The organism is Legionella sp. JM-2024 (genome assembly GCF_055389095.1).
In genome coordinates this window covers 2,219,629-2,277,299 of the sequence record NZ_AP039388.1, presented here as the reverse complement: position 1 = coordinate 2,277,299, position 57,671 = coordinate 2,219,629, and the positions used below count along the sequence as shown (strand labels likewise).

The window sequence follows — 57,671 nt, the reverse complement described above, 5'->3', positions numbered from 1 at the left end:
GAGCAGCGTCAGCTAAACCTTTAATGTTTTTTTGATGCATTAACTGGATAAACTCTTCTCGGTTTTTATATAATTCTTCTATAAATTTTGCGAGAAATTCTTCTGCAAGTGCTTGATTACCAGAAACTTTCTGAACACATAATTGCCAATCAATGGCGGCATGCTTGATTTTATCAACGATACGAAGAATTTGCATTAACAATTGTTTTTCATCTATGGGTTTTTGAAAACAAAAATCAACTCCGGATTTTTTCATATCCACAGAACTCAGATCGCTGCTACTGGCAGTAATGAGAACAATAGGGGAGTGTTTATTCAGCAAAGATTTTTGACGCACCATTCTGGCAGCTTCTAAACCATTAAGTTTCGGCATTTGCAGATCCAGCAGGATCATATCAAATTTTTTGTCCTCACAAGCAGCCACAGCCATTTCACCATCGTCAACTGCAATTATATTGGCATTATTATTTAATAAGGATGTTAATAGCATTTTGTTAACTGGATTGTCTTCTGCAATGAGTAAGTCTGGATGCAGATAACGAAGCTGTTCGCGCAAACTGTCTAATTCCTGGTTGGTATTTTTCTCTGTTTGATTTTGATTGCTGATCGATTCAATGAGGTCCTGTAGTTTTTGGATGCTGATGGGCTTGTAAAGAAAACCACGAGCACCCAAGGCAGTAAAGTCACTTATGGGCCATTTGGAAATTAATACAAAAGGAATCTGTTTATGTTTCGCAATGAGTTCCGCTGCTTGTCGCTCACATCCTTGATTGACATTCATGAAGGCGATTTTGCAATCTTTATGCTTCGTTAATGTTCGAGACAGTTTGTTAAATGAATCAACCCGAATAGGCTCTATGCCCCAAAATCCCAAACCATTACTTATCGCTTCTAAATGTAGAGGATTATCATCAAAGCATATGATTTTTAAATGCGTAAAACGATGGGTTTGATTTTTTTCAACTTCATACGCGATTAATTTCTCGACTTTAATTCGAGCGCTAAAAGTCGAACCTTTGTTTATTTCACTGGTTAAACTAATACGGCCATGCATTTCTTCACATAGTTTTTTACATATGACCAAACCTAGTCCTGAGCCACCGTAACGACGTGTTATGCTCGTGTCTGCCTGATTAAATGCTGTAAATAGTTTCGTTTGATCTTCTGGGGAAATTCCAATCCCAGTATCCGTAATAGCAAATAATAAGGTATAGTCCTTATCGGTTTCTTGTTCAATTTTAGTGCGTATAAGAACGTATCCATGGTCAGTAAATTTTACTGCATTGGTCACCAGATTACTGATGATTTGTTTGATTCTTAAAGGGTCACCTAATACCGTTTTAGGTACATTGACGTCAGTGATTGGGATTAAATCAATTCCTTTTTTATGCGCATTAGGGCTTGCAAGAGATAACACTTCATCAATGCATCCTCGTATATCGATAGGAATGCAATCCAGGTTCAATTTACCGGCGTCAATTTTAGAAAAATCCAGAATATCATTGATGATGCTTAATAAATCCTGTGCTGATGATTTGATTGTTTTGACATAGTCCAGTTGTAAGGGATCCAGCTTGCTTTCTAATAAAACATTCGTAAAACCAATAACTCCATTCATGGGTGTGCGGATTTCATGGCTCATGTTCGCAATAAATTCAGATTTTTGCCGACTTTTTTCTTCGGTTTTTTTCTTCTCGAGCGATAGCTCTATGTTTTTTTCCTCCAGAAGTTCAAGACTTTGTTGCAAATCTGCTGTGGCAATTTCAATATGATGATTTAAATCACGAACAGTGTTTAAATACTGTTGTTGTAGATGAGCACACCCTTTTTCAATTGTTCCAAGCTCCCCAGAGCTGGAAACACGAATTTCAGTTTCAAATTCGTTGCTTAAAATTTGTTTCATGCTTCGACGCAAACGAGCAATAGGTATGTAAATGCGTTTGGACAGGAAATAATGAATTGTTAATCCTGTCAGTAAACCGAACAAGGTAATAAAAATGGTTACAATAAGCATTTGATAGCGTTTTATGAGCAACGATTGCGTATCAATGTCAATGGATAACCAGCCTAAAATATCGTCAGCTTGAAATACATTGGGGGTAGCAAGTTCTTTGAATTCAGTACTGGAATACAAGTTGAACTTAGGAATGGTAATCGGTGCTATGAAATTAATGGTAAAGGGATTAATTTGCTTACTCTCAATGTAATCACCGGTAAAGTCTGGGGGATTGAAGGGTTTGTGAATGGAGTGTTTGCCACCACGGTAAGCGATTAATTGTCCATTGGCATTATAAAATGCCAAGGCTTTTACTTCAGGGTTAATCGTTGAGGCATTGATTAACCCTTGCAGAGTGCGATAGTCATTGCGAAGCATGGCATACTGGGCTGCCGGAAGTAATTGCCTGATGTAAGCCTCACCTAGCCGGGACATGTGTTGCTTTAAGTCTTTACCAAATAGACCATTATAAAAAAAAGCAAAAAGTAGGGCGACTAAAAAGGCGGGAATAAGGGTGGTGATTCTAAGCTGATATTTAATACCAATACTTTTCAACATAGCTCCTTTTAGCCTTAATTCAGCAGTTGAATCTTTGCGTTAATGGTAAACTCGGCTATTATAACTTGATTATTTTATTCCTTACAATGGAAGATATTATGACTGTTAGAACCCGATTCGCTCCAAGCCCCACAGGTCTTTTACACGTTGGCGGGGTAAGAACTGCATTATTTTCATGGCTATATGCAAAACACCATCACGGTCAATTTATATTGCGTATAGAAGATACTGACAGAGAACGCTCCACACAAGAATCTGTACAAGCTATTTTAGATGGCATGGCATGGTTAGGAATGAGCTTCGACGAAGGACCCTATTATCAGACCGAGCGATATACTCGTTATAATCAAGTTGCTCAACAATTTTTGGAAGCAGGAAAAGCTTATCGTTGTGAATGCAGTAAGGAGAGATTGGAGGCACTGAGAGAAGCTCAATTAGCGGCTAAGGAAAAACCCCGTTATGATGGATATTGCAGGAATAGAAATCTTCCTGATACTGGAGCCCCACATGTTATTCGCTTTAAAAATCCTGATTCGGGCATCGTTTCTTTCCACGATGAGGTTTATGGCGATATTCATGTAGAGAATAGTGAATTGGATGATTTAATTCTAGTGCGTTCGGATGGACATCCTACTTATAATTTTGCTGTAGTGATTGATGATTTGGATATGCAGATAACCCATGTCATTCGTGGGGATGATCATATTAATAACACCCCAAGGCAAATTAATTTATTCAAGGCATTGGGTGCTCCGGTACCTGTTTTTGCTCATTTACCTATGATTTTAGGTGATGATGGTAAACGCTTATCAAAGCGGCATGGGGCCGTCAGTGTTTTGCAGTTTAAGGAGTTAGGCGTTTTACCCCACGCTCTATTGAATTATTTAGTTCGCCTGGGATGGTCTCATGGAGATCAGGAAATTTTTAGCGTGGAAGAAATGATAGCTAACTTTGATTTGAGTAATGTCAGTCGAGGTGTTTCAAGTTTCAACTATGATAAATTATATTGGTTAAACCAGCATTATCAAAAAAGTGATTCACCTGAGTCTGTTGCTAAAGCGTTACAATGGCACTTTGAAGAAGCAAGAATTGATTTGAGTAATGGCCCTGATTTGAAAGATTTGGTGATAGTTCAGGCCGAAAGGTGTAAATCATTAGCTGAAATGTGTCAGATCAGCGAGTATTTTTATATGGATACTATTGAATATAATGAAGAGGCTGTCAAAAAACATTTGCGGCCAGTTGTTTTGGAACCTTTAATGGTGCTTCATGAGCGCTTAAAGGCACTTAACGAATGGCAAAATGATAAAATTCAAGAATGCATCAATGATGTGAGCCTGCAATTTGATTTGAATTTGGGCAAAATAGCTCAGCCTTTGCGTGTTGCAGTGACTGGTTCCGGAACATCACCTTCCATTGATATGACCTTGATGTTATTAGGTAAAGAAAAATCAATCAAACGACTTGAAGAGGCTTTGGAGAAGATACGCGCCAGGGCTAATGCCATTTAGAGGTTAAAGTCCTCCTGGTTTGTGTGCGGGCATGACCGATTTTTTTGTCATATATATGGGCTTTTGTTTTATTTTATGGATCTATTTGTTTCTATCAGGTTAGAATGGCTGATTTTATACTTAACCTGATGTATTTTCTGCTATGAAAATAATAAATAATTTAGTTGGTTTTTTTTTCGTCTTATGTTTAGTAGGTTCACCCTACAATATTAGTGCAGCAGAGTATTCTGCTGTACCTCGCAACAAAATTCAAAAGGAGATGAACAGGTATTATAAGGTTTATCATAATAAAGAAAAATTTACGGCAGTTGCCGTTTCAGTTTTTATTCCTCAGGAAAAAAAGGAAAATTCATTTGATATCGCTACTTTTTTAACTGGAACAATGGGATATCCACCACTTTCCCAAGAAATTACACCTTCTAACCTGTTCGACATTGGCAGTATTACCAAATCATTTACCTCATTGATTTTACTTCAATTACAAACTGAAGGTAAATTGTCTCTGGATGATCCCTTGGGTAAGTGGTTACCACAATACACACAATGGGAAAATGTGAAATTAAGACAGTTATTGAATATGACCAGTGGTATCCCCAATTATTCTGAAAATCCGGAATTTTGGAAAAAAATGGAGGACAATTTGGCAATTGTCTGGACTGATGAAGAATTATTGACTTATGCACACCCTGAAAAACCAATTGAGTCCAATAGAGAAAATTTGTATGAATACTCCAATTCCAATTATATTCTCGCTGGGATGGTTATTGAAAAAGTGACCCAAGATACATTTGAAAATCAGTTAAAACAAAGAATTCTTAATTCCAATAATGGACTAAACAACTCATTTTATCCTGCAGGGCCGCATGGTTCGGAGGTTAAAAAATCAATTGATGACAGAAGAGTGCATGGTTATGTATACGATGAAGATAACAAAAAACTGATCGATACTATCACCAATGATCTATCATGGGCTGGGGCTGCAGGAGCTATTGTTGCAAACACTGAAGATGTGGGTCGTTGGGTACGTCTGTTATATCATGGCCTACTTATAAATCCTGATTCCAGAGACAGAGTTTTGGAAGAGTTGAAAGCGGTGGTTTCAGTAAAGTCAGGCTTGCCTATACCTACAGTGACCGAAAAGGATCCTGGTGGTTTTGGTTTGGGAGTTGGTTATTTTTATGATAAAAATTCCAAACAGCGCTTTTGGGCATATCAAGGTAGTACGTTAGGTTATAGGGTAATGTATCTTTGGAATCCTTGTAATGATGTGACGGTTGTTGTTGCTTTGAACGGTAAAGGCGGTTCAGATAATGAAAAGTCAAAAATGGGTAACCATATCCATGATCTGTGTTTGAATTTGCAAAAAGTCATCGTTAAAAGCCATCCTCACTTGCAGTGTACAAATTAATCTATCGTTTGGGATGATTGGTGTGAAGGACAAAATAACATGACTATCAGTATTAACAACGAAACAGATCATTTTTTTATTTCAATATGCAAAATGAATCAGCACTCTTTTATTATGTTGGGTGTCTATAATAATTTCCAAGTATCTCATTTGCTGTGTAGAGTAGGTAAGATCTTTGACTTACCTAATCAAACCGGGATTATTAAAAAATGTCTTGAAAGTTACGGTGCTTTGGGTGGTGCAATTTTTGCCAGCAGCAAAGCCAAGATCTTGGATGAAGGTATTTCAAGAAAACGAAAAGGACAAATACCTGTTTCTTATCAAGCTTATGATATCAGTTATGAGCAATATTGTGAGTTTATTCATTATCTTGAGTCCATACAAACCGAAAATAATCAGTTTCAATGTTTTAAACCCTTTGTCCAGGATGGAAATGTTGTACATTTTTCACAAACCAGTGCTCGAGTTTTTCCAACTTCTGCTCATTGGACGGAGCTACAAGCTGAAACTAATGAAATAAACACAAGTAATACTTGTCGGCATTCAGCAATAAAATTAATTGAGGCAGTTACCAAAACACCTGTTTCATCATTGGTATCGCCTTATTTCTTTATTAACTTGCCTTACAAAACTCAACTGGATTATGGCAAACCTAGTAAAGACATGCCATTTTATGTGTTACCTTCACCACCGCCACCTATCCATCCAGGCTTTAATAAAGAAAAACGTTTGATAGCTAAAAAGCTATATCAGAGAATGGAGCGCTTACCATTGCTTGAACCCAACTCATCAATGACTGAACAGAAGTTTGATAGCTTAAAAAGTTTGTATCTGCAAATAATTGGACCGCAAAAGAAGCAATCTATTAATGAATTATTACTCGACATTCAAAAATGGAAGGAAAAAAATAAGTCCTGTTTACAGACGCTAAGAAGAACTTATTTTTGGGATTCTTTTATTACCAGAGAATCGGCCACTATGAAATTAATTAAGGAAATTGAGGAAGATCTTAAGCGCGCTAAATGCCCATACTAATATTGTCCTGTGAATATCCGGGTAATCTCATATCTAATTGATTTAATTTAGAACCACATTTCTGATCAAACTTATGTCATCCCTCACTGCTCAGGATCTGATGTATTCCCACGAGACATAGCCGTATCTATTGGATTAAAATAACTAATTCATTTTTTATTTTAATCGAAACCATTCACACTTTGAAAGATCCCCACAAAAAAGTACAATTTTAGTAATGACTATGTCATCCCTGCGAAGGCTGGGATCCATTTGCAATATACATCCTAAGTTTCATTAGGGTACTCTATCCTGCCAACTTCGCAAAAAAACCTGCATCTATTAAAATTGTACAAGTTCGTGGGGATACATCAGCTCAGGATAATATGCGCAGCTGAAACGAGTTTTTGATTCTATTACAGATAAATAGAGGCAAAATCATACCAAGTATGCCATCCTCCGGTTGTATTGCATAGGTTTTCTTGCATTTCAAGTTTTTTTCCTGCATTTTATGTTAAGTTAAATAGTATTGTTTAAATATAATAGACTTCTTTCCAAATTCGCTGAGGTGAGAGAAATGTGAGGAGAAACGGAGCGCAGAACCGGAGTGTACACCTTGCTATATGAGGATTTGAGCACCGTATCGACGAAGTAATTTACCACCTCAGTAGAGTTTGGAAAGAAGTCTAATCAAAGGAGTGATCATGAAATTATATTATTGCAGAGGGGCTTGTTCATTAGTAGTTCGAATTATACTTAATGAGTTAGGATTAACTTTCCAGGATGAAGAAGTTGATTTAAAAGTTAAAAAAACAGCTGGAGGCGAGGATTTTTTTAAAATTAATCCAAAAGGAGCAGTCCCTACCCTTATTCTGGATAATGGCGATACCCTCACAGAGAATCAAGTGATTCTGCAGTACCTGGCAGATACTACCTCAGGCCAAAAATTATTGGCTGCTGTTGGGGATAGCAAAAGATATCACACACTGGAATGGTTAAATTATATTTCCACAGAACTTCATAAATCGCTTGGAATGTTTTTTAATCCTTCTGTTTCAGATGAATTGAAATCAAAGATCTTAACCCCTCTGGTCATGACCCGGTTTGCCTATACCGATGATCGTTTGGCTAAAGGACACTATTTGATGGGAAATGAATTCAGCTTACCCGATGCTTATTTGTTTGTTATGGTCACATGGACTGGATATTTTAAACTGGACTTGTCTAAATATAAGCATTTGGAACAATTTATGGAACGTATGCAATCACGGCCCTCGGTTATCAAGTCATTGCAACAGGAGAAATTGTAAGGCAGATTGATTATTAATTGCTTTCAATGAAACCTGTTTAAGTTTAATAAAAAGGAGTTTTGCAGCAATTGGATTATAAGAATGACCAATTTCTAATGCTTCTGATCCATATTAGAAGATGTTGATTACTGGTCATTTTATAATTTACTGTACCCATTGAGATTAAAATTAAATCTTTTGGTCTAATTTATTAGCAATAATCTCCATTATTATGTTAAAATTTTTACTTTTAGTTCAATTGAACCTGAGCCAGGAACAAATTATGCAGGAGTTTTATTGTGACGGGGAGTGTAAGCTTTAAGGGTGGATTGGATTTAAAATTTCTTGAGAATCCTGAATTTGAATCCAAAAAAGATTTACCTTCTTCAGAACGAAGAGCGGTAATTATTCGTAATACTTTACGTTTACTGATGATGGGATGGAATACATCATGGACGGAATTGTTTTCCTGGAAAGTATTAAAAGCGATTTATGTTCAACGTGATTCTCTTTTATTAAAAGAGTTTCGTTTAGCATTTCAGAAGGGTTTTGAAACTTTATTTACTCAATTACGCGATCGACAATTTACTCCTGAACAAAATGAGCAAATTCAGCTTTACATAAGCAATTGCCTTGGCTATTTACCGTTATTTGATTTAAATCCGTATGAATCTATTCAAATTCCCCAGAAGATCAATGATCAATGGGTTATGGTTGACTATTATGTAAAACCGATAGAGCTTACAAAACATCATGGACAAAATGAAATATTTTTGCGTGATCATGACCGGGTTTTTGCTTATGCACTCGAGCCAATAGATAATCAGAATGCTCAATCCCATTTAATTTTTATGGGAACTACTTATCCTGCTGGTCAAGGTTTCCTTTCTCAATTAGATACTGATATGAAAGGATTTGAGACGGTTGGCTATTCTTTGTATAAGAGCGGAAGAGAGAGCATTAAAGACTGGATTTTAAGTCAAAATGGTAAAATTCATGTTTGTGGTATAAGCCTTGGAGGTTCCTTAAGCCTTCTTTTGGCGATTGATATGGGGAAATACCTTTCCAGAGTAGATGCATTAAATCCTGCGGGGCTTCATGACTCTGACAATAAGGTGAAGTATGATGAATGGGATAAAATAAAAAACAAACCTCAGGTCGTTGTTCAACAGCAAGGTAATGATCCTGTATCTTTTTTCGGAGTTTGGAAAAAGGAATGGGATATTTTGCACGTCAGACCGCCAAAAGAGAAACAAGGCCCCAATCTTTTTTGTGATCATTTCTTAAATTATGCCGGGTTTGCAGAAACAGAGTTTACTTATATTTCAGCTGAACAAGAAAATGCCAAACGAAAAACAAGGAATTTTTGGCTTTATTCTTTAGGAAGAGGTGTTCTTTATTATTTTGCATTTGCACCTTATACCTATCTGGTCAGACCAGTCATGCACTATATTTCTGAAAAATGGCCATTATTAGTCTTGGGTCTTCTCCCTTTATTGGGTATTGCTACGGTAGTTGGTTTGACTGTTACAGGTATTGTTCCTGCCATTGTTTCAATAGTTACACTTGCTGTTTTTGCAATTTCCAGTAGTGCGTTTTACTTGTCTTTTGGATTAAGCAATTCTCAAGAAGAAGAAAAAACTATACAGGAGTGGTTGTATGATTTGATTTTCAAAATCAATAATGATTGTGCTGATGAGAACCAAATAAAACTGGCAAAACTGCATCATCCTTCTTCACCCAGAAATTCTTCAATGGATATTTATAAGAATGAAACAACTATTGATTTAACCTTTAAACAAATTAATACCTATTATAAGGTTACTCGTTGCCTGGTGAAACAAAAGGAGTTTCTCCCTTTCGATGATAAACCAGAGGAACGTTTCAATCAATTATCCAAAAGAGATGTATTATTAACTAGCATGAATTCTATTTCTCATGATGAAATCATTTCTCTTAAAATATCGAAGGCAAAAGCTATGCATATTAAACATACTTTGACTTTGGTTGATAGGATAGGCATGGAAAATGAATTAGAGTTAAAATCTGCTTTGGATCAGGAATATAATCAATATCGTATAGGGAAGCATTAGAAAAAGCAGATGGGGATAGTTTAACAACGTTGAAATGCTCTAAAACCTGGCATTTTGAAGTATCTTGGGTATAGAATAGCCCAATTATTTTAACGTCATTTCTGATCAATTCGTGCATCATTACCAAGATCTGATTAATATCTTTAATCTTTGCTTTGCAAAAGACTATAATACCCGGCTGGTTAGAGGAGGCGATGAGCCCATTTATCTGCCTGCGGATGACCAACGCTCCTATAATGCATTGTTTTTTGCTCATGGATTTTTTAGCAGTGCTTTGCATGAATGTGCGCATTGGCTCATTGCTGGAGAGGAAAGAAGAAAACTGGTTGATTTTGGTTACTGGTATGCCCCTGATGGGCGCACACCAGAGCAACAGGTTTTATTCCAGAAGGTCGAAGTGAAACCTCAAGCTTTGGAGTGGATACTTTCTGTAGCCGCTGGACATCCGTTTAGAGTGAGTATTGATAATTTAAATGGAATTGAAACGGATACAGAAGCTTTTAAGCAAGCAATACATAGGCAAGTGTTGCATTATTGTACTCAAGGATTACCTCAGCGTGCACAACATTTTCGTGACGCATTGTGCTCTTTTTACCATCGCTCTACTCAACTGACACTTGAAGATTTTGCAATTGATGAATTGTAATTCCTCAAGCGTGGTGGAGCACAACCCCAATTGTCCAATCGAGATTTTGTTCTGGCGGGATATAGTGGATTGCTTGATCAGGATAAATGCCATAACCGTCCACCATTAAGGCATAGTAATAAGAAGATAAAAGACAATATTGATAGAGATACTCATCATTAGGGTATTGTGAGTTAAGTGACTCCCATTGTTGATGACAAATTTGGCTATCTCCTTGTTGAAGTAAGTTTTGATTGGTTAACTGGCTGTTTTCAAAATGAAACAGTTTACTACTGGCTAGATTAGAGAGGCCTCCCAGACTGTACCATTCATTCACTGGATTTGATGTAAGAAGGGGCTGTATTTGCTGATTGACTTTATGAACGCTGTTCATTAATGAAGAAACTTCTTCTTCACAGGAAGGGGCATTACCCTGGCCTGACTCCCCATCAGGTAATGGATAATTGTTAGCGAAGCAAGAGGCTGAGTTAAGAAATTGATGTGACATTTCCGTTTGTCCCAATCCCAAAAAACTATGGACGTAGAGATTAATATGTTGACCATAGAGATTAAGCTCTACCTGGTTGCGTTGATTGATTTCATCGTTTTTGGGGATTGGAAATACAATTTGAACAGAGGCACCACCCATGTCCATGACACCAACCGATTTGTTTTGGGTTGATTTTAACGTACCTAGTTTATAATTGACCGCGATCCAGTCAAACAATGCCTCGTCATTGCCGGTAATTGTTTTTGCTTCTATCAGTTGCCATTGAGATTGTTGTTTAAACCAGCGTTCCAGTTCATCATAGTATTTTTTTTGCTTTGATTGGGGTAATAGCCGCATGCCTGCAGTAGCATAAAAATATACAGGTATATGTTGGGATGAGGCACTAGCTAATAAGGTCGTTAGGTAAGCATCAATTGTAGCGTAATTTGGTTCTATGCTTGCGAATCCAGGGTTCACTTTATTGACCGAAACTTCCTCAATATTTACTGGCGTGTTGGTATCATCCAAGTCATAAGAATAAATATGCAACCTTGAGCCTGTACTACCCGCATCAATTATCGCAACACAGGAATGTTCTTTACAGGAAGTGGCTTCAGCAAAAACATTTGGGACACTAGCTATTATACAAGAAAGAAAAACTAAAATTCGAAGCATTAGTTTATACAGAGCTAAAATTGAAGTTTTTGAATGGTACATTGTGTATATTTTGTTGTCAATAGTGTGCATTTGATCAAATGAGGTAAAAGTGTCTTTTGATATAAGCTAGTTCCAATTGTTGTCATTCTGAGTGGAGTGAAGAATCTCCAAAAACGAGAACCGATTTTCAATGTAGGAAACCCTTCGCGCTGCTTAGGATCTGATGAGTCCTTACGAATTTGTACAATTTTAAATGACCCTGTCATCCCTGCGAAGGCAGGGATCCATCCATCAAAATGATTCGTAACTCAAATTAATCTACTGAGGATTGTTTGACTCAATTAAGTTAATTTTCAATTGTCTTTTCCATCTTTTTATTTGTTTTTCCATATGATGCAGAGTTTTTTTTGCGAATTCGGCAGGATAGAATACCCTAATGAAACTTAGGATATACATCGCAAAATGGATCCCTGCCTTCGCAGGGATGACAGAATGTACTGGGATGACAGAGGCATTACTAAAATTGTACATTTTCGTGGAGATTTATCAGCTCAGGATAACATTCATTTAAACAGGAAATAGCTTCAGCTTAATATGGCCTGATTATTTAGATTAAAAGGTAATGCTGGAATTAATGGCATCCATATAAGGTGTTAATTGTTGTCAATTTGATTTAAATTTGAATTATTTATTTTCAAAATAGAACAAAAGTAGTAAAATAAATCTTTTTTATCTGTTTGATAATCATCTTTTTTTGAGTGACTTGAAAATGAACTCCCAAGAACAACGTGGATCCTTTTATGCCATTTTATCCGGTTTTCTTTACGGATTTATTGGTTATTTTGGGATTAGTGCAATTAATGGCGATTTGTCAGCAAGCAATATGTTGTTCTGGCGGTTTCTGATTTCCAGTATTTTTATTTTGATCGTTTTGATTCCACAATTAAAAAGTATACAGGACACCTACAGATCAATGTTTATCGCTTTTTTAAGTGGCGCTCTGTACTATGGCCTATCCACACTAATCTATTTTTATGCGTCTCTCTACATCGGATCTGGATTGTCCATGGTGATATTTTTTACTTATCCAGTGATTATCATGTTGTTAAATTATTTCTTCTATGGTCAAACTATTCCAAAGATATATTATTTGGCTATTTCGGTTATTTTAATAGGTATGGCCTTATTAATTGATATGGACGAAGTCGCATTTGATTTGTGGGGTATATTTCTTGGTTTAACTTCAGCCTTTTTTTATGCTTGCTATATTATTTCAAGTAAAAACAATAAAATTTCTCCTAATGTATCGACTCTAATGGTCTCTTTGGGTTGTATGGTAACCAGTTTTATTGTTGCTTGTTTAGGTCATACATTTAAAGTTCCAGGTTCTTTGCCTGTTTGGCTGAATTTGTTTGGTATAGGAATTATTGCAACAGTGATACCAATTTTATTAATGTTGTACAGTTTAAAGTACATTAGCTCAGAAAAAGCATCCATTTTATCCGTTTTAGAACCTGTTTTTGTAGTGATCTTTGGTGTATTGCTGTTGGGTGAAGTTCTTAAGCCTTGGCATGCTTTAGGTATTGTCTTCGTTTTGGCAGGCGCCTTGATTACTTTATTTAGTCATAAAATCAATTTGAATCAATTAAAAAAGCGATTATTTAAATTAACGTAAGTTCGATATACAAGGAAAGATACGCCTTTGATATCGAACTCCATTTAATTACGTTGAAAAATCTCGCGATATCTGATTCCAGCAATCTCTTGCAGCTCTATACTTTTCAGTTCTCCTTTTGGCTCGCATGCTCTGTGTATCCGCTCAACCCATGGATCGACTTGTCCGTCATCGATGATGACTTACGCTAAATGGTAGCTTTGAATGGCGGGATTTTACGGTCCGTGCCTTTTGCAGCCATTTTCGACGGAACCAGCTAATATGTACTATATTGTTCATATAACAACCTAAATGATATTTTGTTGTTCATTTAATGAGTGAGGCATAATATGACTGGTGAACTGTTATCGATCGACAAAAGGAACTTACAATCTGCCATAAAAAAATATCAAGAAAAGTTACGGTTAGAGCAAGTTTCCGGGATCGAAATGCAGGCGCTTGATGCTTGCTTGAGCGTTATGGATGAGGAATATAACGAGGAAAATCTAAAGAACCTAAGTGAAGATATCAATAAAATGGCTAAAGAAGAGCTTGGTATAATTGTTCGATACATAAACAAAACTATTGAAATAATGAGAAGAGTAGATGAATATTATAACCAGGTTGTCATTGATTTTAAAAGAAAAATTGAATATGGCTCCTATAGTCGTATGCCGGATATCAGGGAAGACGCTCTTGGGCAGTATTATTATTATAGGTTCTGTGAAATAGTTATGGGATTAGGTGATGAGATTGATAATCAAGATAATTGTGAGGTCTCATTGCCAAGTATTGATGCGAAATTCCTTGGAAAGGAGTTTTACAATAAAATATGTTTTGCTGCAGTGAATAAGGATGGCCATGCACTTGAGTTTGTTGAACCTGAGCACCTACCTGAAGACAAAGCAGAATATGCCAGAATATGCCGTGCTGCAGTAAATATGGATGGCTGTGCACTTGAGTTTGTTAAACCTGAGCACCTACCCGAAGACAAAAAAGCAGAATATGCCAAGATATGCCGTGCTGCAGTAAATGAGGATAGCCATGCACTTGAGTTTGTCAAACCTGAACACCTACCTGAAGACAAAGCAGAATATGACAAGATATGCCGTGCTGCAGTAAATGTGGATAGTCATGCACTTGAGTTTGTCAAATTTGAGCACCTACCTGAAGATAAAAAAGCAGGATATGCCATGATATGCCATGATCTAATTCAAAGTAATGGTTCGGCATTGGGATGGATGCCAGAGCAATACAGAAGTATAGAATTGTGTATGGTCGCATATGAAAGCGATGTATCAGCGCTAAAGTACTTTCCTCAGGAGGTTTTAAATAGCATTGCAAAGGATAGGGATTTAGCCACAAAAATCATTCAACGCAATTACTATGCCAAGGATATTTTACGTGGCCACAACAACGATATTCCCAATTTAATCGATTCCATTGCAACGGAACTGATGAAAACCTGTAAAATCATTGTCTTGCAATCTAAATCATCTGATGGTGAGCTCGAAGACATTGGCACCATTTATACAGATAAAAAAGATAAAGCGAAAGGGTTTAAAGGGTTATGGGTACGTACACCAGAAGAACTAATGAATTTACTCGATGAAATTGAAAAAGAACAGGATACAGATCATAAAGTAAACATTGCACTTGTCGGGCATGCCTCATTAAAAGCCAAGACTATGGTCGATATGAAGCCCAAAGACATAGCTAAGTTGGCCTATGGCCACCCATGTATCGAAAAAGTGACATTTCTAGGATGCATGAGTGGAGCCAGTAAAAAGAAAGTGCGTTTAACTGAAGAGCAAAAAAACCAGGAGGAACTGGAACAAAAAATTAACCAAACTGCTAGTGAATTAGAAGAAAAATATCCATTTCTTAAAAACAAAAAACGCAGTGAGAAGTTGGCACGGGACATCGTAGTTGGCAGTGCTTTAACGCCGTGTGGCATTGGCTTAATCAAAGGTCCGGTTGATTTTACAAAACTCACTTTACCCGAAAAACTCGATACTGCCTATGTGTTCATTGAAACAGATGGGCATTATGCGGTGCATTACTTACAGCGTACTCTGGAAGGCATTTCCCATCGTGAAGTTATAGAAAAACTGGACGAGTTACAACGGGTGTCACTTGTAGAATTAGGATTAACCAGTATGAAGCTTACTGTCACCAATGAACCCATACTTAATAAGCAAGGGGAGCAAGTTTTTGATAGAAAAACAAACAAACCCATAATGCGCATAAACAAAGAACGAGTGAATTTATTTTCACCTAATATGGAATTAACCAATGAGCCTTGTTGGATGATAAACAAAAAAGGAGAAATTGGTTCTCTAGATGATAATATATTAGTCGATATGCACGAATTCATCCCTGATTTCCGTGCCCGTCCTTTTGTTGAGCGCCCTTATCAAAAAACGCCAGAAAAACCCAGTTTCGCTAGAAAAACTACCATTGATTATGATGATAACCAAGAAGATTTTGCCAAAATAGAAGGTAGCTTGGTTGGTAGAACCTGTAAAGAATATAAGAATTTATTAGACAAAAATAAAACATCACACACCAGTGTAATTTTTGAGGGAACTCGCGGATTGCTAACGCCATTTACTTCAATTCATACTAAAGATACTGGACGACTTAATATTACAAAAAACGCTGAGCCATGGAAAAATGACTTATACAGCAAACACCGATTTTTTGGTCGTGATACTCATAACGTCGATACCGATGAGCTTGCTAGACAGCAACGTAAATTGCTCAAAGAAGGTTATTTAAAAATGGTTGGAGTGAAGATGAAATAAGAGGGTTCTAATGTAATGAACCATCCGTAAGCCTGTATGTCGCGAGTTATTAATTTATATCGTATAGCGCTCAACTCTAAAAATGGGAAAAACGAAACCGTGCTAGTCGTACTAAATCGCGATTATAAGTTATTATCACTAAACAAATATTTAATGTTAACTCCGCCCAGATCATGGTCAACAAATGACAAAAATGGTGATCACGTTTATAGCCCAAATCTGTGATATCTTGGCGCACATAAACTCCGTCTCCAGGGTCTTATATGGATTCTGTTAACATATATGGATCCTGATTAGATGCCATAAAGAGAGCCTCTTTTTTTGATATCGAACTCCCATTAAATTAGGGTGTGATTATTGAGGTGCTTATCCATTCCTCAATTCTTTTATGATCGGAAGCATTGAGTAATGCAGGAGCGTGCCCTGCATTTTTTATTTCATAAACCTCAGTTAGTTCGTGCGTTCTTTTCATTCGCTTAATGATTTCACTGGTTAGGAGATCAGAGCGAATACCATGAATCACTAAAACCGGGCACTTGATCTGTTGCCAAATCGACCAAAGATCAATGTCGTATAAAATGCCTTCTAAAGCTCTGTGGGGATGATGAAAAAATTCTGAGATGATTTGTAAAGTTGATTTTGGATTTTTTATTGCGGGATCAATTTTTGAGACATAAAGATTGGGGGCGCGTTGTTCAATACTGTTTGCAGTAAAAATATCCCATTGATGTTCGTTTTCAATCCCAAAATCAGCATAGTTGGTTTTGAAATGTTGTTTAGCTTCTTCCATGCTTTTAAAATCAGGATCCTTTCCTGCGTATTTAGCAAGTCTTCTTAATCCATGAATAGGTATCTGTGGGCCAATATCATTGAGTACAAGCCGTTTAATAGGGGAATTAGGCATAGCTGCTAACATCATTCCGATAATACCGCCCATAGATGTTCCAATCCAGTCAATTTGATGAGCATTGGTTCTCGAGATAAGGGTGGTCATATCCGATACGTATTGGGTAAAATTATAGTGGTGCGAGTTCTTAAACCAGGAACTATCCCCGCGACCTACAATATCTGGACAGAATATATGACGTCCTTTAGAGCTGAGATAGTTGGCCAACTCATCAAAATCCCTGGAATTGCGAGTATATCCATGCACACAAATAATAGTGGGTAACTCCGGATCAAAGCTACCCCATTCCGTATAAGCCACATGGTGAAACCCCTCTTCCGAGACTGCAAGGAAGCTATTTTTTTTCATGTTATCAGTTTATTGGTTTTAATGGATATTAATTAATACCAAATACCAGAATAATTTTGCACACCACAACATCCAGTATTGTAACTGCAACATGAAGAACTACTAGCACCGCAGCATCCACTTCCACAGCCACTCAGTAAGGCAGCGGCAGTAATAACTACTAAGGCCAGTATTATTTTTTTCATCGACTATCCTTGTTTTGTTCATGTATATTAAATATACTATATGATTTGCAAATTATCCAATTGATTGTATTTATTAATATTTGATTGATTATGTCTCTTACCAAGTGAGTCATTTGGTACAAAGCATTGATGGTGATACGGTGTTGCATGCTGCATGCAAACAACTCGGAATCCCCTAAAACCATTCTTGGGCTTATTCCTGAACCAGATAGATTGGATGCTGTTAAGGTTAAAAATAATGAAGATAAGGCGGTATTGGACTATGCGGCCGGTAACCCGGAATCTCTTAAAGTCATTCACGAATTTATTCCTGCACCAGGCAGCTTGAATGCAGTTAAAAATGAAAAGTCATCGTCTATTAATAATAACCGCTTTTTGCAAACACAAATTCACAAAAATCTGTTACTGAACCAAGCAAAATCAAACCGATGGACGTAACTGAGAAAAAAGATACCGATACAGGAGAGGGCGAAAAAATCAACCCCAGTTTTTGAAAAATTAAGATATAAAATTCATTCGCAAAAATTATGAGCAGAGCGGGTTCTGTTTGTGAGCACTAACATATAAAAGGCATGTAATGCCTTTTATATGAATTTTCAGAGAACAGATTCAGTTAACCTAAGATGCCCGAGCATTGGTTATTAGTTTTGACCAGGATAACTTTACTGTCTTGATTTAAGGTGAGAGAGCCGCAAGAGACATCTTCACCAAAAATAGAATCCTTTTTATATCCAAATTGATATTCCTGGTTTATTGGCCCTTTCCCTGAAAAAGAGTTTCCTAGGGCTCCAAATTTGTTTCCATTGACTGAATAACCGATTGCAATGACATCTTTTTCTTTGGTATTCACTGTGATGTTGATTGTGTCGGTTGAAAAAGCTTGTGAAGTAATCAGAGATAAAAGTACAGCACTAAAACTGATTCGTGAAGAGTTTAACATCTTTAATCCTTTATACTTAGTTGACATTCGGGTAATAAAGTAATTAGAAAATCTTATTTTGTCTATAGATTAAAGATATTCCCGAACCCAAATTACTGCAAAGGATACATTTGTAGCCATTGTAATTTCCATAATTCATAGAGGAATAATTGATTATGATCATTATTGCAATAAGGTTGCAGATCTTTTATGGGTAGAAAGCGATTATTGGCAATATGGCTAAGTAAATCCAAAGAAACTCCTTGAATATCCCATTCATCCCCATTGACATAAAAATGATATTCAGATGTTGTATCATCCTTTTGATAAGCAAAACGACATGTTGCGTCTCTGAATAACCCTTGATTCTTATTGAGTTCTTTAATAAAGTCTTCCAAACTCAGCAACTCTTCCTCGTCTAAAGGCAAGGCTAAGTGTTGTTCGGCGGATTGATCAAGTCTTGTAGCAAAACAGCCAAACCAGGACTTGATGATTGTTTCATTTTCGAGCATTTGTTTTAGCAATTTTCTGGCATTTTCCCATGCTTGAGGTGTTATTTCTGATGTATTTTTAATGTGAGACCAATCAGGATCTTGATAAAGTGTTTCAAACACGCCTTTTTCAGATAAATAATCACCCAAGCTGTCCCATAGTTCTTGTCCTTTATAACTGCGGTAGCCGAAGGAATAAGTCATACATTGTTCTGATTGAGCAATTCCATAATGACCTATATGCGGTGGCAAATAAAGCATATCACCTTCTTCAAGAAGAATTTGTTCCTCAATATCAAATTCTTTCATAATTCGCAATTCAAGATCTTCTATAAAATTTTTAGTGTGACATTTTTGAGAAGTTAAAGACCACTGCCGGCTTCCCTGAGCCTGATATAAAAAGACATCATAATTATCAAAATGGGGGCCAACACTGCCATAAAGTGTTGCATAACTAATCATGACATCATCAATACGCCATTGAGGAATAAAATTAAAATGTTCAAGTAATTCGTAGACTTCAGGTATGATACGATCGACTCCTTGTACCAATAAGGTCCAGTGTGTCTTGGGCAGATGAGTCAAATCAGATTCTTTAAAGGGGCCTCTTTTTAAATGCCATTGAGGCGAATGATTGGGAGTTTCAGAGACAAGTCTGCTTTCTACCTCTTCTTCAAGGGCAAGTCCTGCCAGTTCATCAGGTGACAGCGGATTAATAAAGTCAGGTATGGCTTGGCGAATCACGAGCGGTTTTTTTTGCCAATAATCTTTTAAAAACGTTTTTACAGTAATTTCTTGAAAGTGAACCATTATTGAAGATTTTATTTTAATAAATGTGGTTCATTTAAGCATTTTGAGACTCAATAAGGCAACTATTAAATAACGTGAGTTCGATATAAAAGGCAAGGAAATGTCTTTTATATCACTAAACGAACGTTAATTTATTACCCAGTTTAGATTGAATTGTCGCACAACTCAGTTTTTTATGTGGCTTAATGTTCGACGTAAGTGTTTAAATAATAAAATAGTTTGCTTTTTATTTTCCCTGGTATTCATCGAGGTCCGCTGTAAACGTAATTTTTCATAATGAGCAAGAAAAGTAGTAATGGCTTGTGTGAGATTAGGAATTTTAGTCGCTAATAGGTTGCATTGCTTTTTTAGGGTTGCAGGTGGATCGATTGAAATATTAAATCGCCTGAATTCCTTTTGTAAGAGATGGTATTCGTTTAATAGAGGATCCAGGTTCTTTTTTTGTCTCCATTGATAACAAACACCAAGCAAAACAATAAACAAAACAAAAGAGACGGCACTAGCTTGTAATAATTGGCTCATTTTCCATTGTCCAAGGCCTGTTCGTTCCAATAATTCATGCTGAGCATCTTGATTATAAAACAGCAACCAACGTTCAATGAAAAAACGTGTTGATTCCAGGAATAATTTGGTTCGTTGCAACCAGGTAATGGATGATGGGTCAATTGATAATGGCTGATTTACGCGAGAGCTTTGTCTTGCAAGAATGGATGGATCTATGCGAGAGGGTGAAATAAAAGAAGTGGGATCTAATTGCTTCCAGCCATATCCCTTTTGCCAATACTCTAACCAGGCATGAGCATCATATTGTTTGATGGTTAAATAGTTCGCAAAGGGATTCCATTCACCTCCTTGATAGCCAACAACAATTCGAGCAGGGATACCAACGGATCGTAAAATAACAGTGACCGCACTTGCGTAATGTTCACAAAATCCTTTTCTGGAATGAAACCAAAAGTAATCCATTTGGTTTTTCTGGTCATCCAGGTTCGGTGGAGTTAAGGTATACCAGTATGCTTCCTGTCTTATGTAATTCTGAATAAATTTTACAAAAGCTTGCGGATCGTGATTCAGTTGGGCAAATTGCTTTGTTGCCCAAGCGCTAATTCTGGGGTTTAAATGGCTTGGTAATCGGGTATTCAATACCAGGTCTTTTTGTGTCAATGTGCGATAGGGGGAGGGCTTTATCTGCAAAGTATAAGCAAATCGTTGAGTAATGATGTCTTTGGCCTGGCTGATCAAACCAAAGTTGGGCGAAAATAAGAGATGGGGATATCCTGCTATTGGATAACCAAGGTAAAATAGCCATTTTTTTTGATGAGGCTCTAATATGACTTCATAATCTCCCGCATTGGGGTCAGTTAGTTCCTGGAGTCCAGGGAAGGTTGATGAGACATTCCAGGCGGGATTCCAACTGATACCATTATAAAAACTCAAAGTTAATCCTCGCCAGTAACCATTAAGAATGGCTTTGCTTTTAAATGTAATTCGTAAAGCAGTACTGTCGTCACCAGCCAAACTCACAATAGAGCCTGGATTCATGTATTCACTAAACCCTGTGTGGCTCTGTCCTAAAGAAGGAACTTGCCAAAGTGGATTTGCTATACGCGGAAAAATATAAAACAGAATGACACTTAGTGGTATCGCAACAAGTAGCTGCTTTATGCTAGCTCTGCTTATTTGTCTTAGTGACGCTTGAGGGGCGTTTAATTTTAACATTAAAGAGAGATTAGCTACTATGGCGATTAGAAGGTAGGCTATGATCCATAGCTCCTGCACTACAATTAAAGCAGAAAAGATAAGATAAAAATTACACAATATCAGTATTTTTATGTCTCTTATGCTATGAACTTCAATAGTCTTTAGTCCAATGAAGGTCAGTAAAAAACCGATAAAAAAACCACTGGACACCATGCTGCCATATTGAAATTTTAATAGAAAAAGGCAGCTAATAACCAAAATAAAACGTATCCATTTACTGAGTAATGGGTAAGCAAAGTAATCTGTGATGAATTTGTAGCCCATTGCAGACAAAATGAGGATAATAAGCCACCAGGGAGCTGTAAAAAAATGAGGAATGTAGCATAATAATGTGACTAAAAGGGCATGCCTGATAATTATAAGAAGAGTACGCTGTGAGGCTGTGAAGTTCATTAATATTCCGCCAATTGACGTAAGCAGTGTCGTAGATGTTCTTCACCATGGGCAAATTTATCCAGGCTTTTCCCCAGATCTAAATTATAAAACTGTCCTTGGGATTCAGCAGTAACCAGCCAATAACTTAAATGTCTCAGTTTTTCTTCCATCTGTTCAACTGGCAAGTCATTTAACGTAAATAGCCAATAAATGCCTTCAGTACTATCCATTGTTTTTAGATACCACCCCTGGCCCTTTGCGGCAATTTTCCATGCAATAAGATTAAGTTGTATCCACGGATTTTCTACTTGTTTTAAGTCATAGATTTCATTGTCTCCGGGAGAATCTATTTTCCTTTTATCTTGATTATAAACAGGTAAAGGCCAAAAACCGGGATCAATTGGCTGGGGGTAGACATAATAATTGCTATCAAAACGGACATATCCCCATACTCGAAATAGGCCAAAAGGAAAACGACTTGAGACTGTAATTTTCGGCAGGACATAGCATCCTCTCCCAGTTGTTACTATTGGTAAAATAAATTGCATACCTTGTGGAGGGACTTTTTCTAAACGGGAAATGAGCTGATTGCCTAGTAGAAACTCGAGTTCAAAATGAACTCTATTCCTGGATTGAATAAACAGGACAACCTGAACAGGTTTTCCTTCATAGGTGTCTTCAATGGAAATCAAACGAATAGACAGATCTTTCAGGTTGGCATGTGTTTCCCATGCGCTAATAATACCAATAGTCGCCAGAAGAAAAGTCATTAAAAAAATAGTGCTGATTTGATAATTGATTGCACCAGAAAATAAGGATAGTACGAGTAATCCATAGGCCCAGCCAAATCCAGAAGGCAAAATATAAATATTTTTTGAATCAAGAAATTGAGGGTTGCTTTTAGTGATTTTTTTGTTAATCCACTTATCCCAATAAGCGAATATTCTCTTTTTAATTTGCTTGATCACACTGGAACCTCGATTTCATTCATCAAAAGCTCAGCAGCCGATAATTGGATTTGTGATTTTTTGATAATTAAACGATGGTTTACAACAGCTGGCATGACGGCCTGAATGTCATCTGGTCGAACAAAATCCCTATCATCAGTTCTGGCAAATGCTTGAGCCGCATGGACTAACCCTATTCCGGCCCTTGGACTTAAACCATGATTGAACCATCCTTGATTTCTACTGGCTGCTAAAAGAGATTGAACATAATCAAGAACTAATTCTGATACCAGGACTCTTTGACTTTCCCTCTGTAGATCTTGTAACTGTTGTGGATTAATGATTGGGATCAATGCACTTAATGGCGTATTCAAGTTGGGTGATTTTAAGAGTTGACGTTCAGCATCTGGAGGTGGATATCCAATGACTAAGCGCATCAAAAATCTATCCAGTTGGGATTCAGGCAAGGGATAGGTTCCCGTATGATAGGATGGATTTTGTGTTGCAATAACAAAAAATGGCTGAGGGAGAGATTCTGTGCCCATATCAGTGGTTACTTGCCTTTCTTCCATGGCTTCTAATAAAGCACTCTGTGTTTTAGGTGTGGCTCTATTGATTTCATCGGCCAGGATTAATTGTGAGAATATGGGACCTTTATGAAAATGAAATGCCTTGCGTTCGTTATCGTAAATGGAGATACCTAAAAGATCACTGGGCAAAAGGTCGCTGGTAAATTGTATGCGTCGGTATTGCATGCCAGTCAGTTGAGCTAAAGCATGGCTAAAAGTCGTTTTACCCATCCCTGGGATGTCTTCGAGTAATAAGTGGCCATTGGCTAATAAACAGGTGATACCTAACCTGATAACGTCCTCCTTTCCAAGGAGAGCATGACTTAACGCTTGTTGTAATTGTTTTATCATAATGAAAGCCATTTCAAGATGATTATAAGGAAGTATAGACCTTTATGTGTTGATTATGGATTATTATTCTGCAAAATGCGTTCCAGCTCTCCTTTTGCTTGACGTGAGAAATTGATTAGGCTTGCTTCTTCATCAAAAAATTCAAAAGATTTCATTAAGGCATCTTCATCATGTTTTTGGAATGCTTTCGCTTTTTTCTCAATTTCTTCAGGTTTGTAACCAAGAAACTGTAAGATTTCCTTAGTCATAGTTAACGAAGAATCAAATAATTCTCTTTTGAAATAGTGTACTCCCGCTTTATGCAATTCATAAGCATGACGTCGATTTCTTGCTCTGGCATAAATTTTTAATTGGGGAAATTCTTGTTTCGCTAATTTAACAATTTCCAAGTTGATGTCAGGGTTCCCAACAGTAACTATTAATAATTTGGCATGTTCAGCTCCTGCACTTTTTAAGAGATCTAATCGATTCGCATCTCCGAAATATCCAGAGTAGCCAAATTTACGTAGTAGCTCGACTTGTTCCGGGTTTTTTTCCAAAACAGTTACCTTTATGTTTTCGCCACTAAGAAATCGACCAATGATCTGACCAAAACGTCCATAACCAGCGATAATAATGTTATTGTTTTCATGAATAGAGTCGTATTCTCTTTCAGGCAATTTACTTATTAATTTCGGTACCATAAAACGATGATACAAAAGCATTAAAAATGGTGTGGCTAACATGGATAAGGCAACAACCAAAGTAAAAAAACTGCTTATTTCCGGGCTTATCGCTTTTGAAGAAGTTGCGTATTGAAAAAGTACAAAGGCGAATTCTCCACCCTGTGATAGCCCAAGGGCGAAACCAAGTGCCTGGATTTTAGTGAGTCGAAACATCTGACCAAGTATAAAGAGAATTAATGCTTTAATTGTAATTAACCCAAATACTACCGGGATAATTAAAGTCATTTGTTTGAAGAGTAAATTGAAGTTAATACCCATACCAACCGAGATAAAAAACAATCCAAGCAGAAGACCTTTGAAAGGTTGTATATCGGCCTCAACAGTACGCTTGTACTGTGAGTTGGCTAAAACCATTCCAGCGATAAAAGCCCCTAAAGCAGGGGATACGCCGATTATTTCCATCAATAATGTAATCCCAACAACCAAAGATAGGGAAAATGCTGTAAATACTTCCCTGATGTTGGTTTTTGCGATGATTAAAAACATGTACCGGGATAAATAGTGGCCAGCTAAAATAACACTTCCAATAATTCCAGCGACTACTAAGGCATGGAGCCATTTGGGTAGCTGTGCAATAGAGGTTGCTGTATGAGGATTAATATTGACATTGATCCCATGATGATTTCCTAATAGCGGTAAAATAACCAATATTGGAATGACCGCAATGTCCTGAAATAAGAGCACAGCAAAAGAAGTTTCACCTTCGGCTGTTTTCAACAGATTTTTCTCTTGCAGCATTTGCAGGACCAAAGCCGTTGAAGATAAGGCAAGTGCCATACTGACCGCAACACTGGCTTTCCAACTGTAACCCATCATAATAGCGGCTAATGAGAGCGCGCCTGTTGTTAACAAGACTTGCATGCTGCCCAAGCCAACTATTAATTTGCGCAGCTTCCAGAGCATGATTGGCTCTAACTCCAGGCCAATCAGGAATAACATCATGACTACTCCAAATTCTGCAAAACGCATAATTTGTTCGGAATTGCCTATCAGCTTAAGTCCAAAAGGTCCGATTAGAATACCCACAATCAGATAGCCGATCACAGAACCAAGTCTAAATCGACTTGCCAACGGAACCATAATACTGGCAGCAGCAAGGAAAATGAAAACATTAAGCAGTAAATGACCGTTCATTAGTAACCCTGAAATTAATTTATTTTTCGTGACAATTTTTAAATTTTTTACCACTTCCACAAGGACAGAGGCTATTACGGCCTATTTTTTGTTTGTTTTGCTTATTAGGTAACTGTTTTTCCATACCATCCACATAAAACCAGGTAGAGTCTTCTTTTTGAAATTCGCTCAATTCGTGTATAGTCTTCAACTGATTTTTGTCGAGAAAACTGGCTATAAATTCAACAAAGCCTTTGCCTGGATTTTCCATATAGGTTTGAATAACATTTAAACCCATCCAGGAAACTCCTTGAGCCCATTCTTTTGCTTCCGATTCGTTAAAAGTTATTAGTGGTTTCCCTTTCATGGTTTGTTTAATATAATCGATTTTAGCCAGGGTATAGGCAGTATACCTTGAGCGCATTAATTGCTCTGGTGTTTGTGGTGGCTGATTGTTTTCAATAAAGACTCCACAACATAATTGGTATTTATTTTGCGATCCACAAGGACATAGTATCATGTAATTACCTGTAAAATCTGATTATTTGTCTATTTGAAATGTATAATGCGATCCTGCTATTGTCAGTTCAAATGTCAGTTTTGGATTATATTCTATATTGCATGAGTTTTTTTCTAAACTGTTTTATCGAATTAGGCTTCTTTTTTCTTTTATGAATGCATAAATAAATTGTGATGGTCATCACCAAACGAAAACTCCAGCTTATATTTTGGTGAAGCCGCTTGGCAAAATAGAAAAGCTAATTATTAGCAACGGATCCTATTTTTTTCGCTGTCTTTGGCGATCTTTAATCGGATTCAACTCGTCGAATAGACTGGAGGTAGTATTTTTTCAACAATGCATTTATAATTGCGCATTTATTGAACTATCCGATTTAAAAGATGATTGATATCGATGCCATCAACAAGCTAATCGAAGAGAAGAAACAATTAATTTCTACAAACGTTTCAGAACCGCATGATTTCAACAGCGTTAAACAACGTGTATTACAGTTAGAGCTGGGAGAAGCAATAAATTATCTTTTGGAACTTCTTAAGGATGTTGAGCATTTTGAAGAACGATTCCAACAACGATGCGCGGAAAGAGCAAAAAATGCAAATCAATTTATTGGTTTTGGCCAATTAGCATCCAGTGAAACCAATCGTCTTTATTGGGAAACAGCAAGACTTGTTTTTAAACCCCAAAGCGTGTCCGACATGCTGTCTATCATAGCGCCGCATGTCAAAAAACAACTTAAGGTAACGCTTTCACAAAACATCTCTCGCCCATTAAAACAAGAGAAACTGGAAGGCATAGAGCCGGTTTTGGACTTAAAGGAAAATACATCCAAATTAGAAAAAGAGCCTCTTCTATCAGATTTGTCCCATTATGTGATAAGCGGGGAGATGATTTTTGATGTTCGGTCCATACAAAATTTCCCACTACGTAGCCAGGCCAAATTATATGAATACTTAAAGAAAGAACACCCCAAGCTCTGTAATGCATTGTATGAACATAATCAGGCGTTAAGAGTCTTAAAAGAGGACATGGCTATTTTTAATAATCAGGGGATGACTCCTAAACAGGCTCTGCAGTTATTAATTAAAGGGTTAACACTGGGTGGCGAGCGAATGACAGGAAGTGCGTTTGCCAACGAAGCCGCCACAGAAGCCATTGATGCGTTTATGTCTTATTGGAATGCCTTACCTTCAGAGGTGCAAGACCCTTTAAGAAAGGTGACGGGGCCTCATGGTGATTTAGCCAGCGTTATCGATAAGGAGCTTCTGAAAGGAACTTGTGTTGAGACAGCAGCGCTTCATGTAAGCTCAATAGTAGAGGCTAATGCCAAAACACCATTATTGAATCAACCGGCTAAAATGACCAGGGACAGTTTGAAGCGCCTGGAAAAAAAATACAAGCACATTAATCCAGGACAGGATGACAGCGGCATCCAATTGCCTGAGCGTTTAATTGCCCAGACTATTTTAGGCATTGCACCTAAAAATTCCTATGAATTGGTGGTGCTGATTTTGAATTTTCCGCCTTCTTTATATGCCCATTTGTTAAAGAATATAAAGCTCACCGACCCCGAAAAAGCCTTAAACGCCATAAGTGATGTAATAAAACAAACATGGTTGACCAAAGAGCAAACTGACGCCCTTGCTGATGCCGTCATTCAATATTACAAGGTGCTAAACCCCGATGGAAATATTCTGCATTGGGCCGTTGAAACAGATAATGCCCTCTACGTAACAAAAGCTCTGGAGTCCATTCCTGAAAAAGCCAGATTGGCAACGGTTCAGGTTAAAGATAGTAATGGCAAAACGATGTTGCATTATGCAGCAAGCTATCCTGAATCCCTAAAAACCATTCTTGAGTTTATTTCCGAAAAAGCCAGATTGGCTGCGGTTCAAGTTAAAGATGGATTTGGTGATATGGTATTGCATCATGCAGCAAGATCTTCTGAATCCTTAAAAACCATTCTTGAGATTTATCCCACCAAAGAAGATAAATTGGCTGCAGTTCAGGTTAAAGATAATAATAGCGATACGGTGTTGCATTATGCAGCAAGCTCTCCTGAGTCCTTAAAAACCATTCTTGAGATTTATCCCACCAAAGAAGATAAATTGGCTGCAGTTCAGGTTCAAGATAGTGATGGTCAAACGGTGTTGCATAAAGCAGCAAGTTATCCTGAATCCTTAAAAACCATTCTTGAGCTTATTCCTGAAAAAGAAAGATTGGCTGTGGTTCAGGTTAAAAATAAATCGGATATTACGGTACTGCATAAAGCAGCAAGTTATCCTGAATCCTTAAAAACCATCCTTGAGCTTATTCCTGAAAAAGAAAGATTGGCTGCGGTTCGGGTTCAAAATAACTATGGTGATACGGTACTGCATAACGCGACACGCCATCCTGAATCTTTAAAAGCCATTCTTGAGCTTATTCCCGAAAAAGCCAGGTTGGCTGCAGTTCAGGTTAAAAATAAATCGGATATTACAGTGCTGCATAAAGCAGCAAGTTATCCTGAATCCCTAAAAACCATCCTTGAGCTTATTCCTGAAAAAGAAAGATTGGCTGCAGTTCAGGTTAAAAATAAATCTGATATTACAGTACTGCATAAAGCAGCAAGTTATCCTGAATCCTTAAAAACCATCCTTGAGCTTATTCCTGAAAAAGAAAGATTGGCTGCAGTTCAGGTTCAAGATAATAATGGTGATACGGTGTTGCATACAGCGGCAAACCATCCTGAATCCTTAAAATCCATTCTTGAGTTTATTCCCGAAAAACATAAATTGGCTGCGGTTCAGGTTAAAAATAAATCTGGTATTACGGTGTTGCATTATGCGGCGAGCAAACCGGAGTCCTTGAAAACCATTCTTGAGCATATTCTCGAAAAAGATAAATTGGCTGCGGTTCAAGTTCAAGATGACCATGGTAATACGGTCTTGCATTATGTAAGACCCTTAAACTACAAAATCGCTCTTGAACTTCTTCCCGAAGAAGATAGATTGACTGCGCTTCAGATTCAAGATGACTATGGCAATGCGGTGTTGCATGATGTGGCAAGCAACCCTCAATCCTTAAAAGCCATTCTTGAGCTTATTCCCGAAAAAGATAGGTTGGTTGCGATTCAAGTTCAAGATAAATATGGTGATACGATGTTGCATAAAGCTTTACATAGCACAAATAGCCTTGAGTCATTCTATCAAATTATCGATTTGATACCTGAAACCCAACAAAGAGAGGCACTCAACTCTAAAAATGGAAAAAATGAAACCGTGTTAGCCGTAATAAACCGTGACTTTAAAACACTAACGCAATCACTAAATAGATATTTAATGTTCGCCTCGTCCGCATCTCAACCATCTCAATCAAAAAACAGCAATGATGAGGGTCAAGTCTATAGCCCAAATCTGTGATATTTTGGGGGCATAAAATTTCATCTCTAGCCATTATGGAAATTTTTATAGTAAATTAAAATGACTCATTCAAAAAATTACGTGCCTCAGGGTCGAAATAAGTCATTTAAAATTCAAATCACTATAACATGATTGACAGGAGTGACAAAAACCTCATGTTCATGTACGGACGTGTACACTTATGAGGTTCAAGTGGAATCATGATTGGGATGCTATTGAAAAGGATTGGTTCGTACTTCAAATTCTTGAGAGTTGTAGTTTCCCTGCATTTTATCTGCTATCGCTTGGCTAGCTTTATCTAATGAGTCGTAAATAACCCCTTGAATAATTTCTTTGATGGGTGTTGATTTACGTTTTTCCAGTTCAGTCATTTGCATCGTAAGTTTAGCGATTTCTCTTTCTCCAAATACAGTATGAATAGGAGTATCCTTTCTTATTTTGAATAAGCGCTGAATTTCGTAATCAATGTCACTTAATTCTTCTATGTAGGCGTCATGCATCGCTTTTTCCATGCAAGTGATTATTGATTGTGTTGATTCAGAATAATGAGCTACAAGAGCAATAAAAATTTTGGATAGAGACTCAATTTCCTCATAATAGGCGGTGTGATTCCCTAATTTCAGAAGATTCATCGCATTGATACTATAGCCAGGCAATAAAGCAAAACACTCTTCTCTAGAAATAAGCGGGATTTTTCCAGTAGATCTCTTAGACATAGTGAACTTCCTTTTTCATCTGGTTACACTATAAGTATAGCATGATGATGGGTATTTTTTACTCATTCTTGGAGAGGTCTGTGATGCCAAGACCAGTAGGATATGAGCATTACACTTTGTATTTGATGTAATAGTTTTTGGTTAATTGACACATAGCTACTGCTCCTGAAACGGCGAGCATGATCGGGATAAGAAAGACAAAATTGATCCTGGTGAATTCAAAAATGAGGATAATAGCAGTGAAAGGCATTTTTTGTGCTGCAGCAAGAAAGGCAGTCGCGCCAATAACGGCGAAAGCATGTATAGGGGCTGCTGGTAAATATAAATTCCAAATCCCTCCAAGAATGGCCCCTAGTAAAGCACCATTAGCAAGAGAAGGAGTGAGCAAACCTCCTTGAGCGCCTACTCGTAAGCTCGACCAGACAAATATATTCCTTAGCAGAAATAATATAACGCTTAATCCAATAGTCACCGACTGATCAAATTCCATTTCTGCCGGGCTCTTGCCATTACCTAGCAAGGAAGGAAAATAGACAGAGAAAAGGCCAATGATTAGGAAGTTCACAAAACATGAAAAGATCATTTGCCAGTTATGAGTCGCTTTGCTACGTTGCACAGTAGCAATTTGAATAAACCAAAAAGCAAAAAATCCCAGAACAGGGCTGGCAAGGATAGACCAAATTATTAAAGAAGCGTTCAATGTGAACTCTGGTAATTGGTAGATGGATTCATTTCCCAAGCCCCACCAGGACACCAGAACCGCTATGGCAGAGGAAGTTAATGCCGGAAGCAAGATAGTCCAATTGAAAGTACAAAGTAACACTTCCAAAACAAATACTGCACCTCCCAATGGGACATTATAAACTGCGGCTAGCCCGGCTCCAGCTCCACAGGCCAACATGATTTTGCTTTCTTCAGGACTCAATCCTGCCTTGGCGGATAGCCAGGAAGCATAAACTGAACTTACCTCGCGAGGGGCCACTTCTCGACCAAGAGGTGAGCCTAAAGCAATGGTTATAATCTGCAAAAAGGCATGGATGAATGTACTGAAGATTGGCATGGGCTTCCCTGATTTTATTGCCAAAGCAATGCTGACCAGGGGTTTACCAAAGCGATAGAGTGTCCACCAACCCATGCCTGCAATTAAACCGCATAAAAAGAGGATGGTTATTCTTCTTTCAGGGGAGGAAGATCGGACTCCTTCCAAAAAGGTTTCATTGCTTATGATATGGAGAGGACTGTAGCCATAAGCAATATGTTGAAGGTAATGGAGTAACAAGGCAAGGCACATACCTAAAAAGCCTGAACCGACTCCTATTAAAATAGTAACCAGAGCCAGAGTCGCTTTGGAGCTTTGGAAAAGTTGGTTCTCGGATGTGGTTAACTCCATCCCCTGGATTCCTTAGTTAAAGTAATTATCGCTACTTTGTTTTGCAAAAATAAGAGTTTTATTATTTATTTACGTAGATTTTTTTGCAAGTGGGGATGAGTATTCATAGCAAAACCGTTAACCAGGTATCTAAACAAGCAAATTACTATTATTTTGTCATTTTGAATATTTATGTGAATATGTCTATACTTAACTGAGCATAAATGGCACCAACTGATTTCACATTGCATGGAGTGAGTGAAATTGTTTGTGTTTTTTCTTTAGGAGACGATTATGGAAACAAAGGAAGATCAGAAAATTAAAAAATCAGAAAATCAAACCGTTATTTTTTCATCTGAAACAGATGCCAGGAAAGCTTGTGTAAGACTGGATAAAGAAGGGGCACCCAATAAATCTGATAAGGAGGTATGGCTTTTACGGGAAAGCTCTGTGCCCGGACTTTTGACGATTACCTATTTCAATAATGAAAGGAATAAATATGCTCATCAACGGCTTGGATATGTGGGAGGGGAGTGGAAATTCGGCCCTAAAGATTATCATGAGGCGCTAGAGTTTTCAAAACGTGCGGAGTCTGCATTTAGCAAGTCCCTTCCTCCCAATAGTTATGAGAGTTTGGTTAAGGTATTAACCGAACATGGTTGTGATGTAAGTAAGCAAATTATTCCCAAACCGGATGAAGCCACTCAGCACTCTCAATACACAGGCTACACGGAAGATGCGTTTGTGGAGTCATCTTCTGTAAATAGATATACTCATTTTGATTAGATATATTAATTTTTAATTCGAAATAGTCAATGTATCTTTGTAACACAATTTAAAAAAGGATGCATTGACTGTTTGTGTGCTTGACAACATATTGCCTAAAAAGTTAACATTAAATATTAATTTTAATTCCTTGTTTTTTCTATGAATAGAAGCCGACAATTAACAAACAGAAGATCTTGCTCACAAAATAGCAACAGGCTATCTGTTGGATTGTCGCTTATTGTTTTAAATCCTTTCATCTCAAATGTCGTTGTCGTTGTCGTGGTGGTGGTCAGCTTTACCCTTTCTTCCGCTCTGAGACGGCTCCTCTCCTGACTTATCTGCCCCGCCTCAGGGCGATAACATCAGCAGATAAGACCTAGTGGCTATTGATGTTTCATCTCTAGCGTGAAGCAAACAAGTTAGGAGTTATTGTGAACCCATTTTCATTCAGGCACCCGTTGCTTGCTAAAGCTTATCTCTGGATCATTTGGTCCATAGCGGCGTGTTTTTTCTTTTATAAATATTTAATTCAGGTATCCCCTAGTGTCATGACCACTGATTTGATGAAGGCATTTCAGATTAATGCAGCAGGACTTGGGAATTTATCAGCTTTTTATTTCTATTCGTATTTATTCATGCAGATTCCTGTTGGTGTGATGTTAGACCGGTATAGTCCAAGATTGTTAACAACTCTCGCTATTTTTGTTTGCAGCATCAGTACTTTTATTTTTTCTCAAACCAATACGTTATGGCTTGCTTGTCTCAGTAGAGCATTAATGGGGGCAGGGGCTGCTTTTGCTGCTGTATCTTGTTTTAAATTGGCTGCAGTATGGTTCCCACCAAAACGATTTGCTTTAGTGTCTGGTATGTTTATGACCGCTGCCATGCTTGGTGCAGTCGGTGGTCAGATGCCTTTGGCATTTTTGGTTCAGCATGAAGGTTGGCGAAAGGCACTGGAACTGGTCAGTGTACTGGGTATTATACTAGGTATTGTGTATTTCCTGGTTTTAAGAGATAAACCTATACAAAAGCTGCATGTATCAAATAGTAATGAGACCATTATTCAATTGTTAAGCCGTATTGTTTCCAATAAACAGGCTTGGGCTTTGTCCTTATATAGCGGACTAGCTTTTGCACCTGTTTCAGTTTTTGGGGGATTATGGGGAGTGCCTTTCCTGGAAAAGGCTTATCACTTGTCTCGTACTGATGCGGCACTTGCTATTTCTTTTATTTTTGTTGGTTTTGCAGCAGGAGCGCCATTTTGGGGGTGGTTTTCTGATTTTATAAGACGCAGAAAGCCAGTTTTGTTTGTAGGAACGTTCTCCGCTTTATTGAGTTTATTAGTGGTTATTTATAGCCCGAGTCAATATTTAAGTACCTTAATGATTCTTTTATTTCTCTTTGGTTTTAGTGCAAGCGGCTTTTTTACCAGTTTTGCAATGATCAGAGAATTATTTCCTATAGTGCTTGTAGCTACGGTTCTAGGTATCATGAATATGTTTAATTCAGTTTTCGAGGCATTATTTGAACCCTTGGTTGGCGCTTTGCTTGATTGGACGTGGGATGGGGCTGTGGTGGATGGAATTCATCAATTTAGCTTGCAAGGGTATTATTTATCTCTTTTATTGCTACCCATTTCTATGATTTTGGCGTTAGTGACTTTATTGCTGATTGATGAAACGCATTGTCGTATCAAAGAAGAAGAAAAGCAATGATTAGTTGATATAGGGATGTTTTAGTGGGGATTATCAATAGACTTCTTTTCAAACTCTACTGCGGGTTTTGAAAGAAGTCTATTCCAATATTCCGAGTGACTGAATATCTCCATCCAGAACTAATGTAATTGACGATTTTCAATCTCGTCTATAAAAAGAATCAATTTTTCACTAATTGGTATCTCACTGTTTTGTAATGCTTCAAGCAAATGTTTTTTAGCTTGCAGGGGATTTTTGTGATTAAAATACATCGCTTGAGCCAGCTCAGTGAGAAAGCAGTCTGAATTCAGCTGCTTTGCTTTGTTAATTAATTGTTCTGCTTGTAAATAATCTTCAGATAAGGCGTGAACTAGTGCCAGACCACCCCAGGCATCAGAAAATTCCTCAGTAAGATGACAGGCTTTTTGATAGGTTTCATAGGCCTCTGCAATGTGATTATTGAGTAGCTGGCACCACGCTAAAACAATAAGACAGTCATAAAATTCAGGATAAATTTCTATGGCTTTTTTTAAAACTTGCTCTGCAGATCCCAGATCACCCTGACTAAGGTAAGTATTGCCTAGTGCAAACCAGAGCCGGCTGTCTTCTGGATTAATTTGTAATAATTCTTGAATCTCCTCAATGTTGGTTTCCTGGGTCATCAAACGAATGAGGATATTGACTAATTTAGCATCGTAATTGTGCGGATTTAATTGTAGAGCGAGTAAACTGAATTCATTTGCTTTGTCTTCCATATTGTGATCAAAATACAGGAGAGAAAGAAGACCCAAAGCTTCTGTATCCTCTGAATCATGACTTAAAACTTGTTCTACTTTGCTTATAGCCTCTTCGTAGGCATTTTGTCTTTGCAGGATTCTTGCCATTAATAATTGCGCTTCTGGATGATGCTCATTTTCCGTTAGAGGAATCAATACCTCCCAAGCTTTATCGAAATCATAAGTGATGAAATGAGTAAATCCTAAATTATAGCGTAAGGCAGGGCTATCATCATATTGTAATGCCTCAAGGAAATGGTCTTTGGCTTGAGTGAATTGTCCTTGATTCAGATAAAGTAGACCTTGTTGCCCCAGGCAAGCAATCCGATCGATAGCACTGGCCTTGCTTAGATAGGCTTGAGCGGATTCCAGATTTTCCATTTCCAGATAAAGATTGCTGATTTGGACCAACAAATGCAAATTATTTTTGTTTTGTTCCAAGTCAGAAAGATGACGGTCTAATTTATTCTGTAATATTGGGTTGCTCATTGATGAATCCTTGTATTTTTAAATGTTAAAGCTGCTGGTAGGCTTTGTCTAAAAAAGGCATTCCACTATTTAGTGCAAGTTATTTTATGAGGCAGGAATCCAAACGCACCTCTTACATTTTGATTAAAAATAACAGTACAACTTTTTGTTTTTTCAGGTAATTGTTGTGTGAGTTCAATTCCTGTTTGATTGTAATGACATACGATGTAAATGGTATCGTGAGTGGAAAATTTCCATTCGGCTTTCTTTTTATTAATAAGCAGGGGCTTTAAACTAGCTTGTGCTTTGGGGTGCCCAGAATAGAAGGAAACACTACCCAGATAATTGTTTTGAATTCCCTTTAGAGTTTCCCATCCTTTGGGGGATGTTTGTATATGCTCAAGGGTGTTGATTTCTTTAGGGCATTGAGGGATATAGGTGCCAGCTTGTAAAAAAGCAGAAAATCCCATTAACACCAGGCAGATCATTCTATTCCAATAGCACATAGAAGATTCCTTTTTATTTTAAATGAGTATGATACCATTAAAATAATGAAAACAGTTATCTGGTTGCTTTCACATTAATCCTCGTAAACAAAGTAAACTCAGGATCACTTTTTAATAACTCAAAGATTCTGTATAAATTCAAAGGCAATAAAACACAATGTAAAATAAATATAGGGTGTAAATGATAACCTAACCCATATGTAATAAATGCGATGTTACTACAAATTGCGATGAGTCTTAGTGTCAGAATTTTTTTGACATAGAATGTAGCAAAAACTAAAGAAGAAGCGACATAGCCAACTAAATCAATCATTGATTCCATTTTAAACTCCACTTCCAAATCCCTTCAACTCAACATAACACTGTCTGGAGGAAATTCGCAAGTTTTTTAATCAATTCTTAAGGTTTTATTAAGCACTGATAGGTATGATTCATGCCCTGGAGTAAAATATATCGCCATTTTGTGGTTTTTCTAGTACTCTTTCACTGGGGAAAAGAAAGTTTGACGTTTGGCATTATACTCAGATTTGAATGATTGCCATGTTAAAAAAGCGCCCCCTTATTTGCTGTTTGCAAGCTATTACTCCAATCAAATCAGGAAATGTGACTGACATCAAATGCGATGCCAGTCATAGTTATTTTACTTTTTCCCGGAGAAAACGTGAGTCAGATGCCCGATAATGGTTTTAATGGCATTCCGACAGGCAGGAGCTTCAGCAATATCGTTTAGCATCAAGAAATCATGAATTGTGCTTAAATGACGAACTGCAGTGACAGTCACCCCAGCTGCATTAAGTTTGTGAGCATAAGCTTCGCCTTCATCGCGCAAAACATCACATTCACCGGTAATTACAAGCGCAGGCGGCAATCCTTTAAGTTGTTCGGAGGAAGCCTGAAGAGGACATGCTGTAATTTCTTTTCTTTTTTCCTTATTCGGTAAATATTTGTCCCAGAACCATTCCATCGCTTTCTTGGTTAGCCAAGGCCCTTCTGCAAATTCTTTATAGGATGCATTATCAAAATTGGCGTCGGTTACCGGATAAATGAGTACCTGATAATCGATTTTGGGGCCGCCTCGTTCTTTCGCCAGAAGAGTCATCACACTAGTCATGTTACCACCAACACTGTCACCAGCAGCGGCAAAACGTGACGTATCCAGATTAAATTGTTTGCCATGTTCTGCAATGTATTTCATGGCAGCGTAAGATTCTTCGATTTGTACAGGATATTGAGCTTCTGGGGCTAAAGTGTATTCCACAAATACTACAGCTGCATGAGCGCCAACAGCAATTTCTCGTACAAGACGACCATGGGTTTGATAACCGCCGAAAACCCAGCCAGCACCGTGAAAGAACATTACAACAGGTAATGCTTCTTTTGCTCCTTTAGGGCGAACAATGCGAATTGCAATCTTTCCGGAAGGACCAACTGGAAGAGTCTTATCCTCAATATCAACTTCGGGCTTTTCAGAAGGCAAGGCTTGTAATTGATTAAATATGGTTCTTCCTTCCTGAACTGGAATATCATAAATTGGTTTGCCGCCCGCATTTTGTATTTTTTCAACAAAAGCCCAGGTTTTTGGTTCGATTCTTTTACTTAAGTCCATTTCAATTTTCCTTATTGATTAAATAGTTATAGTTATTTAGGTATAGTATATTTAAGCTAAAAATCAAGAAAAATTCGCTTAAATTATTTGTGTAATACACGGTTGAAAATGTTCATTAAAAGTCCTGTTTCTGATGTTATTTTAACAGGAAAATTTGCAAATGCGTTGGTTTCATCAAGAACATAATGATAAGTTACCAGGAAAGAAGATGTTATCCATATGAAATTTATGGCAATTGATGATCAAGTTGTGCTTTATGGTTCGTCTAATCTTGTTTTGTTTTTTATTGATTTTATGGTGTTATTAGACAAGTGATATTAACTGTAAAATTAATATGAGTTCGACATAAAAAATAACCCAAATTTTATCCTGAACTCATATTAATTTATCTGCAATGATTTAAGTTTTTGGAGACATAGCCACTCCAAAGCTTACATTCCCCAATTAGAGTTACCGAAAACCAATCGTCTGTAATTGTATTAGTTCTTTTGCAAAGCCTGTTGCTGTACCTGTTTAATCTGATCTTGTAGTGTGGTTTGTACTTGTTTTATTTGATCTTGAGTTTGTGAATTAACTGCCTGAATTTGTTGTTGTAATTCAGATTGAACTTGTTTAATTTGATTTTGTAATTGAGTGTTTAATGCATCAAGCTGTTGTTGTTGTTTTGTTTGCAAATCATGTAATTGAGTTTGAATCTGTGCATTTAATTGCTGAATTTGTTCAGCTGGGGTACCCGTTAATTGAGCAGGTGTTGTATCAGCATAGGCTGAGATAGATAAATTTGCCAGGATTATGGATGGAAGTGCATAAAGAACCATTTTTTTCATTTTCATCTCCGTTATTAATAGAATTCCTATTCTCTAATTTACTGTGTTTTATTTGGAATGCAACTATAACTCCAGTACAAAATACTCAAATTGGATATAAGAAAATAATTGTGTCTTCTTATATAAGACTTCTATTAACTATAGCAAAATGAGTTAAAATGCCTCCTATAGAAGTCATTTTTTTGAAACAAGTTACGTAGAGAAGTCATGGTATATTGATTAAATTATGACATAATGGAGTAGAACTCATGCATAAACCGCTCTTTTTATGCAACAAGTCCAATGTGTTATTTATTGTTTTATAATGGATGGAAAATAATTATGGCCAAGGAATTATGCATGCGTTGCTATATTTCAGGGAGGGTACAGGGAGTATGGTTTCGTGCTTCTGCTAAAGCACAAGCCGAACAACTAATGATTGACGGCTGGGCCAGAAATTTACCAGATGGTCGGGTTGAGGTATTGGCTTGTGGAACAGAAGAGAAGTTAGAAGAGTTTTATGCCTGGTTGAAACATGGACCTCAACATGCGAGAGTCGATGGATATACCAGAGAGGATCTACCATGGGAAAATTACATAGGCTTTGAGGTGTTGTAAGACAATCTTATTGCGTTTGACTCTAAGTAAAATCCTATGGTTATGCAAAAGGTTTCATATTCCAATTACCGATAAAAAATACTACAACAAAGACGGTAATTAAAATTACAAAAAGTCGCATCAATAAATACTTTTGTGCTGCCTTCACTCCACAATTTGCCATGATTCGAAAATGTATGGTTTTATGCTGTGATAACTTTCTGATTTTTCTTACAAATTTTTGAGAAAGTCGCCCATTTTTTTTAAAGCGAAATAGATTGGAACTGGCAAAAAAATCGGCTCCATAATCATAAAGCAATTGTTCTCCAGGGAATATATCAGTTTTTGCCATGACAAGAATGAATTCTATTCCATTAATAGAGCGCGAGTGGGTAATACAATTGTCATTTAGTAATTGTTTTGAGTCGTGAGACTCTTCCTTTTTTGCAGAAGGCGCATGATTAATAAATCGAGTGATATTACCTGAAAATTTTGCATTCATGTGCAAATTCAGACTGTCGTCTTTAGGGATGAAAGTATATTGCAAATCTGTTGGTAATCTTGTGGCTTTAATTCCTGTATATAACGAAATGATTTCACCTCTTCTTATGGTGGTTTTACTATATAATCCAAAGCCGATTACAGGATTTATATAACGTAATTCGAAACGGCTTAAATCGGCAGGTTGCTTTAAAAGCTCTATTATTTCTTCATCACGACGAAACAATAAATCACCATTTACAGACACTGGAAGTTCTTTAATAGTAAATTCATCATCAATAAGGATCATTTCGGAGTAATGAAATTTTGTCTTTATTATTAGTCCAGAAAGTTTGTTCAGCTGATCGATAGTAATCGTTTCTGTAGCATTTTTATCGGGATGTATCGAAAAAGAAATAGAGTCATTTTTTTGACCAAAACTAAATTCATCAGAAGGATTTATCTTAAATAGGCAAGCAGAGGGATTATCTACATGTATGAGGACTGTATATACATAAATTGCGGCATAAAATAATTCATCCAATGTGCTGTATTCATAATGAAAAAAATAGTCTTTTACAGGGGTGAAGGGTTCATTCAGTAGGGGATGAATAAAATCAGACTTAGTCAATAATTCTTTCAACTCTATTGTATTCTCGCTATCAGAAAAGAAGCATTGTCCAGATAAAATATTAATCGTAATCGTTTGATTTAAGAAATTAGGATTTTGATTAGCAAGAATAATTTGCATCAACTGTCACCTGTTTTAAACTTATATTTTCCTTTAGTAAATTAAAATTTTGCAAGCATGATGCCTGATTAATAAAATTTGGCAATTCTTCAATACGATCGATGCAACTATATACATCGATCGTTCCTGATAATTGAACTATTCAATAGTCAATACGCTGCAGTTTGCATCCTGATTTCTTCCGGCTGCACATTTGCAGTAGAATCTTCGATATTAGCCATAATACCAAATTGACTAAGTGCTTTTGCATTACTATGTTGAGGTGCGGGTAAATGAGAAACTTTGATTTGTTCCAGACGTTTTATGACATGCTCCTGGCGTTCTAATAGTTCCTGGTAACGTTTGTTACTAAAATTTAATTCTTCCTTGACCAAGCATAACTCGTGTTCTGCATCACATATTCGTTTAGCAACCTTATTGAAACTTTCTTCCTTATTGGCAAAAAAATCATTTAATTTATTTTGAAATGACTCCCTATGATTTTGATCTTTAATCGCAGTTTGTGAGAGTTTCTCCACTGTTTTTTTTAAGACTTGGGCAATAGATTCAGTTCTTTCAATTTCTACTCCCATTTCTTGCTTTACCTGATTCAATTCAGAAATTTTCTCAGATAATTCCAGTTCATTTTTTTCAATTTCTTCCTTGATTTTTTGAAGTTCTGCTTTGTTTATCAGTAATAATTCTTCTTGTATTTTTACTTTCACATCAAGCGTGTCCGCAGTATTTTCCAACTTCTCTTTAGTTTTTCGTAAAGACTGCTCGGTTTTCTGTAATTGTTCAGCTTGTGTCGTTAATTGCTCAATTTGTTCGCTAAGCTCTGTTGTATTGAGATTTAATCTTTCATTTTCTTGATGAAAATACTCGATTTCTTCAGCGATTTGCTTACGGAGAGGTTCAAAGGACTCGATGACTGATCCCAAACTATCTGCCAATCCAAGCATATTTTCTTTCAAGCGCTCGGTAATATGCTCTTCCTTTTGAACATGATTTTCAAGAACTAGTGCGCTGGCGACATAAGCAACCAAAGTTAGAACACTGATTACAATGAGTGTAGTGACATGAATTGCAATTCCCAAAACCAATGTGGGAACGACTAATACCACACCTGCAATAATTTTTAGCCATAGGGGCATGTTCTCCCAATACACGGCAGCTCGGCTGAAAAGACTACGGTTTTTTACTAAAGAATCAATAATTGATGAGATGTGTTTTTTGATTTGATCAAAATTTTCCTGAGTGGCTTCTAATTCTTTCAGATTTTTTATCAATTTTTTTTTGTTTTCTGCAGGGGGGGAGTTGTCTGTGGCTGTACTCTCTTCCATTAGATCGACGGCTAGATTAGTTACTGGAGTATCTGTCATGATTCATATCCCTATATTTCCGTGTTGACTACATTAACCAGGAAGAACTTACTAATCACTTCTTTCTGGTTCAATCCGATTTGTTCCCTGGACAGGTTAAACATTCATGATTCTAGCGAATAATTTTAAGTCAGTCATTATTTTTTTAGAGCGGCATCAGGTATCCTGCTATTAATTTTATTGAACTCATTGATTAAGCTAGGACGCTGAGTGATTTGTTTTAGCGGGATACTCCATCAATCGATTTGTCAAGGCGATGGCTAAGGCTGAAACAATTAAAGTTAAATGAATAACAACTTGCCACATGATAGAATAATTACTGAGTTTTGCAGGATCTATAAAAGTTCTTAACAGATGAATGGAAGAGATACCTATTAGCGAAAGAGCTAATTTGATTTTCATGGCACCGGCATCAAAATGATCAAGCCATTCCGGTTGATCGGGATGAGAGTCTAATTGCAGATGAGATACAAAAGTTTCATATCCACCCATAACTACCATGATAAGCAGGTTAGCAATCATGACGACATCAATTAGGTCTAATACACCAAGCATAATATGAGTATCATCCATACCTTTAAGATGGAAGATCAATTCAAATAACTCAATAATAAAGCGATATACATAGCCAGCGAGAATTAAAATCAATCCAAAATATAAAGGGAGTTGGAGCCATCTTCCCATAAAAATAATATTACTGATGCCAAGCTTGATACGATTCATTTGAGATTCTTTTCAAATTAATAATATAGAATCTGGCAATAATAAGCCTTATGGAGGGTTTTGTTAATACTTTTTATTCATATTAGATATAATATGGGCATTTAAGTGTTGGTTTTAAAATGATGACGGTTACTATGCCAAAATTAAATCTCATTTGAAAATAGAGCTCATACTAATAATTTCTTTCATCCTTGACTCATCTTGAGAAAAATTCATGGAACCTATTTGCTGGCTGCATGATTGTTGGGTAAACTAATTTGTTGATTATAAATATGAATATTGTTTTTGATTATTAAGGATAATTGATGAAATATTTACATACCATGGTTAGAGTTTCTAATTTGGAACAATCCCTGGATTTTTATTGCAATAAGTTGGGGTTGGTAGAAGTAAAACGAACTGAAAATGAGAAAGGTCGCTTTACATTAGTATTTTTGGCTGCCCCTGAAGATATGAACCAGGTCAAAAATTCCTATGGTCCAATGATTGAATTAACTTATAACTGGGATCCTGAGAATTACACAGAAAGCAGAAACTTCGGACATCTGGCTTATCATGTAGATAATATCTACGAAACCTGCCAATGCTTGCAAGAAGCTGGCGTAGTGATCAATAGACCACCTCGGGATGGTCATATGGCTTTTATACGGTCACCAGATAATATCTCTATAGAACTATTGCAAAAGGGTGCGCCTTTGCCTAAGGAGGAACCTTGGGCATCAGCACCTAATATTGGTCATTGGTAATTCAAGGCGGTCATCGGGAATTATTTAAGTTGCATAAATAACGGGTGGATATTTATAGAGAACGTTTAGGAAAATAATGAGTTGATTTTGTATTGTAGTTGCTCAGATGAAAGTTAGGTCTTGTTAAAACAATAAATAAGACTCAAAATGGCCACAACTTATAAATATCAATGCTGATTGAATTAATGCAAATTTTAAAATCACTGTCTGATGGTATTGGAACAGCAGGAGGTGTTGCCTGGACTACTTTTGGTCTGGCGTTTGGTGCCCTTGGGTTGAACATGGGTACTTCAACCCTGGCTATTGTCTTGGGTTCTATCTCTACTGGTTTGTTCTTATTAATTGGCTTACCTGTTACTTATTGGTCCTATACTAATTTCCTTAAAGAAAATCATGAGTTACAACATGCCATTGAGGAACAAGAAAAACAGATTGTTGATTGTGTTATTGAATATCTATTGGCAATCAAAAAAGAATGCTCTATTAAAAACCCTCAAAACTATTGTGGAGACTATGATAAGTCTGTGTTAATTGAAAGTATGAGACACCGATTATTAAAAAATATCTCAAAGCAGACTCTCCCATCTTCAGCGACATCAATTCTTCATCAATTACTTGATGACGTTCACAGCGATTGTTTTTTACGAAAAATAATTGAAATCAACACTGTTGATAAATCAGAGTTAAAGAAAAAAATAATAAGTGCGTATCGTAAAAGTAATTTTTTTCGGTTCGAGGAACTTTCAGTATTTGCCAAACTGAAAACCGGGTTTATCGCATTTTGTGCTGCGTTTGGTTCTCTTGCTGGTTGCTCTACTGGTTCATTAGGTTTATTGACCGCGTTAGGGATTTTTCCTGGTTTCGCAGCGGTTCCTATTATTGGATGGGCGATTCTGGGTATTGCAGGTCTTTTTGGTTTAGTAGTAGCTGGCATAAGTATCAACAATTCAATTCAAAGAAATACAGAAAAGCAGTTACTGGTTCAAAATGAAGCTGTCCACCATGATTTAAAAAATTTGGTTATATTGAAAAATCTGACAATTTCCACAGAATTAAAAGCTCAAAAAAAATATCAAATTAGAGTAAAACAGGATTTAATGGACAAGCCTATGGTTAATACAGCATTGAAGCGTTCTCATTCCTGCGATGGTGATCTTTATAGACACCATCTGTTATGGAGTAATTCACAAAAGTCTTTACAGGCTTCCAAGAGAAGTTTTGAAAATTCTTGTCCTCCTGCTTTACGTCAGTAATAAAGAATTTATTGAGTTCATTAACTGGCATTAATTAATTTCATGAATACAAGATATACACCATTTGTCCAGCCAAAACCGACCACATTAGTATTGTAACTATATTGAATTTTGTTTTCAGTATGGATACTCATGGTTTGTATATCGTATTTCTCGAAGAGAGTATGGGTCTCCTGAAATCCTTTATGAATTGTATTGACGAAACGGTTGGCAATATCCAAAGCTAATGATTGATAGCCATATCGATTTAGTCCAAGTACGGCAAAATATTGCAAAGGAGCCCAGCCGAAAGGGGCATCCCATTGAAACCCTTTTTGGTAGCAACTGGTTAATAGTCCGCCTTTAGCTAATAAAACAGGCAGATTGTTGACAAGGGCCTGTGCTTGATCTTTGGATGCAATACCTGCCCACAGTGGGTAGAATGTGGTAGCATAAATGTATGGTCTTAATTGTTTTGTTTTAAAATTATAATCAAAATAATAACCAGCTTTATTATCCCAAAGATAGTGGTTTATGAGTTTTGCACGGGAGTGTGCTTTTTGGTCCCAAACAGAAGAGTTTCCTTGATCCCCAAGAATATTATAAATTTTGCCGAGATCTTTCTCCATTTGATAGATTAATACATTCAAATCGACAGGAGCATAGTCCAGGATACCAGCGCTGAAAGGACCAAACTTGGCAGTAATATCAAAACCTGACTCCCGAACAGTCCGATCAGCGCTATAAAATAGTTCTGTTAATTGATTAGACTCTTCATTGTAAAATAAGGACTTATCATAATCATCAATATTATGTGTTTTGAAATAATCTAAAACTTTCTGATAATAGATGGCTGACTCTTCAGGTGGTACTCCTTTGCCACCAGCATAATAACGAGATAAACCCAGATCTGGTATTAAATGAGGTGGTGTTGTCCAGAAACTATGTAGTTTCTTGATCGCAGGTAATGTGGATTTAAGCCATTTTTTATCTTGTACTTTCTCATAATAAGCAAAAATCATTGCAGTGAGCAAAGGAGGTTGAGAACGTTGAAGGTAATAGGTTCTATTCGCGTTTAAGATGGTTCCGTAATGATTAATTTCATAGATAAGATTATCAATCATATTTCGAGCCATTGTTAGATGATTATGCTCCAGTAGTCCTAATTCAATAAAATAACTGTCCCAACCATACATTTCATTAAATCGCCCTCCAGGTACGATATAAGGGTAGGGTAAATACAGCAAACCATGTTGTTCTATTGCTGAAATATCTCCTGGAAGGTGTTTAAAAGAGACTTGCTCTTTTTTCCATTCTGGCCAATTTCTAGTTACTTTATTTTTTATCTCAGTGAGATTTTCTTCTTGTGACAAATAAATAATTGAATTGGTGTCAGGTAGTTTTTCATCGGTATTAGCTAATAGAAGGTTGGTATTGTCCCGAGTCAGTACACTCCAGGTCTGCTCTATGTAGCGATTAACTTCTTGCATGTTCGATTGTGGTTTTGGTTGAGGCTTGGTAAAACCAAGCTTAGAGTAGACGAGGAAAATAATAAAGATAAAAATATTCTGCATCCGTACCTCTTGTTATTTTTTACACCAGAGATTGTTTATCTTACTTAGTTTGGATAACTTCTCGAGCAGGCTTATATTGTTGGACTCTTTAAAGCCCAATATTTATTACAACCTTTGTTGTTGAATTGGTCAAACGTTTTTTTTGCTTAAAGAGTCAACTTGGCTTGGATCGAGTTCTGATCCTTCACTGCTCGTTCCCTTTGACGCAAAGAAACCTGCTCCGGTTAATCCAGTACCTAAGGCGACTGCTCCAGTTATAATCAAAGCCAGACCCACAGGAGGGGCTATTACGGTAATAATACTAGCCAGAGCCAGGGCACCGACAATCAGAGCAGCTGCTCCAACTGCAGCTAAAAATCCACAGCCCATTGTCAAGACATTGTAGGCACTAATATTGCTACTCTCTGTTTTGTGAGTTGGTTCTGGTTGGCTAATGAATTTCTTTGGAATCATTTCATCTGTTTCATGAATATCCGGATTTTTTTCGGAGTCTTGATGTTCTGGTACAGTTTTCTGAGTTGATTCTGGTTGGCTAATGAATTTTTTTGGAATCATTTCGTCTGTTTCATGAATATCGGGATTTTTTTCAGAGTCTTGAGGTTCTGGTACAGTTAAAATCACTTGCTCTTCTATTTCCTTATTTTTTTTAACTCTAAAACCTGCAATGGATGGGAGCTTATCTCCATAACCCAACTGTGAATTAATATAGTCACCAACATGGCCGTGCGTTGCATATTGCACTACCAAATCCTCATGAAGATCTGCTCCACCACCCGAAGTTTTAGCAATGCGATAAAATATCCGTTTTTCTTGGTCTAAGGTAATTAATTGTTCTTTAAACAGGTCATCACTGTGATTATGTAATTGCGAACGAGGTATATTTTCATGGACAATAATATTTCCTTTAGATAGCACTTCTACTCCATAAAGATGAAATAAACCATGACCCCTGTCAAGAAATCTCAGATAATACCCTGTTTCAAGAGTTGAGAGGTCAACCAAGTCATCGATAACATGAATAGAATGAGCATATGGGGTATTTTCTGTTCTGAGTTGTATAGTAAGGGCTGCAGTACCCAAGATAAGATTATCACTATGATCCTGAAGGTATTCCTGCAAGGTTTTTATTGCTGGCATTGACTTATCCTTTAATCATAAAGATATACATTAAGTATAATTTAATTTCATTAAGATTTTATTATGCCATAGAGGAGCAGACTTTGCATTTAAATTGAAAAACCACTTGACAGTATTAAGGCGGCTAATTAAACTGCTCACCTTATTTTGGGGTTATAGCTCAGCTGGGAGAGCGCTTGCATGGCATGCAAGAGGTCGGCGGTTCGATCCCGCCTAGCTCCACCATCAACATCATTGTATGTTGATGGTAAAAAAGTAATACTAGGTCCCCATCGTCTAGAGGCCTAGGACATCGCCCTTTCACGGCGGTAACGGGGGTTCGAATCCCCCTGGGGACGCCATTATTTGGTGTTTAAATAGTATAGTTGTACTTGATGTAGTAAAAAGATCCAGGTCCCCATCGTCTAGAGGCCTAGGACATCGCCCTTTCACGGCGGTAACGGGGGTTCGAATCCCCCTGGGGACGCCATTATATACCAATTTAATTTCTTAAAAATATCTGAGGTATTTCTCAACCTCCCCAGATAAACTTCACGCCTATACCCATCTATTCAAGCTAAATATGTAGAAATTGGAAAAGAATGACAGCCCCAGTGTTGGTAAATATGAATATAGGGTAATAATTTTTCGAGGAGCGGAGTTTACATAGAGTAAATGAGCACCGCAGAAACCTTTACAACACAGCAATAAAGTAAAAGAGGCAGGTTATGCAAGAGGTCTATTGAGTTATTGTTACCAATAACCACTTTCCTGTGGCTTATTGATTTGAATAGATTCAGGCCTTTACTTTTTAGGACCAATATTTTGAAGGGATTGTTCCAGTTTTTCTGTATATTCTTTACCGGTACTGTTAGTAAAAAATAAGGGTGAAGATTTTTCTTTATAGCTGCTATAAGCAACCAAAGCTATAATTCCCGGGATAATTCCACTACAAATTACCCCAATTGCAATGAGGCAAGTTTTTGCATAACGCTTCCAGTCGGGATCACGATGTTCACCTAATTTCTTATTGTTCTTATTCAGTTCTTCCGTAAATTTGGTGATGCGTGTACTAGGCAATGGGAAATCATTTTTATTGCTTAAAATGGCCTCCATTGATTTAGTCAGCTCATATTTTGTAGCAATTTTTTCATACATTGCTTTATCTGACGAAGCTCCTGTATAGGGGGGCAGGTTTTGATAATTCTTTTCAGTAACTGAAGGGTTAATCTTTCTCGCTTCTTCAATTAAATGGTTAAGATAATCACGAGTTAATGGTATTAACTGTGTTTCAATAAGATTCGCACTACTAATTTCTTTAGGAGAAAGTAATTGTTGAATTAATTTCTCTTGGTCTTTGTGGCTAATCGGATGCTCATCATTTTTCTTTACAGTTTCTAATTCAATGATTTTACGAGCCTGTTCTTCATTTTTAAGTTTTAAATCAATGATTTGCTTATTTTGCTCTATTATTTCCTTTGATAGTTCCTCTATAGTACCTTTTTGTTCCAACACTCCCTGTTTTAAATTTTTAATTTCCAGTTTTAATTCTTCTTTTTTCTTTTTTAACTGCTGGATTTCACTGCTTTGTTCTTGTTTAGCCTTATATAATTCTTTGTTTAATTGATTGAGTTCATTTTCTTTAGATTTTAATTGTATAATCGTTAACTCTTGTTGTTCTGTTTTTCCTGTTAACTCTTTGATTTTTTCGGATTGTTTCTCTTGAATCAGGGTTAATTGATTAATAATTTGTTCTTGTTCTTGAATTTGTTCTTTCAATTGATCTATGGTGTTAGATTGTGAGAGTTTGACTTTGTTTAATTCAATAATCTCTTCCGTCAGTTGTGTCTTGTTTTTCTCTAATTCCTGAATTCTTTGCACTTGATCTTTATTGGTTAATTTTAATTCTTCATTCAAGTGGAGTAATAGATCTCCTTTTTTACTTAATTGTTCTATGATTTTAACTTGCTCTTTCCCAAGAAGTTTCAATTCGGCAATTGTTTTTAAGTGTTGTTCATTTTCTTCGGTTAACACTTGGATATGTTTTTCTTGTTTTTGAGATTGTTCCTTCAATTGCTCCAGGGTGTTCGATTGTAAATGCACAACTCCCTTTAATTTTTCAATCTCTTCAATCAAACGTAGTCTAGACGACTCTATTTTCAGAATTTTTTGCGCTTGATCTTCTTTAGTTAATTCAAGTTCTTCATTTAAGTGGAGTAATTGGGACTCTTTTTCTTTTAATTGCTCTTTGGTTTTTTCGTTTTCTTCTGTAACTTGCTCTATCAAGCTAATTATTTTTAAAGATTCTTTTTCAAGTTTTTCTATTTGTAAACTTAACTTGAGTTCTAATGGATTTTTCGCTCCCAAGCCGATAGCAAGTCCTTCAACTTGGTTGTATAGTTTTTCATTTTTCTTGAAAAGGGGTTTAATGTCTTGTTCCAGATCTAAACCTTCCTTTACTATGTATCGAGCAATCATATGAACTATATGATCTCGTTGCGATTCTAATTGACACTCCCATTCCCTGTAATTTAATTTACTACTAAGCTCTTTGAAATCAGGAAGGGCTTTCTTAAACTTATCTAAATCATTATATGCTTTAATGAATTCAGCCATTAAATTCTCTACGTTATAATTGGGGCTCTCATCTATCGCTTCATCCATAAGCAAGCAAGCCCACTGTTGAGTGTTTTCAGCTAATTCACTAGTCACTTCTATTTCTTGCAAAGATTTGAGTTCTTGCTCTAAAAACAATCTAATTTCTTCCACACTTGAATTAGATAAATCTTTAGAACTCTCCAGGAATTTTTGTAAGTTCAGATCCAATAAGTACTCCGATCCGTCCTTACCTTGGCTTTCTTTATTTAAGTTATCTTTTATTTCTTGAATTTTTTGTTGTAAGGAAGTGAAAAAAACCTTGTCTTTCAATCTGGTTGCAATGGATAAGTATTGTTCATTTAAAGTATCCCGTTTTGTTTCCAGAGTCGTTTCTAACTGGGATGTAACAGTGGACAAAATTGTTTTGGCTAATTCATTATCAGGATTTTCCTGGGTATATTCTTTAAAGGTTGAAAAAGTTCTAAATACGGCATTATATAATGCTTCTCTTTCAAGAGAGTCAGTTAATTCACCCTGTAAATAAGGTCTTTTTACTTCTTCGATTAGCATTCCTAAGCCTTCTAGAAACAGTTCAAAGCCTTCTTTAGTGTCAAGGGTCGGTGCAATTTTATCTAAAATAATTGAAGCCAATGGATCAATTTCTTTATTTTTTTCTTTTAAATCTCTTAGTTCGTGAGTATGCTTGCATATTTTGACGAGTTTATCTACTGCCGTGTTAATTGTTTCACTAAGTGGCATTTCATCATTCAATCCCAGTTCATGATTCAAATGAATACGCGCATGCTCATAGTTTAAAAAATGTCCTCCAGGTACAGGAGGAACGATTGTTTCCAGATAAGTATCATTATGAGATTGATAATGAACGATACGTTGATCTATGACATTCCACAGTCTCCTTATTATTGCTTGTTCCTGACCAAGAACTGCATAGGAGGTTTGATTAAAATGTCGATAAGCTTCTCTATTCTCGATAATTTTGTTAAATAATTCATAATACAAGGATTCAAATTTTTCTTTAGTAATTTTATTGTCATCAAAAATTTGAGACATAAGATTTTCAAAGGGATCTTCTTCAGGTTTCTTGGGCGCAATAGCTACTCCATTACGCATTAGAAAGTCCATTAATTTTACTACTACTAATTCCTGAACATGCTCAGTTGATTTTTTAGTGGGATTTTGGCCTCTTTGCTGATCCAATAGGTTTCCTGAACCCGTTCCATGATGACCTGGTAAACTATGGATTTTAAATTTGGTTTCGGAAGATGCGCATTTGGGTACTATGGGTTTAAAGCATCGGGTTCTCTCGTTTTCATAGGTGTATTGTTCATACTCTTGAACTATCTTTGGTACTGTGTAAAAGCGGGGATCTCTCCATGCCAGAGATGATGCGTGAGTAATACCCATATAATTACCGCCAGGAACTGGATCAATATTAAACATTGATATTTTTACTTTACCAATATGTTTAGAAATATTTTTCAAATCTAATGAGTCATACGCTTCCTTATGAGGGCCATTCATGGCAGTTTTTGTGTATTTACAAACACTGTTGGTCAGTTCGGAACGATCAACTTCACCTTGCTCAAAAAGTTTTTGTATTCGTTCCAGTTCATGTGCCACTAATATCGCCTCGACCGCACCTCGGCTATGAGCAACAATACTGATATCCGTTTCACCACGGCTAATTGCCTCTAATATCGCTTCAACTCCTCGAGCAATTCTATCGCCCACTTCTGAACCAAGGGTCGTTGGGCCATTAACAACTGCTACTTTTGAATTTCTGTATCTGGTTGTTTCATCTGTTGGAAATGATTTATCATCTAGTGTTTCACCGGAAACAATAGTGGATACATAGCTTAAAGTTTCTGCTCTATCGTAAGCATTATCGACAAACCCGGGAGAAAATTCTGTATCGGTACCTAACAGGGTCAATGTGTATGGCATAGGTCGTCTCTAAGCGTTATTAATATCCTATTAGTATAATAAATAATCATTATGAGCGTATTAAATGAGCATAAAAATTTTTGAACTTGAATTGGCGACTATTAATCTTTTTTAACCACGCTATGATTTTGGTTGAATCAGTAGTAGATACAAGTAATTTTGAGAAGATGGCTTTGAGTTGATTTAAGAATAACAAATCTCTCCAAGAGACATTGTTTATTTTTCAGAGGAGTGAAAGCATATTCTAAATAATATTGTAGCCAGATTAGAATTGGATTTCCGTTTGGAGGGAAATACCAATTCGTTTGATACATTCATACAAGGCTATACCCCATTCTAAAGCCTTTCAAATATAGTTCTTGTGTTAAATCCAAATAATCTTTCATGCATTCTATAAGCGTATTCATCAGTCATGTTGGCTAGATAGTCACAAACTATTCGATAAGCCTCGTTCTCATCACTGGCTTGAGTAAATAAAGCGCGGTTTTTATTGTCAAGTAAACTGGCAGGATTAGAGCTGATCGCATCGAATAATCGGAGTACAACAGTTTGACCACCGTATTCGAAGGTACGTGCTTCCTGAGAGTCGATGACATTATCAAAGATGCATTGCATTAAATATTTGAGAAGGGCATGAGCTTCAGGAATCAGCGCAATATTATGTTTTAATAAACTGTTTTCAAATTCTTCATTAGTTATAACAATCCGGGTAGAAGTAATAAAATAATTGACCATTTCTCCAATAGTTTGTTTTCTTAAACAGAGTTCATGAGAAAATAAGGAATTAAGTATACGTTCCAGATGCTCTGAGAGAGATGTTTCACTTATTAATTGCCGGAACTCAGGGGTATCAAGATGTGTTCTGTTAATTAACCTTAAGTGAATTGCATCTTCCAAATCATGAACTCCGTAAGCGATGTCATCCGCAGTATCCATAATGGAACAATCAAAACTATGATTGGCTGCTTTGCCTACCTGGGTGCCATTAGGCATTACAGAGAGTGATTGAAATAGTTTCCTGTCGTTATCCGAGAAAGGAGATAACAACCAATCCACTTCTGGTTGTTCACAATCAAAATAAGCTTTTGGAGGCAGCCAATCATTGATTTTGATGGTTTTATGAATAGATTCATGAATAGGGGGCTGTTTAGGAGCAACTACATCAGAACGTCTTACTGGGTATTTTAAAATACCTAATAAGGCACGACGAGTCAGATCCAGGCCGAATCCCCCATAACTGTTTTCAACTTTAGTCAATAAGCGTAGGGTTTGTCCATTCCCTTCAAACCCTCCATAATTACGCATCATATAATTTAACGCGACCTCACCACCGTGCCCAAAAGGCGGATGGCCAATATCATGAAGCAAACAAATCACACTGATGAGATCGTCATTAGGCAACAGACTTGATAATAACAGTTGATGATCATGGTTGGTCATCAGATTACGCACAATACTTCTGCCGATGGAGTCCACTTCAAGTGAATGAGTCAGTCGGGTTCTATGAAAATCCCCTTCATCAGTTCCAAGAATTTGAGTTTTTCTTTGTAGTCTTCTAAATGCTGGGCAATGAATTACTCGGGTCCTGTCTCGTTCATAGGGATCTCTGTGATCTTGAGAACCTCTTTGATTAGTTTGACCAGAGCGTCTATGAGTCCACATGTTCTAAGCTCTTAAAATACAAACCGAATACTTTATTCCATACCTTGTTTGGAAACAATAGTTCTTTTGCATAATACAATTTTCTAAAGTTTTTTCTAATTTTGTAGATAACAACAAATAGGAATAAAAGCAAAAATTAAAATCAGGGGGTGTTGTAATGAATACTCGAGTCAAATACCTCGCTTTAATTATCTGCGCAACGAATATGTCTTCCTGTATGGTTTATGAGGATACTTATACTACACGATATCAAATTTACACATACGATTATAGCCAAATGTATCCTCAATCAGATTATCCCATGGGCAATTACAGATACGATTACAAATCATCTCAAAGTGTCGTGGTGCCTGATTCCTATCATGTTGGCGAATATCATTCTCCTGTGTCTTTCAAAGACAGAGACAGAAATTGGGTTAATAATCAAAATCCTCAAGGTTATACTATTGAGATCGCTGATGATGAAAAGGCTTCTGCGGTGGCAAAAAAACTCTATAAAACACCTAAAAACGATAGAATGGCACAGGTGAAATACCACCGTAATGGTAAAGCTTATTATAAGGGAGTGTATGGCACTTACGACAGCCCTGAAGCGGCTCAAAAAGCATTGGAATCGTTACCGTCTGAAATTAAACAAGGTGCGGGAGTTAAAAAGTGGGGAAACATTCAAGGGAATGTCGATGAGTAATGGAATTCCATTGATATTTCTATTGCTCTGGGGCTGATTACTTTATTTCTTGCAGTTCCTGGTCTTCATACTGCCAGGGGTATTGGGCAAAGCCTCTTAGCCCTGGCTTGTAGAAAGAATGATCATTAACCGAGTTACACCAGGTGTTTGTGTCCTCTCAACATCAAATTGTTTAATGTTAATAGAATATTCTTCATTAATTTTTGATAGCCATTGTATAAATCGTTGAAAAGGGACCGTGTCAAAAGTTAACTGAATGTCTCCTGAACCAGTTTGTTGCAGTTGATAGGGGAACTTAAGTGCTCTATTATTTTTGAGCTGAGAAGCAAGAATGGTTAACAACTGGCTATTATCTACAGTTTGTTTTCTTTTGGATGAGTGTTTTTGAGTTTTTACTTGCTTCATCCATTCCAGTGTTTCAATTTTCTCAATTAATTGTGTGGATTTTTGATCTACTTTATTACTGAGAGGGGCATAAAGTAATAAATAATAACTGTAAATGAAAAGTGATAGGCCAGCCACTATAACCATCCATTTTTCTCGTTCATTGAGGGTATTTAAATAGGCTTTCACATTAGCTCCAAGGTGGCAACAACTTGTTGGTCTTTAGTTGAGGCCTGCATTTGTTTGACCTTTAGTTGTAGCTGTTTTAATTTATTCTCAATCTTTTGCAGGCTTTCAAAATCAGAGCTAACTAGAGTAACTGATATTATTTTGTTGTGATACCTTAGTTGTTCTATCGTCATCCCACTATCTTTCATAGCATTAGCAAATTGATTTAATATAAACCAAAATCGCGTTTGATTGTTTGTGGCATGGCTCCCAATAAGCTGACTGATCCTGAATTTGGGGCTGATGACTTGTTTTGCTTCCGGAAAAAATTCGCGATAGATCGCTGCTATTTGTTGATCAACTGTATCCATCTGTTTGTTGAGCGAGTGGAGAGTATACCAATTTACTAAAAGGACTGAGATTAGCCAGATACCGCAAAGCAATCCAGCTATTTGATATCCTTTTTTAATCCAGTCTGTTGTTTTTCCATGCTGCATTTCGCCTTGGCAAAGATTAAGAGGTTTTGATTTTATTAATCTTTCTGCAATCCATGTGTAGGAGTGCTCCTCTTTTTTGCTTACAGGGGAAATTGTAGATAGTTTACTGTCTTGAAAAACGATAGCAGGATTTTGTGGATGGTTTTGCAAATAAGTTTGGGCTAATTCACCTGTGAGGACCCCTTTAAAGTCGTCATTATTAATAAGTAGTTCGGATTCGCTGATGACCAATTCCTGTGGCTCAAGGGCAAACCAATCAAGAGTTATTGCATCGAATTCGATATCCCGCTCATCAAAAAACTGAATTAATTTTCTTATTTTTTGCTTGTCAATTACCACAACTAGATATTGATTATTGTGATAATGAAATTTATCAAAGGCAAAATGAAGTTCTTCAACTGCTTGAGCTACTTTGTCTTCCAGCGCATAGGGAATAGCAATTCTGGCTTTTCGTTCAGGTAACCAGGGAAGCGCCAGACCGAGAAGTATTGCTTTCGTACAGGTTTCTACAATGATAGTCCTGCATTCTTTTTGTAAAGCCTTTAATTGTGAGAAATCGCGAAATTCAAGAGGAAAGACGAGTTCTCCCGTCTGAGACATTTTTAGGCAGAAACAACCATTATCACCGAGATGTTTGGTAAAAATAAAACAGTTGTCCATGGTGTAAACTCTGCGTCGTTATGGCTTTTAATTTTTGAGTATATACCAGGAGTTACTGTTATTTCTACCAGACATGATTTTAAGCATAGGCTCTATGCTTTTTTGTCAAATTAGAATACCAATGCTGTTTCAATTGCTGAGCCAATAAATAGACTGCTAAGGCATATTGGGGGCTTGAGTTATAGCGAGTAATTATAAAAAAATTAGGATAGGCAATCCAATATTCATTCCCTTGAGAAGTAATCAGTTCAATTACTCCAGCACGAGAGGGATGATTCTGCGAGGCAGTTATTGGTTTTACACCAGAACTTATCAATTGGGAGTAATGGTAATTTGCAGTTTTTGGATTCATCCGGAGTCGTTTATATCGCCATCCAGAGACTATAGCCGGTTGAGCGATACCCTGGTTTAATCTCCAGCCGTGTTTGTGTAAGTAATTGGCGATACTTGCAATTGAATCCCCATTATCATTCACCAGATCCCGCCGACCATTATTATTAAAGTCCACAGCATAATATCGATAGCTGCTCGGCATAAATTGAGGTTTTCCTATAGCACCCGCGTAAGATCCCTTATATAGAGTAGGTGCTATATTTTGCTCTCGACACAAAAGGAAGAGTTCTTTTAATTCTTTGGTAAAAAACGCAGAGCGTTTAGGATAGTTAAACGCCAAGGTAGCTAAGGCATCCAAAACTCTGTTTTCTCCTTGTCGTTCACCGTACAAAGTCTCCACTCCCAAAATGGCAATAATGATTTCGGGTGGCACACCATATCGTTTTTGAACTTTCTCTAAGGTTTTTTTATTTTCGGACCAAAATTGTAATCCACCATTTAATCTTTGCTGGGTAAGAAATAGGGCACGGTAAATATCCCAATTTTTCTTTTCATAGGGTTTTTCCATTGACTCTATGATTTGAGGCTGAAGTTTTACTTGATTCAGCGTTGTGGTTAATTGTGTGCGGTTAAAGTGATATTGTTTCACCATCATATTAATAAATGATTGAACGTCTTTACGTTGCGTAAATGCTGTGTTGGAATAAACTGTAAAAGATAATAGAAAAAAAGCAATGTAACCCGCCCAGATGGTTCGTCGCATCATATACCCATTTGTCATTACAAATGCGGGATTCTAGTAAAAATAAAGTCCATTAGCAAATTTTGACCCTGGTTTGTCAATTTCCCAATCACTCAGTTAATCAAATTTTCTTTGCGTGATACACCAAATCGTATACAAAAATTGTAGAATTTGCTTTGCCTACTTTCTGCACGCTGACATTTAAGATAGACTTATGCTATTTGCAAGAAGGTTAAAAGAGTTGAAAGATTTAAATCGAATTCGAAATTTTTCAATAATTGCCCATATCGATCATGGCAAGTCGACATTAGCTGATCGTTTTATCCAAATTTGTGGGGGATTAACTGAACGTGAAATGAGTTCTCAGGTTCTTGATTCTATGGACATTGAGCGCGAACGTGGTATTACCATTAAAGCGCAATGTGTTTCATTGAATTATACAGCCAAAGATGGGAAAACTTATTTATTGAATTTTATCGATACTCCAGGGCATGTTGATTTTAGTTATGAGGTATCCCGTTCTCTTGCGGCTTGTGAAGGTGCTATTTTAGTCGTTGATGCTGCCCAAGGCGTGGAAGCACAAACCTTGGCGGTTTGTTATACAGCGATTGATCAATCTCTTACAGTATTACCAGTACTGAACAAAATTGATTTGCCGCAGGCTGAGCCCGAACGAGTTATTGCAGAGATTGAAGACATTATTGGTCTGGATGCGCAGAATGCTATCAGAGTGAGTGCTAAAAGTGGTTTGGGTGTCCATGATGTCTTGGAGGCTTTGGTTGCGCATATTCCTCCACCGAAAGGAGATATTCATGCTCCATTACAAGCTCTGATTATTGACTCCTGGTTTGACAGCTATTTGGGTGTTGTCTCATTGGTTCGTATTGTCAATGGCACAATACGAAAAGGAGACAAAATGCGAGTGATGTCAACAGGAAGAGCTTATGAAGTGGATCAAGTTGGCATTTTTACTCCTAAACGCACTAAACTGGATTTTTTATATGCAGGTGAAGTGGGCTATGTTGTCGCTGGTATTAAGGAAATTCAAGGTGCTCCAGTTGGCGATACCTTAACTTTGGATAAAAATCCGGCAGATAAAGTGCTACCAGGGTTTCAACGTGTTAAGCCTCAAGTTTATGCTGGTTTATTTCCTGTCAGCTCTGA

At 36.9% G+C, this 57,671-nt stretch carries 46 protein-coding genes and 3 tRNA genes (2 of these 49 only partly in view); 21 read left to right on the top strand and 28 right to left on the bottom strand.

Annotation, left to right across the window (positions count from 1 at the left end):
• Positions 1-2,554, bottom strand: the 5' portion of a protein-coding gene (letS, locus tag ACZ5EK_RS10045) for a two-component system sensor histidine kinase LetS (RefSeq protein ID WP_464429365.1). The gene continues 179 nt to the left of window position 1, outside the view; 2,554 of the gene's 2,733 nt are visible here — the first part of the coding sequence; its start codon is at positions 2,552-2,554; the stop codon falls past the left edge of the window.
• Positions 2,555-2,652: 98 nt separating this feature from the next.
• On the opposite strand from letS, the gene gltX reads away from it, so the two are divergent.
• From gltX to ACZ5EK_RS10015, 6 genes are all read left to right on the top strand, one after another.
• Positions 2,653-4,065: a glutamate--tRNA ligase gene (gene gltX, locus ACZ5EK_RS10040; RefSeq protein WP_464429364.1), complete on the top strand. Its 1,413-nt coding sequence runs from the start codon at positions 2,653-2,655 to the stop codon at positions 4,063-4,065.
• 142 nt (positions 4,066-4,207) lie between these two features.
• The gene (locus ACZ5EK_RS10035) at positions 4,208-5,473 is read left to right on the top strand and encodes a serine hydrolase domain-containing protein (RefSeq protein WP_464429363.1); all 1,266 of its coding nucleotides are present in this window, start codon (positions 4,208-4,210) and stop codon (positions 5,471-5,473) included.
• Positions 5,474-5,512: 39 nt separating this feature from the next.
• Positions 5,513-6,508 (top strand): hypothetical protein, encoded by a 996-nt coding sequence (locus ACZ5EK_RS10030; RefSeq protein ID WP_464429362.1) that lies wholly within the window; start codon positions 5,513-5,515, stop codon positions 6,506-6,508.
• Positions 6,509-7,191: 683 nt separating this feature from the next.
• Positions 7,192-7,797, top strand: coding sequence for a glutathione transferase GstA (gstA, locus tag ACZ5EK_RS10025; RefSeq protein WP_464429361.1), 606 nt, complete (start codon positions 7,192-7,194; stop codon positions 7,795-7,797).
• Between the two features lie 278 nt (positions 7,798-8,075).
• Positions 8,076-9,869, top strand: a complete 1,794-nt coding sequence (locus ACZ5EK_RS10020) for a hypothetical protein (RefSeq protein ID WP_464429360.1) — start codon at positions 8,076-8,078, stop codon at positions 9,867-9,869.
• A 112-nt stretch (positions 9,870-9,981) separates the two neighbouring features.
• The gene (locus tag ACZ5EK_RS10015) at positions 9,982-10,515 is read left to right on the top strand and encodes an elongation factor P hydroxylase (RefSeq protein WP_464429359.1); all 534 of its coding nucleotides are present in this window, start codon (positions 9,982-9,984) and stop codon (positions 10,513-10,515) included.
• A 4-nt stretch (positions 10,516-10,519) separates the two neighbouring features.
• On the opposite strand, the gene ACZ5EK_RS10010 is transcribed toward ACZ5EK_RS10015, so the two are convergent.
• Positions 10,520-11,659: a multidrug DMT transporter permease gene (locus tag ACZ5EK_RS10010; RefSeq protein WP_464429358.1), complete on the bottom strand. Its 1,140-nt coding sequence runs from the start codon at positions 11,657-11,659 to the stop codon at positions 10,520-10,522.
• A gap of 751 nt (positions 11,660-12,410) precedes the next feature.
• On the opposite strand from ACZ5EK_RS10010, the gene ACZ5EK_RS10005 reads away from it, so the two are divergent.
• Positions 12,411-13,316 (top strand): DMT family transporter, encoded by a 906-nt coding sequence (locus tag ACZ5EK_RS10005; RefSeq protein WP_464429357.1) that lies wholly within the window; start codon positions 12,411-12,413, stop codon positions 13,314-13,316.
• Between the two features lie 329 nt (positions 13,317-13,645).
• A complete protein-coding gene (locus tag ACZ5EK_RS10000) occupies positions 13,646-16,102 on the top strand; it encodes a hypothetical protein (protein WP_464429356.1) in 2,457 nt (818 codons plus the stop codon).
• A gap of 343 nt (positions 16,103-16,445) precedes the next feature.
• Here the strand turns inward: ACZ5EK_RS10000 and ACZ5EK_RS09995 are convergent, their stop codons facing one another.
• Positions 16,446-17,357, bottom strand: coding sequence for an alpha/beta fold hydrolase (locus tag ACZ5EK_RS09995; RefSeq protein WP_464429355.1), 912 nt, complete (start codon positions 17,355-17,357; stop codon positions 16,446-16,448).
• 32 nt (positions 17,358-17,389) lie between these two features.
• Positions 17,390-17,542 carry a hypothetical protein gene (locus tag ACZ5EK_RS09990; RefSeq protein ID WP_464429354.1) on the bottom strand — a complete coding sequence of 51 codons (153 nt, stop codon included), beginning with the start codon at positions 17,540-17,542 and terminating at the stop codon, positions 17,390-17,392.
• A gap of 147 nt (positions 17,543-17,689) precedes the next feature.
• Between ACZ5EK_RS09990 and ACZ5EK_RS09985 the strand changes: the two genes are divergently transcribed.
• Positions 17,690-17,980 carry a hypothetical protein gene (locus tag ACZ5EK_RS09985; RefSeq protein WP_464429353.1) on the top strand — a complete coding sequence of 97 codons (291 nt, stop codon included), beginning with the start codon at positions 17,690-17,692 and terminating at the stop codon, positions 17,978-17,980.
• Between the two features lie 175 nt (positions 17,981-18,155).
• On the opposite strand, the gene ACZ5EK_RS09980 is transcribed toward ACZ5EK_RS09985, so the two are convergent.
• The 7 genes from ACZ5EK_RS09980 to ACZ5EK_RS09950 form a co-directional block, all read right to left on the bottom strand.
• Positions 18,156-18,482 carry a hypothetical protein gene (locus ACZ5EK_RS09980; RefSeq protein WP_464429352.1) on the bottom strand — a complete coding sequence of 109 codons (327 nt, stop codon included), beginning with the start codon at positions 18,480-18,482 and terminating at the stop codon, positions 18,156-18,158.
• A gap of 92 nt (positions 18,483-18,574) precedes the next feature.
• Positions 18,575-19,762: a cupin domain-containing protein gene (locus ACZ5EK_RS09975; protein ID WP_464429351.1), complete on the bottom strand. Its 1,188-nt coding sequence runs from the start codon at positions 19,760-19,762 to the stop codon at positions 18,575-18,577.
• Positions 19,763-19,927: 165 nt separating this feature from the next.
• Positions 19,928-21,916: a transglutaminase TgpA family protein gene (locus ACZ5EK_RS09970; RefSeq protein ID WP_464429350.1), complete on the bottom strand. Its 1,989-nt coding sequence runs from the start codon at positions 21,914-21,916 to the stop codon at positions 19,928-19,930.
• The gene (locus tag ACZ5EK_RS09965; RefSeq protein ID WP_464429349.1) at positions 21,916-22,866 is read right to left on the bottom strand and encodes a hypothetical protein; all 951 of its coding nucleotides are present in this window, start codon (positions 22,864-22,866) and stop codon (positions 21,916-21,918) included. Before ACZ5EK_RS09965 ends, ACZ5EK_RS09970 begins: the two co-directional genes overlap by 1 nt.
• Complete coding sequence (locus ACZ5EK_RS09960) at positions 22,863-23,765, bottom strand: AAA family ATPase (RefSeq protein WP_464429348.1); 903 nt, start codon at positions 23,763-23,765, stop codon at positions 22,863-22,865. The genes ACZ5EK_RS09965 and ACZ5EK_RS09960 overlap by 4 nt, the downstream gene beginning before the upstream one ends.
• Before the next feature lie 53 nt (positions 23,766-23,818).
• Positions 23,819-25,624, bottom strand: a complete 1,806-nt coding sequence (locus tag ACZ5EK_RS09955) for a monovalent cation:proton antiporter-2 (CPA2) family protein (protein WP_464429347.1) — start codon at positions 25,622-25,624, stop codon at positions 23,819-23,821.
• A 19-nt stretch (positions 25,625-25,643) separates the two neighbouring features.
• The gene (locus tag ACZ5EK_RS09950; protein WP_464429346.1) at positions 25,644-26,123 is read right to left on the bottom strand and encodes a YchJ family protein; all 480 of its coding nucleotides are present in this window, start codon (positions 26,121-26,123) and stop codon (positions 25,644-25,646) included.
• 380 nt (positions 26,124-26,503) lie between these two features.
• Between ACZ5EK_RS09950 and ACZ5EK_RS09945 the strand changes: the two genes are divergently transcribed.
• Positions 26,504-29,521: a hypothetical protein gene (locus ACZ5EK_RS09945; RefSeq protein ID WP_464429345.1), complete on the top strand. Its 3,018-nt coding sequence runs from the start codon at positions 26,504-26,506 to the stop codon at positions 29,519-29,521.
• 212 nt (positions 29,522-29,733) lie between these two features.
• Here ACZ5EK_RS09945 and ACZ5EK_RS09940 read toward each other — a convergent pair whose 3' ends face one another.
• Together ACZ5EK_RS09940 and ACZ5EK_RS09935 are read right to left on the bottom strand one after the other, a co-directional pair.
• Positions 29,734-30,237 (bottom strand): hypothetical protein, encoded by a 504-nt coding sequence (locus tag ACZ5EK_RS09940; RefSeq protein ID WP_464429344.1) that lies wholly within the window; start codon positions 30,235-30,237, stop codon positions 29,734-29,736.
• A gap of 109 nt (positions 30,238-30,346) precedes the next feature.
• Positions 30,347-31,627, bottom strand: coding sequence for a chloride channel protein (locus tag ACZ5EK_RS09935; protein WP_464429343.1), 1,281 nt, complete (start codon positions 31,625-31,627; stop codon positions 30,347-30,349).
• A 273-nt stretch (positions 31,628-31,900) separates the two neighbouring features.
• Between ACZ5EK_RS09935 and ACZ5EK_RS09930 the strand changes: the two genes are divergently transcribed.
• The gene (locus ACZ5EK_RS09930; RefSeq protein WP_464429342.1) at positions 31,901-32,392 is read left to right on the top strand and encodes a hypothetical protein; all 492 of its coding nucleotides are present in this window, start codon (positions 31,901-31,903) and stop codon (positions 32,390-32,392) included.
• A 413-nt stretch (positions 32,393-32,805) separates the two neighbouring features.
• Positions 32,806-34,089, top strand: a complete 1,284-nt coding sequence (locus ACZ5EK_RS09925; protein ID WP_464429341.1) for an MFS transporter — start codon at positions 32,806-32,808, stop codon at positions 34,087-34,089.
• A gap of 119 nt (positions 34,090-34,208) precedes the next feature.
• Here the strand turns inward: ACZ5EK_RS09925 and ACZ5EK_RS09920 are convergent, their stop codons facing one another.
• The 4 genes from ACZ5EK_RS09920 to ACZ5EK_RS09905 all read right to left on the bottom strand — a co-directional run bounded on the left by ACZ5EK_RS09920 (position 34,209) and on the right by ACZ5EK_RS09905 (position 37,424).
• On the bottom strand, positions 34,209-35,333 hold the full coding sequence (locus tag ACZ5EK_RS09920) for a tetratricopeptide repeat protein (protein WP_464429340.1): 1,125 nt from the start codon (positions 35,331-35,333) through the stop codon (positions 34,209-34,211).
• A 65-nt stretch (positions 35,334-35,398) separates the two neighbouring features.
• Positions 35,399-35,818 carry an STY0301 family protein gene (locus tag ACZ5EK_RS09915; protein WP_464429339.1) on the bottom strand — a complete coding sequence of 140 codons (420 nt, stop codon included), beginning with the start codon at positions 35,816-35,818 and terminating at the stop codon, positions 35,399-35,401.
• Between the two features lie 55 nt (positions 35,819-35,873).
• Positions 35,874-36,140 carry a hypothetical protein gene (locus tag ACZ5EK_RS09910; RefSeq protein WP_464424173.1) on the bottom strand — a complete coding sequence of 89 codons (267 nt, stop codon included), beginning with the start codon at positions 36,138-36,140 and terminating at the stop codon, positions 35,874-35,876.
• A gap of 318 nt (positions 36,141-36,458) precedes the next feature.
• Entirely contained in the window at positions 36,459-37,424 is a 966-nt protein-coding gene (locus tag ACZ5EK_RS09905) for an alpha/beta hydrolase (RefSeq protein WP_464429338.1), read from the bottom strand.
• A gap of 213 nt (positions 37,425-37,637) precedes the next feature.
• Here ACZ5EK_RS09905 and ACZ5EK_RS09900 point away from each other — a divergent pair, with 213 nt between their 5' ends.
• Entirely contained in the window at positions 37,638-37,739 is a 102-nt protein-coding gene (locus ACZ5EK_RS09900; protein WP_464432484.1) for a hypothetical protein, read from the top strand.
• A 164-nt stretch (positions 37,740-37,903) separates the two neighbouring features.
• Here ACZ5EK_RS09900 and ACZ5EK_RS09895 read toward each other — a convergent pair whose 3' ends face one another.
• On the bottom strand, positions 37,904-38,251 hold the full coding sequence (locus ACZ5EK_RS09895) for a hypothetical protein (protein WP_464424170.1): 348 nt from the start codon (positions 38,249-38,251) through the stop codon (positions 37,904-37,906).
• A 321-nt stretch (positions 38,252-38,572) separates the two neighbouring features.
• Between ACZ5EK_RS09895 and ACZ5EK_RS09890 the strand changes: the two genes are divergently transcribed.
• Positions 38,573-38,848 carry an acylphosphatase gene (locus tag ACZ5EK_RS09890; RefSeq protein ID WP_464429337.1) on the top strand — a complete coding sequence of 92 codons (276 nt, stop codon included), beginning with the start codon at positions 38,573-38,575 and terminating at the stop codon, positions 38,846-38,848.
• Between the two features lie 40 nt (positions 38,849-38,888).
• On the opposite strand, the gene ACZ5EK_RS09885 is transcribed toward ACZ5EK_RS09890, so the two are convergent.
• From ACZ5EK_RS09885 to ACZ5EK_RS09875, 3 genes are all read right to left on the bottom strand, one after another.
• Positions 38,889-40,058, bottom strand: a complete 1,170-nt coding sequence (locus ACZ5EK_RS09885; RefSeq protein WP_464429336.1) for an SET domain-containing protein-lysine N-methyltransferase — start codon at positions 40,056-40,058, stop codon at positions 38,889-38,891.
• Between the two features lie 149 nt (positions 40,059-40,207).
• Positions 40,208-41,419: a LegC2/C7 family Dot/Icm T4SS effector gene (locus ACZ5EK_RS09880; RefSeq protein ID WP_464429335.1), complete on the bottom strand. Its 1,212-nt coding sequence runs from the start codon at positions 41,417-41,419 to the stop codon at positions 40,208-40,210.
• A 198-nt stretch (positions 41,420-41,617) separates the two neighbouring features.
• Positions 41,618-42,142 (bottom strand): TIGR00645 family protein, encoded by a 525-nt coding sequence (locus tag ACZ5EK_RS09875; protein ID WP_464424166.1) that lies wholly within the window; start codon positions 42,140-42,142, stop codon positions 41,618-41,620.
• A gap of 305 nt (positions 42,143-42,447) precedes the next feature.
• Here ACZ5EK_RS09875 and ACZ5EK_RS09870 point away from each other — a divergent pair, with 305 nt between their 5' ends.
• Positions 42,448-42,888: a VOC family protein gene (locus ACZ5EK_RS09870; protein ID WP_464429334.1), complete on the top strand. Its 441-nt coding sequence runs from the start codon at positions 42,448-42,450 to the stop codon at positions 42,886-42,888.
• Between the two features lie 185 nt (positions 42,889-43,073).
• The gene (locus ACZ5EK_RS09865) at positions 43,074-44,141 is read left to right on the top strand and encodes a hypothetical protein (RefSeq protein WP_464429333.1); all 1,068 of its coding nucleotides are present in this window, start codon (positions 43,074-43,076) and stop codon (positions 44,139-44,141) included.
• A 20-nt stretch (positions 44,142-44,161) separates the two neighbouring features.
• Here the strand turns inward: ACZ5EK_RS09865 and ACZ5EK_RS09860 are convergent, their stop codons facing one another.
• Both ACZ5EK_RS09860 and ACZ5EK_RS09855 read right to left on the bottom strand, forming a co-directional pair.
• On the bottom strand, positions 44,162-45,694 hold the full coding sequence (locus ACZ5EK_RS09860) for a trehalase family glycosidase (RefSeq protein WP_464429332.1): 1,533 nt from the start codon (positions 45,692-45,694) through the stop codon (positions 44,162-44,164).
• A gap of 129 nt (positions 45,695-45,823) precedes the next feature.
• Complete coding sequence (locus tag ACZ5EK_RS09855) at positions 45,824-46,831, bottom strand: hypothetical protein (protein ID WP_464429331.1); 1,008 nt, start codon at positions 46,829-46,831, stop codon at positions 45,824-45,826.
• 149 nt (positions 46,832-46,980) lie between these two features.
• On the opposite strand from ACZ5EK_RS09855, the gene ACZ5EK_RS09850 reads away from it, so the two are divergent.
• The 3 genes from ACZ5EK_RS09850 to ACZ5EK_RS09840 all read left to right on the top strand — a co-directional run bounded on the left by ACZ5EK_RS09850 (position 46,981) and on the right by ACZ5EK_RS09840 (position 47,300).
• A tRNA-Ala gene (locus ACZ5EK_RS09850) sits at positions 46,981-47,056 on the top strand.
• 40 nt (positions 47,057-47,096) lie between these two features.
• Positions 47,097-47,172 (top strand) — tRNA-Glu (locus ACZ5EK_RS09845).
• Positions 47,173-47,224: 52 nt separating this feature from the next.
• A tRNA-Glu gene (locus tag ACZ5EK_RS09840) sits at positions 47,225-47,300 on the top strand.
• Positions 47,301-47,614: 314 nt separating this feature from the next.
• Here ACZ5EK_RS09840 and ACZ5EK_RS09835 read toward each other — a convergent pair.
• Together ACZ5EK_RS09835 and ACZ5EK_RS09830 are read right to left on the bottom strand one after the other, a co-directional pair.
• Positions 47,615-51,373 carry a hypothetical protein gene (locus ACZ5EK_RS09835; protein WP_464429330.1) on the bottom strand — a complete coding sequence of 1,253 codons (3,759 nt, stop codon included), beginning with the start codon at positions 51,371-51,373 and terminating at the stop codon, positions 47,615-47,617.
• A gap of 336 nt (positions 51,374-51,709) precedes the next feature.
• On the bottom strand, positions 51,710-53,035 hold the full coding sequence (locus ACZ5EK_RS09830; protein ID WP_464429329.1) for an anti-phage deoxyguanosine triphosphatase: 1,326 nt from the start codon (positions 53,033-53,035) through the stop codon (positions 51,710-51,712).
• Between the two features lie 157 nt (positions 53,036-53,192).
• Between ACZ5EK_RS09830 and ACZ5EK_RS09825 the strand changes: the two genes are divergently transcribed.
• A complete protein-coding gene (locus tag ACZ5EK_RS09825) occupies positions 53,193-53,723 on the top strand; it encodes an SPOR domain-containing protein (protein WP_464424159.1) in 531 nt (176 codons plus the stop codon).
• Between the two features lie 96 nt (positions 53,724-53,819).
• Here ACZ5EK_RS09825 and lspM read toward each other — a convergent pair whose 3' ends face one another.
• The 3 genes from lspM to mltB all read right to left on the bottom strand — a co-directional run bounded on the left by lspM (position 53,820) and on the right by mltB (position 56,528).
• Positions 53,820-54,296: a GspM family type II secretion system protein LspM gene (lspM, locus tag ACZ5EK_RS09820; RefSeq protein ID WP_464429328.1), complete on the bottom strand. Its 477-nt coding sequence runs from the start codon at positions 54,294-54,296 to the stop codon at positions 53,820-53,822.
• The gene (gene gspL, locus ACZ5EK_RS09815) at positions 54,293-55,432 is read right to left on the bottom strand and encodes a type II secretion system protein GspL (RefSeq protein WP_464429327.1); all 1,140 of its coding nucleotides are present in this window, start codon (positions 55,430-55,432) and stop codon (positions 54,293-54,295) included. The genes lspM and gspL overlap by 4 nt, the downstream gene beginning before the upstream one ends.
• A gap of 79 nt (positions 55,433-55,511) precedes the next feature.
• Positions 55,512-56,528 carry a lytic murein transglycosylase B gene (mltB, locus tag ACZ5EK_RS09810; protein ID WP_464432483.1) on the bottom strand — a complete coding sequence of 339 codons (1,017 nt, stop codon included), beginning with the start codon at positions 56,526-56,528 and terminating at the stop codon, positions 55,512-55,514.
• A gap of 193 nt (positions 56,529-56,721) precedes the next feature.
• On the opposite strand from mltB, the gene lepA reads away from it, so the two are divergent.
• Positions 56,722-57,671: the 5' portion of a translation elongation factor 4 gene (lepA, locus tag ACZ5EK_RS09805; protein ID WP_464429326.1), read on the top strand. Its footprint extends 883 nt past the window's final position; 950 of the gene's 1,833 nt are visible here — the first part of the coding sequence; the start codon lies at positions 56,722-56,724; the stop codon falls past the right edge of the window.

Coding starts and splice junctions, on each gene's coding strand:
- gltX (WP_464429364.1), top strand. CDS start 2,653: ATGACTGTTAGAACCCGATTCGCTCCAAGCCCCACAGGTCTTTTACAC.
- ACZ5EK_RS10035 (WP_464429363.1), top strand. CDS start 4,208: ATGAAAATAATAAATAATTTAGTTGGTTTTTTTTTCGTCTTATGTTTA.
- ACZ5EK_RS10030 (WP_464429362.1), top strand. CDS start 5,513: ATGACTATCAGTATTAACAACGAAACAGATCATTTTTTTATTTCAATA.
- gstA (WP_464429361.1), top strand. CDS start 7,192: ATGAAATTATATTATTGCAGAGGGGCTTGTTCATTAGTAGTTCGAATT.
- ACZ5EK_RS10010 (WP_464429358.1), bottom strand. CDS start 11,659: ATGCTTCGAATTTTAGTTTTTCTTTCTTGTATAATAGCTAGTGTCCCA.
- ACZ5EK_RS10005 (WP_464429357.1), top strand. CDS start 12,411: ATGAACTCCCAAGAACAACGTGGATCCTTTTATGCCATTTTATCCGGT.
- ACZ5EK_RS10000 (WP_464429356.1), top strand. CDS start 13,646: ATGACTGGTGAACTGTTATCGATCGACAAAAGGAACTTACAATCTGCC.
- ACZ5EK_RS09995 (WP_464429355.1), bottom strand. CDS start 17,357: ATGAAAAAAAATAGCTTCCTTGCAGTCTCGGAAGAGGGGTTTCACCAT.
- ACZ5EK_RS09990 (WP_464429354.1), bottom strand. CDS start 17,542: ATGAAAAAAATAATACTGGCCTTAGTAGTTATTACTGCCGCTGCCTTA.
- ACZ5EK_RS09985 (WP_464429353.1), top strand. CDS start 17,690: ATGCTGCATGCAAACAACTCGGAATCCCCTAAAACCATTCTTGGGCTT.
- ACZ5EK_RS09980 (WP_464429352.1), bottom strand. CDS start 18,482: ATGTTAAACTCTTCACGAATCAGTTTTAGTGCTGTACTTTTATCTCTG.
- ACZ5EK_RS09975 (WP_464429351.1), bottom strand. CDS start 19,762: ATGGTTCACTTTCAAGAAATTACTGTAAAAACGTTTTTAAAAGATTAT.
- ACZ5EK_RS09970 (WP_464429350.1), bottom strand. CDS start 21,916: ATGAACTTCACAGCCTCACAGCGTACTCTTCTTATAATTATCAGGCAT.
- ACZ5EK_RS09960 (WP_464429348.1), bottom strand. CDS start 23,765: ATGATAAAACAATTACAACAAGCGTTAAGTCATGCTCTCCTTGGAAAG.
- ACZ5EK_RS09955 (WP_464429347.1), bottom strand. CDS start 25,624: ATGAACGGTCATTTACTGCTTAATGTTTTCATTTTCCTTGCTGCTGCC.
- ACZ5EK_RS09950 (WP_464429346.1), bottom strand. CDS start 26,123: ATGATACTATGTCCTTGTGGATCGCAAAATAAATACCAATTATGTTGT.
- ACZ5EK_RS09945 (WP_464429345.1), top strand. CDS start 26,504: ATGATTGATATCGATGCCATCAACAAGCTAATCGAAGAGAAGAAACAA.
- ACZ5EK_RS09940 (WP_464429344.1), bottom strand. CDS start 30,237: ATGTCTAAGAGATCTACTGGAAAAATCCCGCTTATTTCTAGAGAAGAG.
- ACZ5EK_RS09935 (WP_464429343.1), bottom strand. CDS start 31,627: ATGGAGTTAACCACATCCGAGAACCAACTTTTCCAAAGCTCCAAAGCG.
- ACZ5EK_RS09930 (WP_464429342.1), top strand. CDS start 31,901: ATGGAAACAAAGGAAGATCAGAAAATTAAAAAATCAGAAAATCAAACC.
- ACZ5EK_RS09920 (WP_464429340.1), bottom strand. CDS start 35,333: ATGAGCAACCCAATATTACAGAATAAATTAGACCGTCATCTTTCTGAC.
- ACZ5EK_RS09915 (WP_464429339.1), bottom strand. CDS start 35,818: ATGTGCTATTGGAATAGAATGATCTGCCTGGTGTTAATGGGATTTTCT.
- ACZ5EK_RS09910 (WP_464424173.1), bottom strand. CDS start 36,140: ATGGAATCAATGATTGATTTAGTTGGCTATGTCGCTTCTTCTTTAGTT.
- ACZ5EK_RS09905 (WP_464429338.1), bottom strand. CDS start 37,424: ATGGACTTAAGTAAAAGAATCGAACCAAAAACCTGGGCTTTTGTTGAA.
- ACZ5EK_RS09895 (WP_464424170.1), bottom strand. CDS start 38,251: ATGAAAAAAATGGTTCTTTATGCACTTCCATCCATAATCCTGGCAAAT.
- ACZ5EK_RS09890 (WP_464429337.1), top strand. CDS start 38,573: ATGGCCAAGGAATTATGCATGCGTTGCTATATTTCAGGGAGGGTACAG.
- ACZ5EK_RS09885 (WP_464429336.1), bottom strand. CDS start 40,058: ATGCAAATTATTCTTGCTAATCAAAATCCTAATTTCTTAAATCAAACG.
- ACZ5EK_RS09880 (WP_464429335.1), bottom strand. CDS start 41,419: ATGACAGATACTCCAGTAACTAATCTAGCCGTCGATCTAATGGAAGAG.
- ACZ5EK_RS09875 (WP_464424166.1), bottom strand. CDS start 42,142: ATGAATCGTATCAAGCTTGGCATCAGTAATATTATTTTTATGGGAAGA.
- ACZ5EK_RS09870 (WP_464429334.1), top strand. CDS start 42,448: ATGAAATATTTACATACCATGGTTAGAGTTTCTAATTTGGAACAATCC.
- ACZ5EK_RS09865 (WP_464429333.1), top strand. CDS start 43,074: ATGCAAATTTTAAAATCACTGTCTGATGGTATTGGAACAGCAGGAGGT.
- ACZ5EK_RS09860 (WP_464429332.1), bottom strand. CDS start 45,694: ATGCAGAATATTTTTATCTTTATTATTTTCCTCGTCTACTCTAAGCTT.
- ACZ5EK_RS09855 (WP_464429331.1), bottom strand. CDS start 46,831: ATGCCAGCAATAAAAACCTTGCAGGAATACCTTCAGGATCATAGTGAT.
- ACZ5EK_RS09835 (WP_464429330.1), bottom strand. CDS start 51,373: ATGCCATACACATTGACCCTGTTAGGTACCGATACAGAATTTTCTCCC.
- ACZ5EK_RS09830 (WP_464429329.1), bottom strand. CDS start 53,035: ATGTGGACTCATAGACGCTCTGGTCAAACTAATCAAAGAGGTTCTCAA.
- ACZ5EK_RS09825 (WP_464424159.1), top strand. CDS start 53,193: ATGAATACTCGAGTCAAATACCTCGCTTTAATTATCTGCGCAACGAAT.
- gspL (WP_464429327.1), bottom strand. CDS start 55,432: ATGGACAACTGTTTTATTTTTACCAAACATCTCGGTGATAATGGTTGT.
- mltB (WP_464432483.1), bottom strand. CDS start 56,528: ATGCGACGAACCATCTGGGCGGGTTACATTGCTTTTTTTCTATTATCT.